Source organism: Paenibacillus cellulosilyticus, assembly GCF_003182255.1.
Taxonomy (GTDB): Bacteria; Bacillota; Bacilli; order Paenibacillales; family Paenibacillaceae; genus Paenibacillus_T; species Paenibacillus_T cellulosilyticus.
Window position 1 is genome coordinate 1 of sequence record NZ_QGTQ01000009.1, and the last position, 57671, is coordinate 57671.

Below are 57671 nucleotides of genomic sequence, written 5' to 3' on the forward strand. Positions count from 1 at the left end.
CACAAGGAAAAATCAAAAAGCTGGCAGAATGACATTAGCAAGTTAGACAATTGGCAGTACGATGAAATTCAAGATACATGGACATGTGCGGCTGGACGTCAATTGTTGTATCGCTACGAAAGCAAAGAAAAGACAGAAAGTGGATATGAGATCAGAAGGCGTCACTATCGAAGTGAAAGCTGTGAAGGATGTCCACTCAAGGCGAATTGCACGAAAGCTCAAGGAAACCGAGAAATTAGCGTTAGCTTCCAATACCTGCGCTACAAAGAGCAGGTACGGGAAAAGCTTCGAAGCGAGAAAGGCTACGCGCTATCGGTCAGGCGAATGATCGAGCCAGAGAGTGTTTTCGGGCAAATAAAAAATAACCGAGGATTCCGGCGGTTTCTGCTTCGAGGCTTGCAAAAAGTAAACCTTGAGGTCGGGTGGCTTTCGCTTGCCCATAATCTGCTCAAGAAGGTGGCAGCCGATAGAAAAATAGAAAAGACGGTTCAGGAATGACCACCCTGAACCGTCTTTTCTTGCTTTTTTCAATAAATTGGGCTGAATTATAAGTAAGCTGACCTACTTTTGGGACAGCCCCTTGCGTTATTCTGTTGTTTTTACCGTAAAAGAACCCCTCTTCCACTTCGTAGTGTTGAAAAATTTTCAGCCCCATACATGATATTTATCATACTCTCGTCTTGACGTTTATGACTGTGAGCAGCCACAGACCGCTCCTTATAATGTAGATATATAATGACTAGAAGTGACAAATAACGAGCTAGCTTTAATTAGGAGGAAGTCCCCTTGGATCCGATGAACATTGCAGAATTGAAAAAGCAGTCAGCTCCATATGCACGAACGAATATCTCAGCTAGCTTGCGCCAGCTGGCGAATACGCTGCTGCCATTTCTACTGCTGTGGACGGCGGCCTATGCAAGCTTGTCCGTCTCATATTGGCTTACGCTGCCGATTGCGATCGTCGCGGCGAGCTTTTTAATCCGAACGTTTATTATTTTTCACGATTGCTGTCATCAGTCGTTCTTCAAGAGCCGTAAGGCAAACGATTGGCTGGGGAACATTACCGGCATTCTGACGCATTTTCCTTACGAGCAATGGAAGAATGCTCACAATATTCATCATGCGACAAGCGGCAACCTCGATAAACGGGGTGTCGGCGATATGTGGATCTTAACCGTGGAGGAATATATCGCTTCCCCGGCGCGGACCAAGCTGGCGTATCGGCTTTACCGGAATCCGCTAGTATTCCTGCTGCTGGGTCCTCTGCTCGTCTTTCTTGTTACCTACCGCAAGAACCGCCCAGGAGCGAAGCGCCGCGAGAAGCTTAATACGTATATGACGAATGTAGCGATTGTGGCCCTCTATGCAGGATTATGCGCGTTGTTAGGGTGGAAAAGCGTGCTTCTTGTACAAGTTCCGATTCTATGGGTTGCAGGAATGATGGGGATTTGGTTATTCTATGTTCAGCATCAATTCGAGGACTCGTACTTCGAGAATGACGATGAGTGGAGCTATGTAAAGGCTGCCGTCGAAGGAAGCTCTTATTATCAATTGCCTCGGCTGCTGCAATGGATTACGGGCAATATCGGCTTCCATCACGTCCATCACCTGAACCCGAAGGTGCCGAATTACAATTTAGAGAAGACTCATCTGGCAATTCCTCCGCTTCAGAAGGCTGCAACGATCAATATTCGCACCAGCCTGCAGTCGCTGCGATTCCGGTTATGGGACGAGGACGCGAAGACGTTTATCGGCTTCCGCGAGCTAAGCGATGCAAGAAGGAAGCTGGCTGCGAAGCCGAAGCTGCCGCTTAACGAGGAGGCTCGGATCGGTCGTACAGGTTGAGTCCCAAAAGGTGGAACAGCATGTTAAAGTGGCGTTCAAATTTGTACAAGACAACTGGGCTTAATCCTTTTATATGGGTGATCCTGTTCATTCTGCCCTTCTATTATATTTTCCGCACCTCGACTAGAGCTCATACGGCAGTGGGAATAGGACTAATCATCCTATTCTTCGTGTCTTATGTGCTCGTCTTTGTTACTAAAGGGTGGAAGGTCTATGTCTGGTCGGGCGTTCAAATTGCTATCTCTATTGCGATGACCGTCTTGTTCGGATTCGTATATTTCTCGCTGCTGCTTACCTTCGTCATCGGGAACATCGTCAGTAAGAAGGGCTTCATTACGCTGTACGTGATTCACCTTACCATAACGATCATCATTATTGACTATGCCATCATCGTCAAAAATCCGGTCGTTATCAGCCAATTGCCTTTCGTCATGATTTGCTTGATTATGGTCATCCTGCTCCCCATCTCTAACTATAATCGCAATAAGAACGAGCAGCTGCAGGGTCAGCTGAACGACGCGAACAAACGGATATCGGAATTAGTTAAGCTGGAAGAGCGCCAACGTATCGCAAGGGATCTGCACGATACGCTCGGTCAGAAGCTTTCGCTGATTGGATTGAAGAGCGATTTGGCCCTTAAGCTGATGAACAAAGACTCGGCGCAGTCCATGGTCGAGATGAAGGAAGTCCGTCAGACGGCAAGAAATGCACTGAAGGAAGTCCGTCAGATCGTAACGCAAATGCGCGGCGCGAGGCTGACCGAAGAGATAGCCCGTATCGAGCAAATGCTCCGAACTGCACGCATCGAGCTGATTGTCGAAGGTGATCTTGAACCGAAGAACCTGTCACTGATGAACGAGAACGTGCTCTGCATGTGTTTGAAGGAAGCCGTTACGAACCTCGTGAAGCATAGCGGAGCTTCTATCTGTACAATCACGATCCGACCGGATCGCCTGGCATTGGTCGTCATAGTCGTGGACAACGGGATCGGAATGTCACAGCCAGCCACCTATTCTAGTGGCAGCGGTCTTATTGGGATGAAGGAACGACTCGAATTCATTAATGGGAGCCTGGAGCTGGGTGAAGGTCCGGGTACTGCCCTTATCATGACGATACCTAATACCCAACCAAGAGAGAAGGCTTGAAGATGATTCGAATCGTAATTGCAGAAGACCAGCGAATGATTCTCGGCGCTCTCGCTGCGTTGCTGGATCTGGAAGATGATATGACGGTCGTCGCAAAAGCAAGCAACGGCGAGGATGCCGTCAAGCTGGCGCGTCTTCATCAACCGGACGTATGCATCCTCGATATCGAGATGCCGCTCAAGACAGGCTTGGAAGCTGCCGAGGAGCTGTCCGCCCTGTCGCTGAATTGCAAGGTTGTCATCCTTACGACATTTGCCCGTGCGGGTTATTTCGAGCGAGCGATCAAGGCTGGCGTGCACGGCTATTTGCTCAAAGACAGTCCAAGCGAGGAGCTCGCGGATTCGGTTCGTACGATCGTGCGTGGTCGGCGTCTTTTCGCTCCAGAATTAATGGATGAGGCGTATGGCGAGGAGAACCCGCTTACCGAGCGAGAGAAAGCCGTGCTGACGCTTATTGCGGACGGCAAAAGTACGAAGGAAATTTCGGAGGAATTGTACATTACGCCCGGCACCATCCGCAATTACATCTCCGTTATTCTCAACAAGCTTGGCGTCGGCAACCGCGTCGAGGCGATCAAGCATTTTAAGGATAAGGGCTGGTTTAAGTAAGCCGCTACTATAGAGAACAAACGAAGGGCACCCGTCACGGGTGCCCTTCTCACTTTTATTCTATCAAATGCAGCTCTCTGGCACGGACAACAGCCTGACCACGCCGTTTGACACCAAGCTTGCCGATAATTCGGGATGAATGCGTCTTAACCGTCGTCTCCGCGATGCCGAACCGATCGGCAATCTCTTTGTTTGACATGCCATCTGCAATCGCTGATAAAATTTCAACTTCCCGTTCGGGAGTCGGTCACTTATCCGTTCCAGCCGACACGGGAAAATAACTTCTCTGACTAGTTGAGAGCGGCTTTGGTTCGGGTTCTTCCTTCCTGTTGTCGGACAAGCCGTCCTCAATTTCCTCCGAGCAGTCCCGCCGATACTTCCCCTTTTCTAATTTCACGTCGATGAAATCGACAACCTGCTGCAGAGAGGCGATTTGGCTGACGATATTTTCTCGGTGACTCTTTAAGAGTTCCACCAGCTCGGGATATTCTGCGGGATCGGCATCCGTAGACACCGTCAAAAATGGCCGCATTTCATCCAGCGGCATCCCCGTTTTTTTGAGACAAGATATTAGCAGGATCGTATCGATGTCCTCCTGCCGGTAGATGCGGTGCCCGTTATCCTTCCGTTCAGCCCGAGGAAGCAGCGCGATCTTCTCATAATAACGAATCGTATCTTCCGATATGTTAGTTTTCTTAGCGGTTTGCTTTATCGTAAATGTGTGTTCTTCCTTCATCTTATTCCCTCCCAGAAGCTTTTTTTGAGCATTATACATCTTGGTGTTGGCTCCAAGTCAAGTTGCTTATCCTGTTGGGCAGAACTTCGTTTTTTCGGGCTTGACTTGAAGTCGACTCCAAGTTATAGAGTGAGCGTGAACAGGAGAGATATCTAGCTATTGGAGGAAACATACAATGAATATGGAACAACGTGAAAATATCGCCGCGATTACGGGCGCAAACGCAGGGATCGGGTTGGCATTAACCCATAAATTGCTGTCGGAGGACTGGCAAGTGATTGCGCTGAACCGTTCCGACTTTCCGTCAGACGATAAGCGAATCCAAGAAGCAATCATGAGAGGATGGCTCCGCATTTATAAAACGGATGATCTTGCCGATTATGCCAGCTTGAAACGGACCCTAGAAGAAATCAAAAGCAAGGAGCAGCGGATCGATATTTTGTTCAACAACGCCGGCGGATCTTTGTCCGAGCTGAGCTATTCGAAACAAGGACGCGAGTACCATTATGAGCTGATGACGATCGTTCCGTATATCATCCTGATGGAATTGAAGGAACTCATCAAAAGTGGTCGCTTAAAAACGGTGATCAATACCTCATCATCAGCTCTGAAATTTACGAAAGAGTTTACGATTGAAAACCTGGAGCGTCCCAAAGTCTTCCGCAAGCTGCTTGGTCCTTATGCCACCTCCAAGCTAGCGCTCTCGCTGTGGACCCAGGCTATTGCGCCGCAGCTTGCCAAAGATGATATCAAGATCCGCAGCGTTGACCCGGGCAGCAACAATACGTTAAGAAAAGGGAAGAAAACTGGACTTCCCCTAGTGGTTGCCCTGTTGATGAGACTTTTCTTTTCTCCGCCAACCCACGGCGCCAACAGGCTGTATGAAGGTGCCCTCGGGCAACACCGGAATGAAACCGGCGTGTTTTTGCTGAAAGGTCAAGCTGCACAATTGAAATTTAAAGATCAAGCACGGCATGTTTTGGAAAGGGTCCATGCGATTTACCAACACGAGTTTTTAGGACGTCGCAAAGGATAACGCAGTTATCCCTCTTTAAAGTAGTGAATCGGGCGAATCTCAATCCCCCATCCAAACTGCTCGCCTGCACCAACCTGGACGGCCGGATGCAAAGAAGCTATTCGTATTGCTTCCTCCATGTCCTGTGCTTCTATTAAAAAAGCGCTGCCGATCATTTCCTTCGTTTCGATAAAAGGACCATCCGTCACCTTCACCTTGCCATGCGCCTTCCGTAAGCATTTCGTTTCGGAGGAAAGACCGGCATCGATATGGACTTGGCCGCTGTTATAGAAGTTCTCTAGGTGAGGCGGACATTCTTGCATGATTGCTTCAATCTCGTCCTTAGGGCGGGCATCCATTTTTTCAGCATCCAAGTAACCTAAACATAAGAATTTCATTGTACATGTCTCCTTTAATGAAGGATTGAAACATCATTTTTGCCTCTATTTTAACGACGAACGACTTAAAGCAGAATCGACAGACCTGCAAACTAATGTTTCCTTCAAATATCAGACACAAGAGATACAACGTCCCTCTATTTCTCCTAAGTTCGGAGCTCTGCTGACAAACCTAATCAAACATGCTAGCATGTTACCTAATGATGACTGACAGATTACGATGCGGAGCATGGAGGAATTGGGATAGTGTCTGAGAAGAACCGTCACCTTAAAGTCATAATGGAAGTTCAGCAGCAGATGTTGTTATCTAACTTTGATTTGAAGCAGTTTATGCAGACGATCTGCGATCGGATGTGCCAATTAACCGATGCCGACGGTTCTACCATCGAGATGCTGGCGGGCGATGAAATGGTGTATGCCGCTGTCAGCGGCACCTTGCAGCCTCATCTTGGCATTCGAATCAAGAAGAACGGCAGCTTGTCGGGTTTGTGCGTAACGGAGAAGGAAATCCTGTATTCGCAGGATACTCAGCAGGACGATCGTGTCGACAAAGCAGCGACTTTGAAAGTCGGTGCGCGGAGCATGGTCTGCGTTCCTCTATTCGAATCTAGCAACGCCGTCGGCGTGCTGAAGGTCATCTCTGGCCGCCCAAATGCTTTCTCCAACCGCGATATCGAGACGCTGCAATTGTTATCGCTCGCCTTGGGCTCGGAGCTTGGCAAGCAAATTAACTACGACGACAAAATTCGGATTCTGAACGATTACGAGCAATTATTGGTCCAATTGCGAGCCGAAATTGAAAGACGTAAAGAACTAGAGAGCGAGCTTATTCAGCTGACAGAACGCGACATTCTGACAGGATTGCTGAATCGTCGAGGCTTCAGCGAACGTATCAAAGGCTGGATGAATCGGGCTAGCCGAGAAGAAGGCTTATTCGGTGTGTTCTACCTCGATTTGAATAAATTCAAGCAATGCAATGATACGTACGGACATGAGGTCGGTGATCTTGTGCTTGTAGAATTCGCGAATCGCATCAAGAAAGCGGTTCGTGAATCCGATCTAATCGCACGCGTAGGCGGCGATGAGTTCGTGGTGGCGGCATGGCTGCAGAACGGCTGCGACGGCTTGATACAGGTTGCCAAACGATTGACCGCGCAGCTAGAGTCGCCCATGCAGATTAAGGAGCTGCAACTGCCAATGTCCACCAGCGTCGGCTGTACATTATGGGCAGTGGACAAGACGGAGCTCGATCTTATTCGCGAGGCCGATCAATCGATGTATCTCGCCAAATCTAACGGCACTAACCGGATTGCGGTTAATGGGCAGCTCGTGGAGTAATAGGAAGTGATATGGCCATCCTTTGGGGGATGGCCTATTCTTATTCACTCGTTTATTCATACATCCGTGACAAGGCTCTTATCTTCGAATCGCGTAGACAGTACAACTAGCGTTGAGGAGAAGCCGAAGGTGTTGCAGCGTTCCAGAAAGGTTTCCAAAGTCTCGCTTGTTGCGGTTACAACCTTTAATAAATAGTTATACTCCCCGCTTGTTCGGTAGAAATCAATGATCTCCGGCGCCGATTCACCAAACGCTTCGAATTCCTTACAGTTATTCGATTTAAACAGAACAAACGCAGTTGTATACTTGCCTAGTTTAGATGGTGAAAGCACGGCCCTATAGCCCTTAATAACGCCTTGTTCCTCCAGCTTGCGGAGCCGTTCCGTGACGGCCGGCTGTGACATCGCAATGGTTCGGCTCATCTCAGAAACCGTAATGCGGGCATTCTCATGCATAATTGACAAGATCTGATTGTCTATCTGATCCATCATCAGCGCACCTCATTTTTTAAAGTTAGGTTCCATAAACGACGATAGAATTAAGTTTCCAGACCCGATCCTTCTTCATAATCCTATTTAGATTGTAAGCCAAATTGAATAAAATTCCACTATAACCAGTAAGGGAGTCGATACGATGACGACGTTAAACAAAACAAGAGAAATTGATGGGTTAAACAGTTTCACGACAATTGATGGCGTTCGGATTGTTTATCGAATCGATGGATCATCCGACAAGCCTATATTAATGCTCGCAAACTCCATTGCCACTACGATGAACATGTGGGACGGCCAAATCGCTGAATTCTCCAAGCATTTCCGCGTGCTTCGTTACGACTACCGAGGACATGGCGGCTCAGATACGCCGGATGGCCCTTATTCGTTCGACAGACTGGGACGAGATGTCATCGAATTACTAGATGTGCTTCACATTGAACAGGTGCATTTTCTCGGTTTATCGTTAGGTGGTGTTGTCGGCCAATGGCTTGGCATCTACGCGCCCGAGCGAGTCGATCGGCTGGTATTAAGCAATACCTCCTCCTACCTGGGACCCTATGAACAATGGCAAGGCCAAATTACCTCTGTGCTGCAGCCAGATAACCTTCCCCAAGTCGCCGATACATTCATCAAAAACTGGTTTCCTCCGCATATGCTAGAGTCTGAGAATGCACTAGTGGACTCCTTCAGACAGATGGTGTTATTTACTCGTCCCCAAGGAATCGCAGGAAGCTGGGCGGCTATCCGTGACATGGATATGCGCCGGACGGTTTCCCTCATCGATAGCCCAACGTTAGTCATTGCTGGCCAATATGATACCGTAACCCTTCCCAGCCATGGCGAGCTGATTGCCGACACGGTCCCGAACGCGTCACTCGTCTTGATGCCGTCCGTTCACCTGCCGAATATCGAGTACCCAGACCAATTCCTCCGCACTGTGTTGGCGTTCTTGCTATCGAATTAAGCAGCGACTTGGATATGCTTAAAGGCCATCCGTCAGTCGGATGGCCCATTGCTCCTTTGAACCTGTCATCTTGATTTCATCACGCGCGCATCTGATCTGATCTAATCTAATCTAAGCTAACAATAACTTTTCCATCGTTTGAGGAATAGGTCGAGTATCGTTTAAAGTAACATTGCATAACGCTCAATCGGAATGACACACGCATAAAGCAAAGGGATTGACCCTGTAAGACCACACGAGGCGCGATCTTGCAAGGACAATCCCTTTTTTATCATTCATTCGCTAATTGTGCACATGATTTTAAACGAACTTAATGTCCCATGCCTTGACGTGGTTCTTCACCTTCAGGCGGCTTCGTACGGCGAATGAACAGACCGATCACGAGCGCGAGAACACCCATGCACAGGCCTACCCAGAAAGCATTGTGCAAGCCCTCAACCATGCCTTTTAACGATTCAAGCGGATCGGTCGGGTTGCTCGACTTCGCGAGGTAATCCTTCGAGCCGTTGGACATGATGCTGATGAACAGCGCCACGCCAATTGCGCCTGCAACTTGCTGAAGCGTGTTCATAATCGCTGTTCCGTGTGGATACAGCGCACGCGGCAGTTGGTTCAACGCCGTCGTCTGAGCAGGCATCATCACGAGTGAAATACCGATCATCATAATGATATGCACCATGATGAGGTAACCTTTCGTCGTATCCATATCAATACCAGTGAACAAGTAGATCGCAACGACCACAATCGCAAGTCCCGGAATAACGAGTACACGTGGACCGAGCTTGTCGAACAATATGCCAGCCACCGGCGCCATCAACCCGTTAACAAGACCGCCCGGCAGCATAAGAAGACCCGAAGCGAAAGCCGTCAGCATGAGCGGACCTTGCAAATACATCGGCAGCAATGTCAACGTTGAGAACAACGTCATCATCATCACGAGCATGAGCACCGTAACGAGAGAGAACATCGGAAACTTAAACGCACGCATATCCATGACAGGACTTTTGAGCGTCAGCTGACGTACAGCAAATAACAGAATACCGAGGACACCTGCCGTAACCATCCAATACACCTCCGGATCGCTCCAGCCCAGGTCACCGGACTTACTGAATCCGTACACGACGCCACCGAAACCAATCGTCGAGAGAATGATCGACAGAATATCCACCTTCGGCTTCGTAATCGTCGATACGTTCTTCATATAAATAGAAGCAAAAATGATCGAGAACACCGCAAGCGGAATGACCAAGTAGAACAACCAGCGCCATTCAAGCGAATCGAGAATGAGCCCTGATACCGTCGGTCCGATTGCCGGTGCGACCATGATGACAAGACCAATTAGTCCCATCGCTCCACCGCGCTTCTCAGGCGGGAAAATCGCTAGAATCGTGTTCATCATAACCGGCAGCATCAATCCGGTACCAAGAGCTTGCACGACACGCCCTACCAGCAGCACTTCAAACCCCGGTGCAAACGCCGCAATAATCGTACCTATCAAGAAAAATGTCATCGCACCAATAAACATTTGCCGTGTTGTGAACCATTCTTGCAAAATCGCCGTCACCGGCACGAGCACGCCAACTACCAGCATGTAGGCAGTTGATAACCATTGAATTGTAGATGCTGTTACATTTAACGCCTTAATCAAATCCGGAAAAGCATTACCGAGCAGCGTTTCGTTCAAAATTGCAACGAATGCGCCGATGATCAGCGCAATAACAATCGGGGCGCGTTTGATTTTGCTCAAATCCGGCCCTTCTGCACTCATCGCAGCTTGATTTGCAGCTTCCATTGTAAAACATTCCCTCCCTATTCTGTCTGACACACGACATCCGACTTATGTAGCGGCAGAAGCGAAAGCTGATATGGTGTCTATCGAATAAATGATCCACCTGGTGACCAATTCGCTACCACCGTTGCATTTCCCAATAATCGCTGACTTGTAGAAAAAAGTCAATAAGCATCTCTTCCAGCTTACCTTATGGCGTTCGGCGGACTGCCCACTCCGGCCGCTTCGGAAAAATTACTCATCTCAGCAGGCGAAGCAGGCTTGGGTTGCGGTTCCGCTAATTTTAGTTCCTCCCAAGCTTGGTTACTCTCCCATTATTAGAGCTGCTGCTCCAATCATGCCTGCGTCTTTCCCAAGAGCCGACCAAACCATTTTTACGTTAGCTGTCATGGAAGATATGCCGCGTTCCCGGACAACCGCTCTCATAGGCTCGAGGAGCGGCTCACCGATATTAGCAGCTCCTCCACCAATAATTACGACCTCTGGATTTAAAAGATGAATGACGCTGACGATTCCTATACCAAGTGCAGTTCCGGCTTCCCTTAACAAACGCAGCGCCAATGGGTCCTGAAGTTCTGCCGCTTTGGCCACGGTAAGTGCCGTTACAGCCTCGGGATCGTTTCCGGCTAGCTTGCTTATAAGCGCTGCATCCACCTTCATCAGCCGAACCTGTTCAGAGGCAATACGCGCGATAGCCGTGCCAGAACAGTACCGTTCCAAACAACCATAGTTACCACAGGAGCAGCGTGGACCATTAGAATCGATCGAGATGTGGCCTAGCTCGCCAGCACTATCTTCTACGCCAGTAATTAACCTACCTCCGCTAATGATGCCGCAGCCAATACCGGTTGAGACGGTCACATAGAGGCAGTTATCAGTGCCTATGCCAGCTCCCATCTGCCATTCTCCAAACGCGGCCGCATTGGCATCATTATACAGGCGAACCGGACATCTATACCTCGCTGACAGGAATGGGCCAAGTGCGACCTCCTTCCATCTCAGGTTTGCTGCAAACTTAACTATGCCATTAGCAGAATCGAGCACCCCGGCGGTGGCTACACCGATGCCCATGATAGAAGGATGGAAGCTTGGACCGTTGCCAGAGAACAATGAATCGATCCCATCCGTAATTTGCCGTATGACGGCATCGACCCCTCTTTCAGCATAAGTCGGGCGTTCATTGCGCCTCACAATATGCCCTCCTCGATCCAACAGAACGGCAGAGATCTTAGTGCCCCCCAAATCTATACCGATAAAAGCATCTAATTCATTCTTCGCTCTTATATGCATGTTCACTTGCTCTCTCATCCTTATTTGAGAATGGATAGATCTCGTTCCATAACCTTGACTTCATACCGGTCGCTGCCGCTTGTAACAATAAAGCTTTCGCCATCTCGGGGCTGCACCTCGACCTTCGGAATCTGATCTCCTTTATAAGGAACGAGAATCGTTAAAAAGACGGTCGTACCTTCATGCGTTCCCTTAAACCGGACTCTAGTGGACGGCCTTGCCACGTCGTTAACGTCGGACATTCTGCCTGACAGAAGATCCGCTTCTTCATAAGGGCTCGTAAATAAAGCCACATTAGCAATATCGCTTTTTGCAATTATCGCTTCGTATCCCTGCAACAATTGAACATCTGTATAATCCAGATGAAAATAACGCTGAACACTCTCGCCGCTCAGCCCGGTAACACGGTCGACAACAATAACCAGCCGGTTGTCGACCAGCGCAATATGACGGTGATGAACGATCGGCTCATAATTCAGGTGATAAGCGCTTCCGACTTGATAGAACCCTCGATCTTCAACGTTATAAATTTCACCCGGCTTTTGCGGACCATACCCAAACGAACCTCGATATTCAAAATGGTCCCGCTCGTCTACGAGTAGAGTGGAATGATAGTTCGCGCTTTTAAATTGCCGGCGATCCTCATCTTCCCGATAACAGAAAATGCCCGGATCGCCTACCATCGTTCTACCAAAAGCCGTGAAGTCAAAGCTCATCAGATCGATATGACCATGGAAGTTCTGTACGGGGCTTCGACAAGTAAATAAGAGGCTGAACGCCTCTTTGTCCCATCCGCTCCGAATAATCGCCTGCTGAAGCGTCCGATTCCAAAATGTCGTCTTCAGCTTATTGCATTCGTTGCGATTGCGTCGAACCGATTCGAAACGGCGATGGAAATCCTCTACATCCAAAGCCCGCCAAATATGTTTATTCGCTTCCTGCTTCACCCATTGGTTGTCGATCCAATTGGCCGCCATCTCGGTCCACGATAAATCCCCCAGCGCTAAATAACCGTAAACGCCTGCCATAACGGCCTCATAGTTCGCATGGGAATCTCCCACCGGAACGCATTTGCCCGTCGGACGCATCGAGTAAATGGAATAGTCCAGATTCGTTCTGAACAAGGCCATATAACGGTCTGAATAGCTGAACCCGAACCTCTTAGCCAATACGACGGCAAGGCCAAACCAGAACATACAGCCATTATGATAGGAAGGACAGCCTTCAATTTGCCCACCGTCTTCAGTCAACTGCGCTTCAGCGCATCGTTCGATCCCATTAATGGCAAAAGCTTTCCATTCCTCCGCATCTTTCAGCTCCGGAAAATAAAGCGCCGTCGTCAAAATGCCCAAGCATTCCATCAGATAATGATTATGATCGGCGTTAGGCCATAAAATCGGCGATACTTGTCGTAGAATTTTCACTTGCTTATAGACGGCCCAGACATACTTTTCAACTATTTGTTCCGTGAACATCTCAGTTGGTCCCAGATGCTCCAACACGAGCGGCCAGGTTTTATAGCTCCGGATTCCGATCTCAAGGGCTCGCAACGGATGGCATCCTGTAAAGAAGTCGACGGAATAATGGATCATATCGTCATGAATGTCGACCTTATCGATCCAATCCTGCATTTCTTCCAACACTTTGCGACCGTATTGTTCCTCCTTCGTTATTGAATAGGCTTCCAACATATCCTGCCAATGCGTCATCCGGTTCAATTGCCATAAAAACTCATTGTCATTATGCCTGCGTTCGAGCCAGCAAGGCGGATTGCCTACATGTTCATGAACACCGCCCGTACCGGGAAGCTTCAGCATTCCTAGATAAGCAAGCGCCGCTTTATCGACAGTCTCTCGCACGAGTTCTGGCATATGTTCGGCAATGTATTGCCCCTTGCGTTGCATAGGCTCCAGCCGGGAACGAAGATTTGCCAGTAGTTCACCTGTCGTGATCGGCTCCTTTAAAATAACCTCCAAGCCCATGTTGTCATCCCCTTTATACCAAATAAGGCTGCAGTCGCTTTATGTGCGTTAATCTGCAACCTTATCTCGTATTTGTTAGTTATTTGAGTTCAGCTTTATAACGGTCGTATGCGGCCTGATTAATTTCAACTAAATGATCGGCACCCATTCTTTTCAATTCCTTTACGAATGCTTCGTCATTCACCGACTCCCCTCCAAGAAGCCATTTCTGCATGGTTTCCGTAACATAGGTTTCCACTTTCACGGCAACTTTTTCTATTTCCTTTTGCTCCTCGTCAGTAAACTTCAAAGTAGGGTAAAGGTCCATAAACACGTTGTTATCCGTATATTTCTTAATGCCTTCCACTGTAACGGGAGTCGTCCACTGTTCTTCATAAGAATAGTCTTGTTGGAAGCCGAATTCCGATTGAGCTCCCGTCGCGCGAATCATTTCGACCGGAGCCATGTCGGATTTCATCACTTTATCCGAAAAGATCGGTTTGCCATCGACCATCGTATACGTGTCGCCTTCAATGCCGAAGTTCGCCATACGTCTGCCTTCCTCAGTAAACCAGAAATCGAAATATTTAATCGTCGCTACCGGATCCGGATTGCTGTACGAAATACCCCAGCCGTGGTTGGTCGCGCGAGGACGTCTGGTCGGCTCTTTAACGACTCCATTCACGTCTGCCGGCGGAAGCATCGGGTTGAACTGGAAGCCCTGAATCTTGCTGGCAAGCTGGTCGTTATAATTGCCGGTCGAAGCGAAGTAATCGTGCGTAAGCCCTCCCGTGTTTTCTGCAAGAAGGATGTCTCTTGCCTTTACTCCCCGAGTGAAAATCTCTTTATCGATCAAACCTTCTTTGTACCATTTGGCCATGTTCTCCAAAGCGGTGCCAAATTCCGACTGAAGCGGACCGTATATGACTTTGTCGTCAAAGACTCTGTAGCCAAGGTAAGCGTTCCAGAGCGCCAGAAGTCCCTCCAAGCCTTTATTCGTATCGCGGGAGAAATATCCTACCTCGTCCTTCTGACCGTTACCGTTTGGATCCTTCGTAACGAAGGCTGTCAGGACGTTATGCAATTCCTCTACCGTCTTAGGTTCTTGCAGGCCAAGTTTACTTAGCCAATCCTCGCGTATGAACCAGCCCTTCTGCGTTAATCCATCCTGAATAAACGGAATGAACCAAATATTCCCTTCCTTATCGGATGAAGCGCTGCGTACATCCGGATTGTCATCCAAAAACTTTTTCAAGTGCGGAGCATATTGGTCAATCAGATCGTTAAGCTTCAAATACGCGCCTTCCTTGCCGTATTTTAAAAAGTTGGTATCCAAAGCTTCCATAATGTCCGGCAAATTATTCGAAGCCATGACCGTATTGAACGTTTCAGTGAAATCTGTAACGGTAGACGGCAGCGTCCCCTCCAACGTAATATTGGTCAATGCTGCCGCCTTCACGAAGATCGGCCAATCGTTTTTAAATACGCCCGAGTCCTTCGTCCCCATGTGGACAGTCAGCTTCAGTGGCTTGTCCGATGCCAAATACGAACTGCCGCTGTCATTTGTTGAGGCGCTTGAGGCTTCGTCTGCGTTCTGCTGCTTCTCTGATCCCGCAACCTGTAAGGATTCAGACTCATTGTTGTTGGAAGAACATCCTGCCATAACTCCCGTTGCAGTCAACATTGTCGCCAGCAATAGAACGTGCATTGTCGTTTTCATGATCTATCACTCCATCATTAGGATTGAATTACCCTTTTACTGCTCCGACCAACATGCCTTTAATAAAGTACTTCTGAATATAAGGATAGACAATAACGACTGGAAGGATCGAAACGACTATCGTTGCATATGTTACTGTTTCTGCCGACAACGTGGAAGAAAAGTTTAAGGCGGCAGCATACTCAGACTGAATATCGTTTTCTACGATCATTTTCTTCAATAATACCTGCAGCGGAATTTTGTCCATATCGGTCAGCATAATCATCGACCAGAAATAACCATTCCAGCGCTCAATCGCATAAAACAAACCAACTGTCGCAAGCCCAGGCTTGATGAGAGGCAGATATACTTTCAACAGTACCTGCAAGTCATTGCCCCCATCCACCTTCACCGATTCTTCCAGTTCATCCGGAAGCGCTTCAAAGCTGGTCCTAAGCAAAATCACATTAAAGGCATTACAGGCGAATGCAATAACGATGCCCATACGCGAGTTCAGCAAATCCAAGTCTCTGAGCAACAGATAGAACGGAATCATCCCTGCATCGAACCATAGGGTTAATGTTACGAAAATCGTAATCCACGTTCTCCCTCTAAGCCGCTTCTTAGATAATGCGTAAGCGCCGCATATGGTAAAACACATCGATATCGCTGTTCCGACTACCGTGTAGAAAATGGTATTAGAGTAAGCCATCCATATATCGCTGTTCCCCAGAACTTCCTTGTAGGAATCGAAAGTAAATCCTTTCGGCCATAGAAGCACTTTTCCCGTCACGACGTTATGCGGCAGACTGACGGATGCAGACACAACATAGAGGAAAGGATACAACGACAGCATGGAGAAAACCGCAAGCAAACCAGCGTTGATTATTTTAAATAACTTTTCGCCACGTGACTCTATCATACGCCCACCTACCATAAAGCCGAATTAGTTACTCTCTTGCTAAGTTTGTTAGCCGTCACGACCAGCACGAGGGCTACGATGGAATTAAATAAACCGACTGCCGTAGCAAAATCGTATCTTCCGTCAATAAGTCCCGAACGATAAACATAAGTGCTGATGACATCAGCTTTTTCATAAGTTGCCGGCTGATACAGCAGTATGATCGCTTCATACCCTACTCTAAGCAGATCGCCAATTTTCAAAATCAGCATGACCATGATTGTAGGCAGTATGCCGGGCAGCGTCACATAGTAAATCTGCTTAAACTTACCGGCGCCGTCCATTTTAGCAGCTTCGTAAAGCTGCGTATCAATTCCAGCAATCGCCGCAATAAAAACAATCGAAGCAAAACCTGTTTCTTTCCAAAGATTCATAGTCGTAAAGATGCCTCTGAAATAATCCGGGTTCGCAAGAAAATAGATCTTTTCGAATCCGAATTTTTCAAGAACCAAGTTGATCAGCCCACTGCTTGGTGAAAGAAACGTAGTTACGATGCCGGCAATAACGACAACGGAAACAAAGTGCGGCAAAAATGTCAGTGTTTGCACCGTTTTTTTGAAAGCTTTTCTAGTGACTTCACTAATCATAATGGCCACTATTATTTGTGCCGGAAAACAGATGACAAGTCCGTATAAACTGATGGCAATTGTATTAATGAAAACTCTTCCAAAATATTTGCTTTGAATAAACTCTTTGAAATATTCAAATCCAACCCACTCGCTTGCCCCAATTCCTTTAAATAGGCTGAAGTCTTTAAAAGCAATCTGGATGCCCCACATGGGTATATATTTGAATACAAAGAACCAGAGCAAAAACGGTATGAGTAAGCAGTAAAGAAGATGGTCTCTCGCGATATCTCTTTTCAATTCTAAAAAATAGGATCGCCGCAATTCATTTCACCCCCTCTTAATTAGTTGTTCAGCCTGAGGAAACCATAAAACAAACGGTCCTAAAAATAAATCTCCAATACTTGCCCCTATCTCGGAAAAGCCTTTGAGATTTAAACAATTGAATCCATCGGCATTCGCCGGTCCATTCAAAAAATCGATACTCGAGCACTTAAACCGATAGAGAACCCGCATCCGATCAACGTTTTTGCAAGTCAAAAAATAAACATTCCCTACAATTCGATAAACATTCATCTATTCGAAGAGGAAACTATCCATTAAAATGAACTCAATATTATCGTTGTCGAAATGTAATACATAAGTTGATCTTTCAAACTTGTTCAGCAGGATACACATAAAAAAGGGGGCTAACGGTATGAAGATCAGACGAAAATTCATGTATAAAGTATTATCTTTATTCCTTATCATTGTTTTGTTTTACACTGCAGCTGTATCCTCCATTATTCTTTACAAAAGTCATCAGTTATCGGATACACAATATAAAAACAGCCAACAACTTTTCATTCAACAGAATAGTATATATGCAGACTTCATACTCAAGACTGCACTCTCGTTTGTTTACAAAACCGCCACGTTGCAAAGCGTCATTGATTACCGATACAGCAATGATACAAACCCGATTCTTGTGACCGGCGTTTATAATGATCTTAGGGACCAGCTTGAAGGCTTCGGGCAAATTGGCTTTAACATCAACGTAACTAAACTAACCGATAATATCGTGATTACACCAGGCGGAACATTCCGTACGGGGGAATACTTGAAAGAAATGGGGATACATAAAGAAGCGTTGGATTACTTTAAGCAATTAGACGGGGAATCGGACGAAAAACCATTCCAAGCTTCGAAAACCTATGTCGTCCCTCAAACCATGATGGATTCATCTAATAAAATCGTTATTATTCATAAAGCTATAAATTCGGTGCTGCCCCCTTTGTACTTTTTTATCGTTGTCGATCGGAGATCATTATTGCCTGAAGCAGCCGACACTTCCGAAGGGAGTTTATATCTTTATACCGATGACATTGTAACCGCATTCATACAGAAAGAACGATTGGACCCTGAAATAAGGTCCAAAATCAATGCCGTCGAAAACGACAAAAACATACACGATATAAACGCGGGTTCTACCGTAAACTATATCTATTATTCCGAGATTATCCCTAATCTCAAGTTTGTGTATGTAGTTAAGGCCTTCTCGTTTAATGCCATAATGAAAGAAATCTGGAAAACCGTTTTTCTCCCCAGCTTGCTTCTTTTACTGCTCGGCGCTTTGTTAGCCTATTTCGCCGCCCGTTCTAGCTACAAGCCTATCGGACAACTGCTTCACTACCTCCAGTCGCAAAGAGATAACGAGCCGACGGAACATACATACGACGATACTAAGACTCACGAGATTGCTTTTATCCGCTCTAGAATCGAGCAGATCTACATGGTTAATCATACCTTGCAGCATCGATTGAACGATTCTTATGTGCATTTAAAGGAGGATCTCTTCCGCAAGGCTCTTTACGGTATTGCCAGTGAGGAAGTGGTTCGCCATAACCTATCTATTTTAGGCATGGAAAGGTTTCAGGACGAGTTAACGCTTATGCTCATTGAAGGGGAGAGCATGGGCACCCTTGAAACGAGCATGTCCCATTTTAATCTGACATTATATATCGCAGCCATCATCCAAACGTTTGAAGAACATTACGAAGATTTCTTTATTTTGCCGCTGGATAAAACTAAGCTTTGCGTCATTTTCCATTCGTCATCCTCCGATGCTTTGATGTCAGTGGCGCACGGCATCATCAATAAGATCCAAAACGACTTGTCGCTGGAATTGTCAGCCTCAATCTCTCAAACTTACAGGCTTGAGGAACTGACTTTGGCGCTGCACGAGCTGCTTCACTTAAGTAGTTATCATTATGTTGCTTCCGATAAAGTTCTGACATCCGAAAATGTAAAGGATCTCGAAGAATTGATCCTTCATTATCCAATTGAATTGGAAACAAATCTTATTCATTACGTTAATACGAATGAAATGGATAAGGCCAATGAATTACTTCTTCATTTGTTGCAAGATCGTGCAAACAGGTCGCTTAGCCCTTCGGAATTTACAAATTTGAAGCATTCAATATTGAATACATTTAAGCGGTGCCTCAACTCAAACGGGAAAACGTTAAATCAGTTCGCCATAGAATACGCCAACATGGTGGACGAGTTTATGGCTGTATCTGCTTCAAAATTTAAAGAAAAGACGCTTACCTTGTTCGAAATGATATTCATATTTTCCACCAAGGACCGATTCAGCCTCGAGAGTTCGATGGCATCGCAAATATTTATTTACATCCATCAGCATTTCGATAAAGATCTGTCTCTGTCGGAAATCGCGGAGCATTTCAACTTGTCTGACAGTTATGTTAGCAAGCTGTTGAAAAATGCCCTTGATATCAATTTCAAGCAATATGTCAACACCTTGAAGGTGAACAGGGCCAAAGAGTTGTTTAAACAAGGAAATTACAAAGTTCAGGAGGTTGCCAGTCTGGTAGGCTGCAATAATACGAACACGTTTATACGTATATTCAAGCAATTTGCAGGCGTCTCGCCCGGCGAATACTTAAAAAGCCTGAACTAACCGATCTCGTTTTTTTGCCGCTATATTGAGTTGTTGTAGTATTCGTGGATTAGGCTATTTAATGTCGATTCACGCAAATAATAAAGATAGCCTCGCATCCCTGCTCCCTATATCATTTTGTCTATAATAAATGACTTAAATGAGAGGGATCTGCAAATGGGACAACTACCAGCTTGGATAGCAACTGCTTATAGGGAATCCTTGCACAAAATTGTGAAAACGAGCGATAAAATTGGCGCAAGCTTTCCGCACGTCTGCTTGGACGGTCGATACAACTCCGAAGATGTGTCCTTCTGGACTTCGGGCTTTTGGGGCGGCTTGCTATGGCTTGCCTATCGGGAGACGCAACAGAAATCGCTGCGGAGTCTGGCGGAGCAAATCGAACGAAAGTTAAATGAGCCGCTGCATCAATTTTACGACATTCATCATGATGTCGGTTTTATGTACCTGCCCACTGCGGTCCATCATTACAAAGTTACCGGAAATGAAGATTCCCGTCGAACGGGGCTTATTGCCGCTAGCCATCTGGCCGGCCGTTTTAATCTTAAAGGGCAGTTCATTCGTGCATGGACGGATAGCGTCGATCCAGACAGCACAGGATGGGCTATTATCGACTGCTTAATGAACTTGCCGTTGCTGTTCTGGGCAGCCGAAGAAGACCATGATCCACGTTTCAAACATATCGCTGTGGCGCATGCCGATACCGTTCTTAAGCAATTCGTAAGGGATGATGGGACCGTCCCTCATATCGTCAGCTTTGATCCTGAAACCGGCGACAAAATCGAAAATCTCGGCGGCCAGGGCTTGGGACCGGACTCCGCTTGGTCGAGAGGACAAGCATGGGCGATCTACGGTTTTTCGATAGCTGCCCGCGAAACCGGGAAGAGCGAATATTTGACTGCGGCCAAAAATATCGCGAATTATTTTATTTCCCACTTGCCGGATGACAGGGTTCCTTATTGGGACTTCCGAACTTCGGATGCGGATAAGCATGTGCGAGATTCATCGGCAGCAGCTTGTGCTGCCAGCGGTCTGCTCGAGCTCAGCAGCCTTTTGGACGACCACACAGAACAGTTATTTTATTACAACAACGCCCTCGCTATTTTGGAAAGGCTTTACGCGCAATACTCCGATTTCTCCGATAGTCAGGATGCCATATTGACAAAAGGAACCGTATCTTATCCTGACAATAGACATGTAAACATACCGATCGTTTATGGGGACTTTTATTTTATCGAAGCACTCGCCAAAGTACACGGCAGACCTGGTTTATTCTAAATTCGTTTTATGAATCATCGGAAAGAAGCACTCATTGACAAAAAGCCGGCACATCCGTAATCGGATGGCCGGCTTCTTTTTCCCGGAAGGGATAACTTTTTAGCCCTATAGGAGGCGGGATTCATTGAGACAACGGGTCCTCGGAATGAAACTGCTCCAGAAGTTTTTGTGTCTCGATGTCCGGCTCCGGATACTTGAGGTCCAATTTCTCCAACGCATTTATAATAATGCGGAGCACTAAGTAGTCGCGGAACCATCGCTCATTGGCCGGGACGATATGCCATGGGGAGTCTTTGGTTGCCGTGTGACGAAAGGCATCTTCATAGGCATCAACGTATGAATCCCAGTAGCGCCGCTCAGCCAGATCGCTTGGATCGAATTTCCAGTATTTTTGCGGGTCGCTCAGTCGTTCGCGGATTTTCTCCAGCTGAAATTCGGGCGAAATATGCAAGAAAATTTTGATCAGCAGCACGCCGCTGTTCGTAAGCAGCTTTTCGAAATGCCGAATATTTTTCATCCGAGCTGCGGCTTCCTCGTCCTGAATCATGCCGTGAACCCGGGTAATGAGCACATCCTCATAGTAAGAGCGGTTGAATGCGGTAATATACCCTTTGGCAGGGACAACCTTATGCGTTCTCCACAAGAAGTCATGAGCAGACTCTTCAGGCGTCGGTTTCTTGAAGCTTTCCGCTCGAAAGCCTTGAGGATTCAAGTTGGACAATACCTTCTTAATAACCCCGTCCTTACCGCTGCAATCCATCCCTTGGAACAAAATGAGCACGCCATTCGTCTTCGAGGCAAACAACTTGTCCTGCAGCTTGCGGAGCTTCCGTTCCATCTGTTCGAACTCATCTTGAATTTCCTCTTTGCTTGCAAAGCCGCCCGTCTCGTTCGGATCAAAGCGACTCAGAACGTGCTTGTCTGATTTGGTCAGCCGATAGTTTTTCAACATTAGGAACTCCTCCTCAAACAATCTATTTCTCGATATATTCGAGAAGATAATCCCAGAACCCTCCAAACCATGATGAACGACAGGAGAAATGTATGCCCGCTTCTAATAGAGAGGCGTCCACACCACTAGTTTCCATATTTCATGTATAATCAAGGAAAACCATTGGTCATGCCCGAGTAAGGAAGGATCCCTATGAAGAGAGTTTTTCACATCATGGACTGGGGGATATTTGGCCTCCGCTCCTATAATTATATTTTGCTGCTCGTTCATATTGTAATGGCGAATGAATTGTCGCCTCGATTGCTCGTGAATGTCGTTTGGCTCTTAGCGGCCTTTATTATTCCGACTTTATGCTGGTTCCCGCAGCTAAGAAAGAACAAGGAATGGTTCATCTTATTTGAACTATTGCTAGGAGGATCTTATTATATTAAGTCGTTCATGCACGCGGAACAGTTGGGAAGTGTCGATTATCTTATTCCGAGTCTTACAATCGGTTACTTATTGACCCGAAAGACGGCCTGGGCTATGCCGGCGCTATTATTGATGCCCTTTACCAGCATGTTATTCGGAGCAGTTACATGGGACGTGGCGCTCGGTTCAAGCTCGGATAACTTTCTTTTCTCCTTTATCGGGTTATGGGTCAGCTTCATCGCCAAAGCCTATCACGAGAAAAATAAATTAGCGAAAGAAATCGATGAGCAAAATAAATTGTTAACCCAATATGCAGCCGAGATCGAAAGGATGACGCTGCTGGAGGAACGAAGTCGGATGTCCAAGGAGATGCATGACACGTTAGGCCACTCTTTTATTTCCCTTATTATGAGCCTCGATGCTGCCATTGCACTTCTAGACAAAAATCCAATTTTAGCCAAAGAGAAATTGATTACTATAAGAGGTCTGACCGAACAAAACTTGGATGAAATGCGGGACATCGTGCACAAGATGGGGGAGGAAGAGAATATAAGTTTAGTAGACCGCGTCGAGAAACTCGTCAACAACTTTAGAGAATATACCGGGACAGTCATTCGTCTCACGCTGAACGGAACAGAAGAGATCCTTCGTTTCGATGTGCAGCAATCGATCATTCGGGTGATACAAGAGTCTTTTACGAATGCACTCAAGCATGGAAAGGCAACGGAAATTGAGTTGAATCTTCACTTTAATCCCTCAACTATGCGAGTTTCCATTCGAAATAATGGAGCGCCTTTGGGTAAGATGGAGCATGGCTTCGGCCTGGCAACAATGAAGAATCGGATTGAGATGCTGGATGGTACCTGGTCAATCTCCTCCTTGGCGGTCACTGGCGTTGAAGTCAGATTCGAAATACCACTGAAAGGAGATAAGCTCTATGCCGAAAATTAAAGTACTCATCGTGGATGATCAGGAGTTAATCCTTGAAAGTCTAAATATCGTACTAGGGATGGAAGCCGACATCGAGGTTGTGGGATTGGCTAAGAACGGTCAAGAAGCTATCGACTATTGTGAAATAGCCCCACCGGATATTATCCTCATGGATATAAATATGCCTATTATGGATGGCGTCGTTGCTACAGAGAAGATCAAACCCCGATTCCCGTTAGCCAAAATTATTATTCTAACCTCGTACAAAGAAGTTGAATATGTTCTGGCGGCGTTAAGCCATGGCGCTGAAGGTTACCTGCTCAAAGCCATCCATCCCAAAAACCTTATCGCCGGCATACGAGTGGTTCACACGGGGGGTACGCTCATTTCGCCGGAAATGGCAGACAAAATGATTAAAAGCATGCTGAAGAGCGGTAGGTCATCGACTATGGATACAAGGACCGTTGAACCCGATGTACTTGAGAAAAACAATGAATTCGGACTTAGCACCCGCGAAGTCGAAGTTCTTCACAAGCTGGCGTTAGGCCTGCGCAATCAGGATATCGCTAAGGCGTTATATCTAAGTGAAGGTACGGTCAAAAATTACATCTCGAATATTTATTCGAAGTTGAATGTAAAAGGAAGAAGAGAAGCTGCCTATAAAGCTAGGGAAACAGGAATTATAGATCAGTAAAGAACACACAAGCCGACACCGTAACGGGTGTCGGCTTTTATTGTGCTAACGTCATATGACCAAGATATGACTAAACGGTACTGCTGACGTGTGACTTTTTTCAAGTATAGTGTGAATTAAAAGGAGTGGTTACTTATCATGAGAAAGACGAATATACAAGGCAATGAGGTACTTAGCGGTAAGAGCAGTTCTAAATTGGTTGCGTTCTTTCAATTCCCTCTCGTCTGGATGCTCATGGGAACGCTTGGAATTATTCTCGCCAACGTGACATTCAACTCGTTATCAGAAGATGTAAGTGCATTAGGATCCATCATTCTGACACTTGTCGGAAGCGCCGTTGTCATCGTTATCTACTGGCTTGCGATGAAATTTCTAGCGCGCCGTCCGGTTCCTGAACTTCTGCTCCAGCGGCGTGCGGGATCGGAAGTTATTCTCGGCGCTGTCGTCGGCCTTATCTTTATCAGCGTTTCAACAGCCCTCATCGTCTTACTCGATGGGTATTCCTTCAAGTGGTCAACTGAAAACGCCAGCTCTGTCGTTTGGCCGATCATCACCACATCGCTTGGCGCCGCCTTCGTAGAAGAATTGATCTTTCGGGGACTTGCTTTTCAAGCAATTGAAAAAATGGGCGGAAGCTTACTTGCACTGACCCTAACCTCCCTCTTCTTCGGGATCGCTCATCTCGGCAACCCAGGAGCTACAGCTTGGGGAGCCCTCTCCATTACCATTGAAGCTGGCGTATTGCTGGGTGCAGCCTTCCTGTGGCGGCGCAATGTTTGGTTTATCGTTAGCCTGCATTTCTTTTGGAATGCGATAGAGGGACTCTTAGGCATTCCCGTCTCCGGCCATTCCTCCTCAGGTCTATTCACGGTCGAAGTTAAGGGTCCCGCCCTTCTCACTGGCGGCCAATTTGGCCTTGAAGCTTCGATAATACCCGTCATAATCAGTCTGTTGATCGCCATCCCAATGCTGATCTTGGCTCGCCGCAAAGGGCATCTTATATCTCTTCGTAAAGATCGGAACTAATATACAACCTAAGCCGCACCTAAAAGGCACCCAAAATCGGGTGCCTAACGTTTATGCTCCGTTCGAAGTAACAACAAAGTTGTCAAATTTGGCTGCGCTCCCTTGCGTAATCAAGCCGATAACTCCGGTTGTAAAGGTGGAATCCGTTGTTGTCAGCTGCAGCGTGCCGTCAACATAGGCATTGAGCGTCGAGCCTGACATTTCAAGCTTTACATTATGGTTCGTTCCTGTTGCAACCGTTAAGGACTTGGAAACAAGTGTAGTCGATGTGCCGCTTACCTTCTTCCTGATTTCAAGGGTAACGCCATTATAGAGCGATACTGCGTAGTAGTTGTTGGCATCCGTGAATCTTCCGCACAGCATAACCCGCGCCGAGTTATAGTTGCTGACATTGATATCCGCACTAACGCTGTAATTCCCCCATGTTGAGGTGCCGGCAGAAATACGGCCTTCATTAACCGTATCCGTCTGATTCAAAGAGTATGTTCCACTTATTGCGGATGTTGTAAGCGCCCACGTGCCTCTAGTTGATGTCCAGCCTGTCGTGTTGCCGTCCTCGAAGTTATCGGAGAACAATGTAGTAGACGAGGCAGTAGGCGTTGCATTTACTTCACTAGAATTGCCGCTTGTTCCGGCTGCGTTCGCAGCTGTTACAACATAGTAATATTTAGTGCCGTTTGTAAGTCCTGTATCGGCGTAGCTGGTTGTTGTCAGGCCGCTTGCAACTGTCGTGTAGGATCCGACGGCCGTTCCACGTTTTACGGTGTAGCTGCTTGCTCCAGGAGTAGCGGTCCAAGACAAGGTAACCTTTGCATTCCCCGCTGCAGCTGCAAGACCGGTAGGTACTGCCGGCGTTACGTATCCAGCCGTAACGAGGCTGCTCGGCCAAGTGCCATACCATGCATAGCCGATCCTTCTCTCTTGGCTGAGCTCGGACATTGCATAGTGAGTCGAACCGTCGCGATCGAAGAATACCGGTTTGTTGGTGTTAAGTTCATAGAAACGTGTCCAGATTGGAGAAGCGGATGAGTCGCTAGAAACGACCACGTCCGTTAATGTGCCGGAAGAATCGTATACCTTCGTTACTTTCGTACCCGTGATTTTTACTTTTGTAAAAAAGCCGATCGCGTTGTTGATGGCGTTCTTGACATCATTACTTGGGCTGCTGATCGTTTTGAGGTAACTAACGATTCCCGCACTTTCGCTTGAAGCTACAGAAGGCAGCTCATAGGCTCTTCCAGTTGCCGGCAACAAGGTTGTTTTGTCATGCTGCTGGCCCCAGGCCGTCTTGGTACCGTCACTGTTCGTGATTTGCGTATTAATGATGCATTGGATGCCTTTCGTAACTGCCGTACTAGCGTTCGCAGCCCTTGTGGAATCAATGAACGTATAGTCCCCGGACTTATTGGCAACAGACGTTAACAGCGTCAACACGTGAACGATGGCATCGTCGTTATAAGTAATATGGGTATGGTATGAATCGGATGGCGATCCGAAAATCTGCGGCCATCCGCCATTGGAATATTGTCCGCTGATCAGACGGTCAATCCCTTTTTGCAAGGAGGTCAAATATTTAGCGGTGCCTGTTTGCTTATACGTTTTAGCCAGAACCGTAATTTCCGAAGTCGTTGTTTTGTTATCGATCGTTGATAGCGCCCAATCCCCACTGGTTGTCGCATAATCCTTCTTCCACCCGCCATCGGAATTCTGGTTAGCGACAATTTGATCTGCTAGCGCAAGTCCGTCGGTGCCGCTAAACCAAGAGTCGGAATGGGCCAAAATCGTGCTCCAGTCAAGAGTGGCGGCGAATGCAGATTGGGGAAATGCGGCCGTAACAGAGAAGACGGACATCAGCATGGAAACACACAACGCCATTGAAGCTAGCTTCTTTTTACCTTTCGACATACGTTTAGACATCATAATCCCTCCTACAATTGTTGTTGGCTTTTGAGCAAACATGCAAACCGCCCGAATTCGAAACCGCTTGCATTTGTACAAAAAGCGAAGCTTAATTAAGCTGCTGACCACCCCCTTCCAAGTAAAAAACATAGAAAAATAACCCACTGTGGCGATACAAGAGAATCCTTAAGGTTCAGGACCAATCGCCGATGGGCTACCATTCATCGTACACCCGAATTCCAAGCGATTGAACATAGCAAATGCGCTCATTCATTGGATGCCTTGTATTACGATTCAGTTTGTAAGCGGTGTCACAAGTTAAATTTTACCACTTCTTTTCTCTTTTCGAACATGCCTCAAAGCACTATTTTGGACATAAAAAACTAAGCCTTTGGATCGTAACCGCCCATTATTGTTGTTAAAAAGATTAAACCGCCCGAGGTCCTTATTGGACTTTGAGCGGTTTAGCTTAATTAGGTATATTGAAGATTAAGCATGCGATAACAGAGGGGCGCACAATGCGAAGCTTAAGTTCAAATCAGTCTTCGACTTAACAAATAATAAGTCGCCTTGACCCTTAAGTTCAACATTCACATTGTCCGTAAAACGATCCGGCGTGAAGTGAAATTGAATCGTTTCCGTATCACGGTTGCTAATATGAGAAAGCAATCTGGCTAGATCGACCTTGTACTTACTCACCACATCATACAGGTGAAGGACATTGCCTTCATTGCGATAAACGATGATAGCCTCTTCGTCTTCCATAAGATAAATCGAATCTTGAAAGACATTTAATGCATAGAACATAAAAATTCCCTGATTGTCGCTAATGCCAAATCGATTGGAAACAGGAGTGCGCGTTCGAAGGATTTTATTGATTCGTTGTAGATCCTCTTCGTTGGCGCAATCTATTTGTCGTAATCCGTTATTAACGATTGAGATTGGAGCAGCTTTCATGCTGAAGTTCGCTTCAGTATAAGGAGCGAACCCGAATTTGGGATAAAACTGATGCACGCTGTCGTTCGCAAACAAATAGAACACTTCACATTCATCCTGATAAGCTTCCAGAACATGCTTCATTAATGCGCCGGACAATCCGTTCCCTCTATAGTCGGGGTGCGTCATAACGGTCCCGATCTGAATGGCTCTTTGGTTTGTTCCATCAATGATTAAGTTCATTTTATTGATCGAAACGTTAGACACGACTTGCTGGTTTATGACAACGGAGTGGCAAATATAATTGTGATCCCAGAAACCTTTCTGAAACCAATGCTCGAAGTCGATTCCGAACACATCATTTGCTAATTGATTAAAGCTTTTCCTTAGGATCTCATCGTTCTTATAGTCACTAATAATAGTAAATTCCGATGCATCAAATTGGATACTCATTTCAATTCCTCCTAAAGTGGAAGGAAACAAAATACCGAGGTTATTGGAGAAAATGAGCACAAAAAATGCAGCAACCATAAAGGTAACTGCATGGATGGCTAATAACGCTCCATACCTTGCATCCTTGTAATGGATAAATGAACAAACTACTCCCTTGGTTAAAAAACAGCCAAAAGAAAAGTTGTCTCATAATAGGCATCCATTACAAAGTTGTTGGCATAGAGTTGAATCCCCTTTCATTACTCTCCTGAAGGAAGAGTAACAAATGACCAATAATCTAGTCAAGGATGATTTGACCCTAGGTTGATACTACCTTCGAAATCGCCTGAAGAAGATTCGCAAATCTTGAACCATCAGATTCGGAACCTCCATAGCTGCAAAATGACCCCCTTGCTCAAATTCAGTCCAGTGAACAACGGCGTGTTCGCGCTCCGCAAGTGAACGCACAGGCAATGCTAGCTCGTAAGGAAGCACCGCCACGCCCATTGGGACAGGACACGAGCGCAAAACATCTTTCGATTTGAAATTCTCGTAGTACAGACGGGCGGACGATCCCGCGGTTCCCGTTAACCAATACAGCATGACATTGGTTAGCATTCGATCGTCATCCACCCGACATGCCGGATCAGTCCATTCCCACAATTTCTCGACGATCCATGCCAGTTGCCCGACCGGAGAGTCGGTGAGCGCATAGGACAACGTTTGCGGCCTTGTCGCCTGCAGTCTCATATACCCTGCGGGAGCGGACCGGTGCTGTTGAGACCTCTCAAGCCTGTCTCGCTCCTCCTGTGACAATGCGTTCAGATCGAAATCGTCGGCTGGAATGGTATGAAGGAAGTTCAAATGCACGCCGCACATATGCTCGTGATCCACTTCAGCCAATGCCCTGGAGATGAAGGCTCCCCAATCGCCGCCTTGGGCACCATATCTTGTATAACCCAACCGTCTCATCAGCTCCGCCCATGCCCGGGCGACCCTGTTCACGTTCCATCCGGACTCCTGGGTAGGACCCGAAAATCCGAAACCGGGAATCGACGGAATGACCAAATGAAAGGCATCGGCCGGATCTCCTCCATGAGACCTCGGGTCAACAAGTGGTCCAATCACATCGAGGAACTCGACGATCGAGCCCGGCCAGCCGTGAGTGAGAATAAGCGGCAGCGCATCCCGCTCCGGTGAGCGGATGTGCATAAAATGAATGTTCGCCCCATCGATCGTCATCGTATATTGCGGAAAGCTGTTTAACCAAGCTTCATGCTTTCTCCAATCGTACGAAATGCGCCAATAATCTGCCAGTTTCTTGAGATAGTCGAGCGGCACACCGTAATTCCATCCTTCTTCTTTCAATTCATCCGGCCAACGGGTTCGGAGAAGCCGACCCCGAAGGTCGTCTAGCTCATCCTGCGGAATCTCGATAGAAAACGGTCTTATTCCCTCATTGTATAACCTTTGGTCATTGTCCCTATTTATAAAATTCCATAAGATCATCTCCATATTCCCTTCGTTAGCCCTTATTTTACAAGCGATCGTGCATAAAGGATAATATAGGAAGATCACTTTTTCTTCCTCCATTCATTACATTAGTTATATGGAAAAGAGGCGCATCCATTGGAGCTTCTGCAATTGAAATATTTTCGCACGGTTGCCCGGCTGGAGCATATGACAAGGGCGGCTGAGCAGCTTCATATCGCCCAACCTGCTCTCAGCAGGACGATCTCCAGACTGGAAGAGGATTTGGGCGTTCCGCTGTTTGATCGCGTAAACAGGCAAATCCGTCTTAACGCATTTGGCAAAGCCTTTTTATCCAAAGTGGAATCGGCATTATCCTTACTGGAAGAAGGAACGAAGGAAGTGATGGAACTGGCAGGGCTGGAACGGGGAACGATCAGCATCGCTACGAACACATTAAACTGTCTCTCGCCTGCTGTAGCGGCATTTCGCGAGAGGTTTCCGGATGTCAGTTTCCGCATCAATCAGATTGCACCTGCCGAGACGTACAGCATGGGTGAGCTTTTGGAGCAGGGTCATACAGATCTCGGTTTTGGACCCGTTTCTTTGCGGAGTTCGTGCCTTCGTGAGTTATCCGTGCTGCAGTCAGAGGTCTTCTTAGCCGTGCCATGCGGGCATCGGTTGGAGAAGCAGAACAGCATTACTTTGGGGCAGGCAGCAGACGCTCCGTTCATCGAATACAAGATCGGACATCCCTTCCGCCAGGTTAATGACGAAATCAGTCGCAGAGCGGGGATCAAACGTAACATTATTTGCGAGGTCGATGAACCCGCCGCTTTGCACAGCCTGGTACAGACAGGTCTAGGGGTTGCATTCGTACCAAAATGCAAATGGAATGAAGTATCGCAATATTCCTTGCTTCCAATCAAAGACTCGGATAACAAACATACCTTCTTCCTATCATGGAATGAAACACGATATCTATCTGAGGCTGCGCGCGAATTTCAGCATTTCCTTATCGAGTATTATGCGGATGAGCAGAAGTGAGTCAACAAACGATATCGACCCTTCTAATAAGGCCGCCGCATTTCCATGCGGCGACCTCAGACAACAAGAAGGATGGTATCTTGCGGCCATGTTGGCGATTAGATGTTCTGACCGCCCGAAACCTCGATTCTCTGCGCATTGACCCAACGATTGTCGGAACCGAGCAAGCTGGCGACTGCGGGACCAATGTCGTCGGGTACGCCGACACGACCAAGGGCAACCATCGCGGCGAATGCGTCGTTGTAAGCAGGCGTGTCGCGTACAGCGCCGCCTAGAAAATCGGTTTCGATTGCACCAGGCGCAATGGTATTAACGGTAATCCCCCTGTGACCAAGTTCTCTAGCCATATAGATCGTTAGAATCTCGACAGCCCCCTTTGCCGCAGAGTAAGCGGAGAAGCCAGGGTAAGAGACACGAGTAAGACCCGATGAGAAGTTCACGATACGACCACCATCCGCAAGCAGAGGCAGAAGGGCCTGCGTCAAGAAAAATACGCCCTTAACATGCACATTAAACAGGCCATCGAACTGAGCTTCTGTCGTTTCGGTAAAGTCGATCATTTCTCCATGGCCGGCATTGTTCACCAGATGATTGAAAGTTGTGCTATTCCAAGTTGACTGCAGGGTCGAACGAACGGTCTCGACAAAAGCAGCAAAGCTGGACCTCTTTCCAACATCGAGCTGCAGAGCGACTGCTTTACGCCCCAGCGCTTCGATTTCAGCAACGACCGCGTTTGCTTCTTCTGCTTGACTGCGATAGGTCAGGATGACATCGCCGCCATGACGCGCAATGCTGATGGCCGTGTTGCGACCAAGTCCACGGCTTCCGCCAGTGACGATTGAGATATTTGCCATTGTAACTTCATCCCTTCAGCTATGATTTTGAACTAACAATGCAATCATAGAAGATGAAGTTCACTTGAAGTCAAGGCTATTTTATTTATAATAATAAGCACATAATCGAACTAAAAAGCGTTGATTCATTCCTAATCCTCTACTTTTTAGAGCATAAAATCGATAAAAACGATTCATGTCATCCCATATTCACTTAAAGCATACTTTAATAGAAAGCGGTGAAATTTATATTGATGATGACTATTAAAGAAGTTACTGAAATGACAGGAATATCGGCGCCCACCCTTCGCTATTACGAGAAGGAGGGGCTTCTTCCCTATGTGAAAAGGAATGAAAACAGAAAGCGGCTATATGACGAAGAAGATTTAAGCTGGATATCCTTTGTTACCGCGCTTCGAGCCACAGGAATGCCGATTGCTCAAATTCAGAAGTATGTGTCCTTGTTTAAAGAAGGGGACTCGACGATTGCGGAACGAAAAACGATGATGCTTCACCATAAAAAAGATATTGAGAAGAGCATAAAGGAACTATATTTTAACTTGGACAAAATAAATTATAAACTTGCACTCTATGATGTTCTAGAATCTCAGATTGAACGAACGACCATAAAAATTTAACTCCTCGAACCCGGGTTCGCCAGCAGAATCAACGCTGTCTGTGAGAAATCGATTCTTTCAGCACGTCTCTAATACTCACCGGAGGTCGACCGATCAAATGAGCTAGAGTGGAATCGACTTGTGCAAAATCGCCACGGCGGCTCGCTAGAAACATTCCCAACCGCATATTTATACTCGCTTCCGATACCCCTTGGGACATCAGACGTTCCCGAAACTCTTCGTCCGATACAATGATTCGACGGATGGTCCTCCCCAAGAGCTCGGAAGCGATTGCCGCAATCCCTTCCATGTCAACGCCTTCGGATCCCGTAAGATTGGGGGCAACGCCATCATATCTCTGCTCGCTTATGATCACAGCCGCAGCTTCGACCAAGTCCGCGTGCGTTGTCCAGGCAACCGGACCGTCCTCGGGAGCGATCAATTCCCCTGTTGTCATGGCTCCGCCGATCAACATGAGCGCCGCTGCTGCGTAATAGCCATTGCGGAGCGACGTGTAAGGCATACCTGATGCTTTCAACAGTTCTTCGGTAGCCGCGTGATGAACCATGGGAGCGAAGTGCGATGTCGGGGATGCACCTATGTGACTTGTGTACAACAACCTGCCAGCCCCTGCTTTCTTGGCCGCGTCGATCGCTGCTTGATGCTGCCGAATGCCGTGCGGGATACCAGCCTCGCCCATGATGCCGGTCGAAACGATGAGAACTTGCGACGCCCCCTCAAAGGCGTGATGCAGACTCTCGGCTTCGTCGAAATCGCCCCGACGAACTCGTACGCCTCTTTCTTGAAGCGCTTGTGCCTGATTCGGATCGCGGACGCTGACACCGATCTGCTCGGCTGGTACACGCTTGAGCAATTGCTCAACCACGGCCCGGCCTAATTTCCCGTTGGCTCCGGTTACGATAATCATGACAATAACACCCTTTCGTTTCGTATGATGGCGTGACCTATACGCGTTATCCCCGAACAGTCTTACCGTTTCTGAATTGCATGTTGGGAAAAGAAGCGCCTGCGATCTCATGTTCCGGTATCGCCTCTTCGATCTCCCTGACATCATCTTCATTCAGATGAATATCAAGCGACCGCACAGCTTCTTGAAGATGAGTCGGCGATACGGTGCCGATGAGCGGAATGATGTCCTCGCCTTTGGATAATAGCCAGGCAAACGCCAGTTGGGATAACGTCATTTGTTTCCTTGCGGCAATCGCACCCAGTTTCTTGGCCAGCGAAACATTCTTCTCTATATTTCCTTCAAAAAATAGCGGGATGTAACCGCCTTTATTTGCTTGGATCCGGTCCTCTGTCCAGCTGCCGGCAAGAAGTCCATGAGCCACCGCCCCAAAAGCAACAACGTCGATACCCAATTCCCTTGCAGTCGGCAAAATCTCCTTCTCAATGCTTCGGTTGAATAGCGAATATTCGAATTCGGCTAAGCTGATCGGATGCGTGGCATGCGCTCTTCTCAACGTCTCCGCATCGACCTGACTGATTCCGATCTGCTTGACGTAACCGGCCTGAACCAATTCGGAGATGGCGCCGATCGTTTCTTCAACTGGGATGCCCAGATCGATTCTTGCAGGCTGATAAAGATCAATATAGTCAAGATTGAGCCGCTTGAGCGAATGAGCAAGATAGTTCTTCACATGATGGGGGGAGACATCCAGTCCGTACAAAGAGCCGTCTAGCGTATTTAAAGCGCCGAACTTCAACGATATATAATATTCATCCCTTTTGTACCCCTTCAACGCTTCCGCGATGGTCATCTCGCTTCGACCTGCACCGTAGAAATCCGCCGTGTTGAGATGATTAATTCCACTCTCGAAAGCGGCATGAATGGCGGCAATGCCCGCGTCTTTGACAGCCACATTGACATTAGACATATGACCGCAGCCAAGTCCGATTCTGGAAAGCTCCAGTCTGTTTTGTTGATTATTCATCCTAACAACCTCCCGATTATCATTTCAAGAAAATGTGTAGCCGTCTACCTATTTGGTTAAAAAAATAACACAATCCTCTGGCTAGTTCTTTACTTCAACAGCTGTTTCTCAACGTTTTCAAAAGCACGGGTCAGCAGAGATGCAAACATCGCTTTCTCGGCATCCGACATCCCTTGCGTGATCAACTCTTCCGATTCGGTGAAGGCATCACTCCTCCCGCTAAAGAATTGTTTGGCTTTGGCCGTGACATCAATACGGAGGTTGCGCCCGTCGGCATGGTTGCTGCTGCGTGTAATGAATCCGGATTTCTCTAGACCGTTCAGTAAGTTGGTCACAGACGGACCGCTTAAAGCCATTGTTTGTTCAAGAAACTTGCGGTTAATCTCAATATTCTCCTCAATGGATTGATGAATATGCGACAGCAGAATCGCCTGTGAGCTATTCAAGCCATGCTCCTTCAGAAGCTGGTCGATGATTTCCTTCACTCTTTGCGCGATGACTTTAATGTATAGGCTATAGGGGTACTTGTCGAAAACACTTGGCATAGGTATCTCCTTGAATTATGTAGATGACTACACTATAGATTCAGTTTTTCGTTTTGTCAATGATTGGTTTCAGTGTTGGAACGGGGCTCTCCGGCCCCCTCCAACATCTCTATTTTTACTTGCGGCAAGGTTCTCCACCTGTCTATACTGGCAAAGACTCTTGTAAGAAGTCTCTTAGCTTCATCGGCGGTCGGCCGATCAAATCAGCTAAAGCGTTGCTCGTTTGCTCGAAATCCCCATTGCGGCTGGCACGGAATAAACCCAGGGTTATCGCAATGCGAGGCTCCGGAAACCCCTGAGCGACTAAATATTCCCGATACGCTTCGTCCGATACGACTTTGGGGTGAATAGGCCGTCCGACGATATCCGATAACATCGCCGCAACCCCCTTCATATCAGTCGCTTCAGCGGCCGTTAGGTTCGGGGACGGGCCGTCCCATCCCTGCCCGGTTAGAAGGGCTGCCGTGGCTTCCGCCAAGTCCGCGTGGGTTGTCCAGGCAATCGGACCGTCCTCGGGAACAATCCATTCGCCCGTTGTGATCGCTTCGCCTATTAATCCAACCAACGAGGAGGCGTAAAAACCGTTGCGAAGCGACGTATACGGTATACCCGATTCCTTCAGCAATGTTTCTGTCGCCGCATGATGAATCATTGGCGGAAAATACGACGTCGAAGAAGAACCCATATGGCTGGTGTACAGCACCCGGTCGGCGCCAGACTTTTTGGCTGCGTGGATTGCCGTTTCATGCTGGCGAATACCCGCCTCTCCCAAAATACCGGACGAAACAAGAAGAACCTGCGACGCCCCTTCAAAAGCATCAAGCAAGCTCCCCGCATCACTGAAATCACCATGACGCACACGGACCCCGCGATCCTTTAAATCCTGTGCCTTGCTCACTTCCCGGACGCTGACCCCAATCTGTTCGGCGGGGATACGTTTCAGCAATTGCTCTATCACACCTCTGCCCAATTTTCCATTTGCTCCAGTAACGATAATCATATTGCCTCCATCCTTTCCCTCTATATGAGATTTGCTTGCAATATGGTTTTGTGCAACCATATAGTCATACTCACAAGATAAAAGGATTGGGCCTCGTAAACAATCAACAAAACGCCGGTTTCGTTGGGTTCCCGACACAATGGCCGTTTTGTTTGTTTTTGAAAGCCATAAGGAAGGGTGATATAGTTTGCCGGTAAATCCCGACGATCCCCGTGTAAAAAGAACCCGTCAGTTGTTTATGCAAGCTTTCAATGATCTTCTTGATGAAAAGAGAAACCTCTATTCCATTTCCGTGCAAGACATTGCAGCTCGAGCATCCGTGAATCGCGCAACCTTCTATGCCCATTTTGAAGATAAGTTTAACTTTCTCGAGTATTGGATGACGGAGAAATTTCAAATCATTATCAGAAAAAGACTGCCTGACGATTCAGCCTTTAGCAATGACAATCTGCGCACCCTTGTTCAAACCATTTTTCAATTTCTAGTGCGATTTCGTCAGTACCTCACGCCGGGGGACAAGCAGTTCGAGCCGATGCTTGAAAAAGCCATGCAAAGAGAATTGTATCGTCTCTTGCTCCATTGGTTTAAATTGGCCCCCCTTCAAAGCCTATCTCAAGACAAGCTGGAAGCTAGGGCTCTTGTCGTCAGTTGGGGCATATTCGGATCCGCCTTGCAATGGAGCAGAGACGCTCAGGTCCGCTCATTGGAATCGATGGCAGAAGACGTTATCGAGGTTGCAGCCTTTAATTTGAATACTTTGTGGGAGCAATCCAACTCGTGATCTATTGCCAATTGCAATTGAGTTGAGCTTTCAAAAGATGGGGTCATTCCCCCAAGACTGGTGCCAAGGCCGCCGCTGCAACCTCCAATACACGATGCACCATCGTCTCCGACGTGAGGTTCCGCGGATCTCTGCTCCACTGCACGGCTGCACCGAAGATGCCCCAACTGGCAACGAGCGCTGTCGTTTCTACCTTGTCGGGCGAAACCGTCGCTTCTTCGTTTAGCCATTCGAGCAGGAGGCTATAAAGTTCCTTCTGCATCGCGATCTCGAACATCGGCTCGAACCGACTGTTGCCGGGGTGCGTCATGTACTGGCGGAATCGCGCCAGCACATCGAATACGGTCTGGACTACGGTGCGCAGACTACCCGTCCCTGTGATCCTCCCCTTTGGTAAGGCCTCCTTCAAGAGAATCTGGAACTTCCTGCTTATCCAGCAATCCAGAAAGGCATACTTGTCTTCAAAATGAGCATAAAAGGTTGCACGGTTAATGGTAGCGCGAGCCGTTATATCCTGCACCGAAATCGAGTATACATTCTTCTGCTCTTCCACGAGTTCCGTGAATGCCTGCATAATCAGTAGACGCGTCCTGCTGACGCGTGGATCATTCAGATTAACCGGCATGATCGATCTCCCCCTTGGACAACAAATTAGCTGGAATGTTGCCTACGCGACAATTGGACCCCCTTTATTGGTTGTTGAAACTGCGGGTTTACAATAATATCCCTCGTATAGTGTAGTATACGCAATACTGATGCGTAAGCAACACTGTCGAATAGCAACGGGAGGATGATTGCAAATGATAGTGATTACTGCACCAACGAGTAAAATCGGGCGTCAGGTGCTTGAACGCGTACTTGAAAGCGGTGAGGACATCCGCGTGATTGCCCGCGATCCGCGGCGCCTTCCTGAGGCGATTCGTGAGCGAGTCGAAGTCATTCAGGGTTCGCATGCCGACCGTGACGTCGTCAATCGGGCGTTCGAGGGAGCCGACACCGTGTTCTGGCTCGTGCCGGCCGACAAGCAAGCGGAAAGCGTCTATGACGCCTATGTTCGGTTTAGTATCCCGGCAGCCGATGCGATCGTCCGTCATCGCGTCCGTCGAGTCGTGGCGATCTCCGCGCTTGGCCGCGGTCAGCAGCGCTACGCGGGTCATATCTCGGCATCGCTGGCAATGGAAGATCTGTTGAGAAGCACAGGCGTACACTTTCGTGCGTTAACGATGCCTTCCTTCATGGACAACATGCTAGGACAACTGTTTTTCATGAAGAACGAGGGCTTGATTCGTTTCACGATCCCGGGCAACCAGAAGAACCCCACGACAGCCACCTGTGACATTGCCGAAGCAGCCTCCCGGCTTCTCCTCGACCGGGAGTGGATTGGACAGAAGAGTCTGGCCGTGCTCGGACCGGAAGACCTCTCCTATGAGGATATGGCAGAGACCCTTACCGAGGTGCTCGGCACGCCGATCCGCTTCGAGCAGATGTCGCTCGACAGCTACAAGCAATTATTTCTTGGCATCGGCTACTCGGAGGCTATGGCCCAGAGCATGGTGGACATGGACATTGCCGGAGCGGACGGGATCAACAATGCGCTCCGGCGCACGTCGGAAACCGCCTCGCCCACCAGCTTCCGCCAGTGGGCAGCAACTGTTCTGAAGCCGGCCTTCGATGCCATGTGATGCGTGTATCCACTGCTCTTCTATTAAACAGAACAGGGCGCTCTTCTGAGCGCCCTAAAGTAATCGGAATCAGCTTCGATCATTACTTTCCCTGACATTCGGCAATACCTACACAAGTAGGACCCTCCTGTTTGACCACTACTTCGGATTCCCCATTTGCTGCTAATTATGTAGAGCCTTCCGCAATGCGTTTATGGCTTGTTCCTCAGCTTTTCTTCCTTGGTCATAGGCGCCTGTTTGGAGCATGAAGCCATGGACCATGCCAGCATAGCGCTTCGCTTCTACTGGAACCCCGGCTGCTTTCAATTTCTCGGCGTAAGCTTCCCCATCATCACGCAGAGGGTCAAATTCGGCAGTGATAACGAGTGCTGGCGGCAGACCGCTAAGATCTGGAGCCAATAACGGTGAAGCGTAAGGGTTCTGTCCATCCGTTTCTTTCACCAAGTAGTGGTTCCAGAACCACCGCATTGTGTTTGTTGTTAGACCGTATCCTTCTGCATTCTCTATGTATGAATCCGTATCGAACGAGTAATGGGTAACCGGATTGAACAGCAACTGAAACTTGACGGATGGGAACCCTTTGTCCCGAGCCATTAATGACACAACTGCGGCAAGGTTTCCACCTGAGCTATCTCCACCAACCGCAATACGATCGGCATCCGCACCGAGAGCGGCAGCATGTTCTGAAACCCACACCAGCGCTGCATAGCAATCCTCAGTTGCAGCAGGGAATTTATGCTCCGGTGCCAAGCGATAATCCACAGAGACCACTATACTGTTCACACCATTAGCCAGCCTACGGCACAACACATCTGCTGCATCAAGATTACCGACCATCCAACCTCCACCGTGATAATAAACGATAACCGGTAAAAGCGCTTCGCTTCGAGGGGTATAAATCCGCACCGGAATGGAGCCGATCGGACCTGCAATTATTCGATTGTCAATTCTCCAAACTTCTTCCGGCTGTTCAGCCATCGCGCTTAAGTTGATTTTTCTCGCATCCTCCACGGCTAACGCATGCAGAGGCGGAACACCCAGCTGCTTCATTTTTTCAAGGACAACTTGAACTTGAGGATCGATCGGCATAACAATTTCCTCCCTATTGTGTCGTTTCTTGATGTAGTATACTTTTCTAAGTCTCAATCGCATAAGTACGCACTTTTTCGTGACATAGTACCCAAAAAGTAACTGTAAGGTTAGGAGATGTTGTACATGAGTGGCTGTCCTGTGGAGGCAACGCTGTCAGTGATCGGAGGGAAATGGAAGATTGTTATTCTATGGCGTCTAGCACGCGGTACCATGCGGTTTAACGAACTCCAACGCGCAATTTCTCCCATTACCCGCAAGATGTTAACGGAACAACTGCGAGAACTGGAGAGCGATAATTTGATCGTGAGGACCGTCTACCCGGTAGTTCCTCCGAAAGTCGAATACTCCCTCAGTGAATACGGCAAGACCTTTATCCCTGTCATGCAATCGATGGCTCAGTGGGGGTTAGTTCATCTTGAACGTAATGCTTAATTAATGGACTACGATCGCACTATGTTCCTGAATGATGATGTTGTCCAGACTCGCAGAATTCCGTAACGCGTGTTATGATAAAGGATAGAAAATGGAACGTGAAGTCGGATGGAAATTCGAACTTCACAAAAAGGCTAGGTGATTAACAAATGGGACGCAACCGCGAATTCGATATCGATCAGGCACTGGACGCAGCACTTGGCGTGTTCTGGCAAAAAGGTTATGAGGGCGCGTCGTATGCTGATCTGACGCAAGCTACGGGCGTCGAACGCCCCGCGCTCTACTCCGCGTTCGGCAACAAGGAGGCGTTATTCCGCCGAGTTCTTGAGCGCTATTACGAGCACTACCATGATTTCTTTCCGGCGGCGCTGGAGCTGCCGACCTCGCGGGAGGTAGTCGCACGCATCTTTCGCGGGGCGGCCGAATTGCAAACTCGTTACCCTGATCACAAGGGGTGTCTATATGTCCACGGCGACTTAGCCGGCTCAGATGAATCCGAACCTATTCGGCGTGCACTGATCGATGCACGCGCGGATGGAGAGGCTTCGCTGCGAGATCGTTTCGAACGGGCACAACGGGAGGGAGATCTGCCGGAGCATACGAACTGTGCTGCGCTAGCTGCCTATGTGATGGCCGTGCTCCACGGTATGGCTGTTCAAGCCAAGGCCGGCTTCAGCCGCAACATGCTGGAGGCCGTTGCCGAGCAAGCGCTCTCCACCTGGCCTTGCGGCAGTTCTACGCGTTCCGGAAAGTCTTCCTAATCCTTTGCACAAAGGAATATCGTTATAAAGAACCACATAAAAAACAAAGAGGCTCCCGATAAGTGGGAGCTTCTTTGTTTTGTACAGAAATTAATAGACTCATTTCGAGTTGATCCGTTGCGCCCTGGCGAGATTTGCGATCAGCTCGGCACGAGTCTGATGCATATGCGCGGCCCAAGCCGGCTGGCCGGGACCGCTGCGCCATGACTCGCTCAATGGACTGTTGTCGACCGTATCGAAACCGAATTGATCGTACAGCCGCGTTACGAGTTCCGTGGCCTCAGGGAAGTCGCTCGAGACCGATAATGCATGGCGGTCGGGGTCGCCAGCTGGTCTACTCGAAATGAAGAGACGGGGGGCCTGGATATGGGTAAAGGCCTTCGTCACCTTCGACGCAGGAAGTTGCATCTGACGGAGCTCATGAACGGTCATCGCGCCAGAATCGATCATGGGGAAATGACCATCGCGCCAAGGCATGTAGTTGTTCGTGTCAAGCACGATCTTACCTTTAAGCTGCTCCACAGGCATGTCGTTGATCAGCTTAAGGGGGACGGCCACGACGACGAAGTCGCCAGCCTCGGCTGCATCGGCCGCAGTCGCAGCGCGTGCTGACGGGCCGAGCTCATCAATGAGGCCTTTCAACGTCTCGGGTCCTCGCGAATTGGCAATGACGACCTCATACCCGTTGGCGATAGCCGCACGCGCGATCTGGCTGCCGACCTCGCCCGCGCCAATGATGCCGATTACGGTCATAAGTATGCACCTTTCGCGCCGATCATTTCCTCGCTTTTTGCCCAGAGCTGCTCCGCTTTGTTCGCATCGAGTGCATACGATCTTACGCCGTCGGCAAACGGGTTTGGTGTGTCATCGATCGGCGCGACTGCACAATCTTCGAGATAACGTCCTCCGATTTCGTCTTTGTCAGCCACGACTGCGGCCCAAACCGACGTAGCGGCTGCCTGCGCGATTTCTTTGAGTTCCGCCGGCGGCAGTCCTGCTTCGGCGCGAGCTTTGCCAACATTCTCGAGAAGACCCTGCAAGCCTTCCTGCGAGAAATGGCGCGAAAGATCGGTAGCACTATTCCCGGGCATCACCGACGCAGCTCGGATACCCCGATTACGATGCCGTTTATCGAATTCCACAGCAAAGAGCGAAGCAGCCGTTTTCGATCGGCCATAGGCGACAAATGGGTCGTATTCCTGATGCTCAAAATTTGGATCCACAAGATCGACATCAGCGGCACGATGAGCTTGGGATGACAGGACCACTAAACGTCCATTATCGGCGAGCAGCGGCTCGATCCGATTGATCAAAGCGAAATGGCCAAGATAGTTTGTCCCAAACTGGACTTCGAAGCCGTCGATCGTTCGGCCGAACGGGGTTGCCATGACGCCGGCATTGGCGATAATAGCATCGAGCTGCCGACCGTCCGCCAACAGTATATCCGCGCAGGCGCGAACGCTTTGCAAAGATGCGAGATCTAGTTCGAGCAACTCCAGGCTGCCCCCTTCCTGCGCCGCGGCATTAAGGACCGACGCGATGGACGTCTCCGCTTTTACTAGATCCCTCACTGTGCCGACGACGCTTGCGCCGTGAGCGACCAGTGAGCGGGCGGTTTCGAGGCCAATGCCCGATGATGCGCCTGTAATGAGAAATCGTTTCCCCTTAAGATTAACAGCGGATAGCACCTGATCGGCAGTTGACTTTGCATTAAATTTGCTAGTCATATGTATCCTTCCCCCTTAATTTGCGTATTTTTTAGTGTTTGGTTCTCTACCCGTTGATCGGATTTTATCATAACGATCATTACGTTAATTTATATTATACACTAACTTCAGCATTGTCAATATCATAACGACTATTACGTTAATAGCCATAGCAGGCTCTTGTCCCTTAATCTGTTCTAATTACGTGCAGTAATGACCAAATAAAAGAGCGAACACCTTAAGTGCCCGCTCGTCAATATCGTCTTATGGACCTCATCGTGCATAACGACATCGTGCCCGCCGTCAACCAGGTCGAGACACACCCGTTCTACCAGCAGATCGAGAACGCCGCTTTTATGAAAGAGCAGAGCGTGCAGCACCAATCGTGGGCCCCGTTCGCCGAAGGGCTGGCTGGGCAACATGTTCGGCAACGAAGTGCTCGCTTCGATCGCAGAAAAACACAACAAGTCCGTCGCTCAGGTCGTGTTGCGCTGGCTTGTTCAGCGTCCTGAACCATCCTGCTCGTTGAACGAAGGCAGCCGATCGTTTTTCATGATCGGCTGCCTTCGTTTGTGGTGGAGCTATAGTTCCCCATCCCTCGGTTCAATCCTCTGTATATTCGTCAGGATCGCGCTCGCGATAATGCTGAAGAGATAGTCAGCCCTTGGCGCGGACGACGGCTGGTTGCTGAGCCACGCAAGCGCAGCAGCAAGCGAGAACAGGTCATCACCTTCCATGTCAGTACGCGCTAGACCATCAGCCTGAGCACGGGCCAGAAGTCGCGTGCCCGCCGAGCGCATCGTGACACATGAAGCGTGGAGCGCGGACTCCGGGTCCTCCTTGGCTGCCATCATGACGTCCACGACACCTTGATAGTTGCCCGTGAATGCAACGACTTCACGCAGCCACGACACGAGTGCATCATCTGGTTTACTCGCAGTTTCGAGTTCGCGTGCTTTTGCCGTAAACTCGTCAAAGCTTGAACGGAGAAGGGCTTCGAGCAGCGCCTCTCTCGTAGGGAAATGGCGATACAGCGTGCCAAGCCCGACATCAGCTCTGCGAGCGATGTCACGCAGCGATGCATCGACGCCGTGCTCAGCTACAACGACGTTCGCGACTGCGAGTATGTGCTCATAGTTTTTCTTTGCATCAGCTCGCATAGAAATCCTCCTTGACAATCGGAGCAGTGCTCCGCATAATTAAAACGGAGCAGTGATCCTTTTATATGGAGCACTGCTCAGGTAAGTATAACTCATCTGCATGGAAGGAGAAAACAAGATGTCTACAAATACAATGAAGGCGATTCGTCAGCATGAGTTCGGCGGTCCTGAGGTACTGCGTTACGAGGAGGCGCCGATTCCCGAGCTGAAGCCGGGTGAGGTGCTTGTCCGCGTTCACGCGGTTGGTATCAATCCCCCCGACTGGTACCTGCGCGAGGGATATAGAGATCTTCCTCCTGAGTGGCGGCCGCCGGTGCCCTTTCCTGTCATTCTAGGGTCGGACGTGTCGGGCGTCGTCGAAGCGGTTGCCACGGATGTGCAGAACTTCTTCGTCGGTGATGAAGTTTTCGGCATGGTTCGCTTTCCTAGCTTTGGAGAGAGCGCTGCTTATGCCGAGTATGTCGCCGCGCCAGCGTCGGACCTTGCACGCAAGCCGGCAGGCATCGATCATGTGCACGCAGCAGGGGCACCGATGGCAGGACTCACCGCATGGCAGTTCCTAATTGAGCTGGGACACAATGAGCCGAACCCGCTTCAACCGGAGATGCATCGCCCGTTGCCGCTAAACGGCAAGACTGTACTCATTAATGGTGCCGCGGGCGGCGTTGGGCACTTAGCGGTGCAGCTGGCTAAATGGAAAGGTGCTCGCGTCATCGCAGTGGCATCGGGCAAGCATGAGTCGTTCCTTCGCGATCTCGGTGCCGACGAATTCATTGACTACACCAAGAGTCCTCCTGAGGACATCGCTCATGACGTTGATCTCGTCCTCGATACCCTCGGCGGGCCCACTACCGGTCGTTTCTTGCGTACTATCAAGCGTGGCGGCGCTTTGTTCCCAGTGTTCTTAGGCTTCTCCGACGCCGAGGAGGCCGCAAAGCAGGGCGTCACGGTATCAATGACCCAAGTGCGCTCGAACGGTCCGCAGCTGGCGGAATTAGGGCGCTTGCTCGATGCCGGGACGATTCGCGTCGCCATCGACAGCATGTTTCCGCTTGCCGATGCTCGCAAAGCGCATGAACGAGCCGCAGGTGGGCACATTCAAGGCAAGATCGTACTCACGGCGGAGGGATGAGCATCAATGATTCTACTCATGGGCTACGTACATCTAAATCCGTCTGACGTAAACGAGTTCACTGCAGACGTTCAGGACATCGTTTCCAGCACGCGAACTGAAACCGGATGCCTCTTTTATGCCTTTGCTTTGGAGGATGAAAGCGCGGGGCGCATGCTGACTGTTCAGCGGTGGGAAGATCAAGAATCGCTTACCGCTCATGTAGAACGACATGAATCGGCGCCGTTTTTAATGAAGTGGGGAAACAGGATGAGAATGGACATTCAAAGATATGACATTTCGAACGAACGCTCGTTCATGGAGTGAATGAGGTCGAGTAGACTGAGAACCACATCTCTCCACAGAACAATTCAAATGGGAAGGCGTTGTTTATGATGCGAATAACCCTAGTATCAGGCAGCAACCGCGCGAATGCGGCGAGCACGAATCTTCTGAAGTATATGCAGGGCTTGTTGGAGCCTCAGAACATCACGGTTACCTTGATCGATCTTGCGCAGCTGCCGCTTCCGCTCTTCACTCCGGATAACTGGGATTTTCACCCGAACGCGAAGCACATGCTGGATACCTTCGCAGAATCGGATGGAATCGTCCTCGCAACGCCGGAATATCATGGCTCCCTATCGGGAGTGCTCAAGAACGCCCTGGATTACGTGAATCCTACTCTGATAGCGGGCAAGCCCGTCCTCTCCGTGAGCTCCGCAGGCGGTCCGCTCGGCGTTAGCTCGCTTACCCACCTGCAGACGATAGTCCGCAATCTGCACGGCATCAACTGTTCCGAATGGATCTCGGTCGGATTCGGAACCCAAGCGTTCGACGCGGACGGCGTTCTGGCGGACGAAGAGGTTCGTACTCGAGTAAGCGACGTCTTGGAAAGCTTCGTACAACTGACTCGGACGCTGGGGACAACGAATCTGGCCGCGTTTAAATAGCATAAAGCTTCTTTTTTCTTCAATAACCCGGGGCGACACCTTTACTGCCCTTTAATGTCTTCCTCTAAACCGTTTAATCGCATCCTCGGTCACCGGCTCGAAGAGGTTAAGGAGGTTGCCGTCGGGATCGCGGAACAGCATGGAACGGTTTCCCCACGGCATCGTGGTCGGTTCCTTTACCCAATTATCGACAAACGGCTTTAAGCGCACATATTCGGCCTCGACATCGTCCACGCGGAACTCAATAATGACAGTCCGATTATTGGCCGCTGCTACGGAATCGGCGCCGAATAGCTGCGCCGTCTGGGAGTGGCCGATTGCAAGGGTGAATGATGGCACAACGAGTTCGGCAAATACGGGCGCGGGTCGTTCCGCCGAAACCCCCATGACTTTCTCATAGAACTCGACGAGACGATCCACGTCGTCAGTAATGATGCGTACAGAAGCGAAATTCACAAGCTATCATCCTTCCTGTAATCATTGGTTCGGCTGTGTCCCGCAGCCGTTGCAAAACATACTTTTCACTTCTCTATCGCCTTTACATTTACATGTCCCATTATAAAAAACGCTACTGACAACGTTATGTCAGTAGCGTTTTAGCATTTTTTGGGCTTCCTCGCGAATCCGATTTCGGAATGATTCGGGTTCCAACACGATTACGCCCGCTCCCCAGCCAAGCACCCATTGCAGCACTTCATCCTGCAGCCGAACGCGTAAGACCACATCCAATCCATCTTGATGCTCTTTCGCATCCTCTATGTAATGATAGTTCGATTCCTTCACCTTATCTGCAATGTCATGGTCAAATCGAAGGCAGACTCGCAAGTGGCGATCGTCTAAAGGGGTATACTCCCTTAAGTCAAAATGCGGCGGGAGTTCGAATCGTTCGTCTAGTTCGATAAGCTCAGCCATTCGGGACAAACGGAAATGGCGAATGTCTTGGCGTAGATCACACCGGGCAACAAGCATCCACGACCCTTCAACGAGTACAAGGCCGTAAGGAGCGGCGGTACGTTCGCTATGGCGGCCCCCCGTGGAATCCGCAATTCTTTTTGAATAATGGAAACTGATCTTTCGTCCATCTAACAGAGCGCGGCGGATCTTATCGAGATTTTCCCTTTCGTTTGACTCAGCTGCCTGTTTGCCAGGAGCGAGCAATCGCAGCGACTTGCGTATACGGGAGGCCTCACTGCGGACACTGTCTGATAGAGTGACCTCGATTTTCCTCCTAGCCATATTCGCTCTATTACGATAATCATCATCAAATCGTTGCTCAATAAATTCCGTTCCGATAAGCAAAGTCACGGCTTCCTCTATTGTAAAACGGATAGGAGGTAGAAAATATCCCTCCATTAAGGAATACCCTGCGCCTGTAGTGCCTGTAATCGGGACGCCTGCTTCGCTTAGCGCCTGAATGTCGCGATAGATGGTCCTCACGCTGGTTTCGAATAGTGCCGCCAAATCTTCGGCACGCACCACTTTCCTGCCTTGCAGCTCCAGCACGATGGCCAACAAACGATCTGTCTTGTTCATTGACTGCCCCTTTGAAACGTAATCCTTTACAACAGAAACTTGCCGTTACTTATGTTACCCGAGAGAGGCGATCGCGTCCACTGTAAGTCCGAATATAAAACGTTTCCAAATGGTGCTGCAGAACCGCTCGAAAGCAGGTTCTACAGCCTTTTTTGATCCCCGACGATCGTGCCAATTGCCTTTGCAACGATGGTATTATTCATCAATGCCATAAGAATGGCTGACAGCAATCCTCCAAGGATGATGCCATCTTATTTCCCTTTGCCATCTTTGCTTGCCTTCTATAGGAAAGTTGATTTATATTACGCCATCAAGTATATTGTTTATAAAGAATCTTGATTGTCAAGATATTATGCATCCTAAAAGGAGGACTCCATTTGTCAACCGATCGGCAAATACAATCAACGGAGCAGCAGGAGATTCTCACGTTACGCATGCGAAGCTTAGGAGCCCGAACGGTGCTCTACCAGCAAAGCGTTGCGACCGCTCTCGGGTTAAACAATAACGACTTCTTAACCATCGATATCCTCAATGAGAAAGGCCCTGTCACGGCAGGCGAACTCGCGAAGCTGACCGGGCTTACGACAGGGAGCGTTACTGCGTTAATCGATCGATTAGAGAAGAACGGCTTTGTTCAACGGCAACCCGATCCGCAAGACCGCCGCAAGGTGATTATCGTCCCGCTATACGAGAACAAAGAGGACGTCAGCTCCATCTACCTTCAGCTTCATGCGGAGATAGTGAAGCTGGCCTCTTCCTACTCGGATGAAGAGCTCGCGCTCATAACGCAATTCCTTGGCCAAGCGAGCTCGGTCCTGGAGGATCAGATCCATCATCTTCATTCGAATGCGCGCAACAAATCATAACGAGATAAGGGGGAGAAACAATGGCTGTGCTCGTTCTATTCGCAACAAAAACCGGAGCAACGGCGCAATGCGTAAACGTATTGTCGGAGCAACTGTCGAATTGCATGACATGCAACTTGGAGACGGACAAGCCTGCCATCGGGGAATTCGACCGTATCATTCTGGGGGCGGGAGTAAGAGACGGGAAAATATACAAGCCGATTCGGGATTTTATTAAAAAGAATCATGACGAGCTCCTAAAGAAAACCGTGGGGTACTTTATTTGCAACGAGAAGCCGAAGGAGACGGAGGAGATTATCGAGAATAATATTCCAGCCGCCCTAAGAGAAGCGGCGCTCTGTATCGAATCATTCGGTGGCTATAAAGCATACAAGGCACCAAAGGAAGGCACCGATCAGTTGCAAGGGATTTTCGTCGATCGGATTAAGGCTTTCGCCGAGAAGTTCGTGCAGTAACAGCCCCCCACGAATTTTTCGGGATTAAACAGTTCCTTTACTTATGAAACGGTTCACCGTAACATCCAAAGAGCGAAGAAGGCACCCAACCGGGTGCCTTTCACATGAGACACTTTTCAAATTTTGATTTCGAGCAGCTCATATTGAAGGTTGCCCATTGGCGCTTCTACGTTAATTATGTCCCCTACCTTTTTGCCCAAAAGACCCTTTCCGAGTGGGCTTTCGTAAGAAATTTTGTTCTCCGCTACATTGGCTTCAGCCGGACCGACAATGCGATATTCGATCCTCTCGGCGAATTCAATATCATTCAAGATCACATAAGAACCTACGCTGACTTCATTCAAGTCCACACTGTCCGCATTCACGACTCGTGCCCGCTTTAGTATCCGCTCCAGTCCCAAAATTCGAGTTTCCATGTGCGCCTGATCATCCTTGGCAGAATGGTACTCACTGTTTTCTTTAAGATCGCCATAACTGATCGCCACTTTCAACCGCTCCGCTAACTCCTTACGCTTGACCGTCTTGAGCTCGCGGAGCTCTTCCTCAATCTGCTCCAAGCCCTCTTGCGTCAATATTACTTCATCTTTATCCATGGTTTCAGTCCTCATTCCTTATAGTCTGTACCATTTTACCCTATTTCGAACTGCGATAGCTCAAATAGTTATTGGATATTAGAAAAACAGCTCTTCGCAATCAAAATTTCACCTTACTTATGACCTTGGAACACTCAAAGACCCCTTCCGTAAGGGGTCTCTTATCCGTCTCGTACAAGTTGCAGCTAATAATGGATACATGAGTCGTCAAAAGAATGCCCGAACTCTGTGGAGTTTACCGAGAATGGAGTTAACGGTCACTTGCCGGCTGCAACGAATTGCTGACAACCGGCGCTCTCCGGATCTGATCGTCGGACTCCATTATTCTCAGTACCGCAGAGGCGAGATCGGCCCGCGATAAATAGATCGTCACCTCGCCGTGTCCAGGATAGCCGACCGCCACCGCGCCACCGCCTGGTCGGTCGTTCAACACCGGGATACGGACTAGCGTCCAATCTAGGTCCGAGTCGCGAATGATTGCGGCCGTTCTCCTAACGGCCTGAATATTTTCTGGACGACGGCTTTCCACGAACGAAACCAACAAAGATAGCTCGAAATCCGGGAGATCATTTGGATCCGAAACACTGCATGCGGATGCCGCGACCAGGCGGCGAACGCCGTGTCGTTTCATCGCTGCAATAATCCGTTCGATTCCTTCACTGACGGTACCGACCAATTCCGCAACAGCGTCGGCTCCGATGACCGCGCGCTCGATCGCCTCGTCGTTCTCCAATGTGCCGACTACCACGCATAAACGCTCGTGCCAAAGCCCGAGCCGCTCCGGCGAGCGGACGAAGGCTGTGACTTTATGGCCTTGCTCCAGCGCATTTTGTACCAACAACCGACCCGTTTTTCCAGACGCTCCGAAAATGGTAAGGTTCATCGGAAACCTCCTATAAACAATTATTTGACGGCCCGCTGCTGACAGCGGGAGCTTGGCGGATAAATCTCGTGTCCATCAGTTGGCCGTAAAGGAACGCAGCCAGGTCCGCCCTCGTCAGCTTTATTCCGATCATACCATGGCCGTAGTAATCGGCCTTAGGAAATCCGCCAGGCTTATCGGTCAGAATCGGAATTCTCGCTAGCGTCCACTCTAGGTCGGAGGCACGAACAAGCTCCGCCGCCCTGCGGACTTCCTTTACGTTGCGTGGAATGATCATACGGACCATCGCAAGAAGCAACTGGCGCCCCAATTGAAATCTGTCCTTCGGATCACTCACGCTCAGTGCAGAAGCAGCGATCAGCCTCCGCACCCGGTGCTTCTTCATCGCGGCGATGATGTTCTCCGTCCCTTTGCTAACGGCTCCCATCAATTCGATGACCGCATCCGCTCCTTCCACTGCCCGTTCGATCCGTTCGCGGTCCGCAATCGTACCTTCGATGACAGTGAGCCGCTCGTGGCTTAGTCTGACATTTTCCGGCCGCCTCGCGAAGGCTACGACGTCGTGCCCTCCCAGCAAAGCCATCTCCATCACGAAGTGTCCCGTCCGGCCGGAAGCACCGAAAATCGCTATTTTCATGCCCGTACCTCCATAAATCGAGTGCTGTTGATGTTGACTATACGACACCCGTCAATTAGCATCATATACAACAACCCGCGAGCAAGCCATGCGCAAAAAAGTCGATTTGTCGGCTAGGCAACATTTTCGCCAGATTGGCGATTTACGGGTATCGCAACGGAGCTGCTATGGAAGGAGCGATGCAAAATGACATCTCTCGTCAACAAAGAAGACCCCCGCGCCAAAAAGACGCGAAGGTCGCTGCGAAACGCGCTGATCGAGCTTCTTGCAGAGAAAGAGTTTTCTTCGATTACGATTCAACATATCACCGACCGGGCCGAATTGAATAGGGCGACGTTTTACGGCCATTTTCAGGATAAATTCGAGCTGCTCGATGAGACGCTAGGCGAACTGCTGGAAGAAGCGATCCGTCGGCGCATTCCCGCTGATCCTGGCAACGACGGAACTGCGCTCGTACGCGGCCTGATGCTGGCCGTATGCGACTGGCATCTGGAGACGACGCATCGCCTTAATCGCAAGCTGACGTTGTCTGCCTCTCTCGAAGCAAACGCCAAAAAGAATCTTTACGAGATCATCCTGGCCTGCCTGCAGCAGCTCGAGCCCCTCGACACCCGACATTCCAGGAGCCAGGAGATCAAATCGACGGTGATCAGCTGGTCGATCTATGGTATTGTCTTGCAATGGAGCGAACAAACCCGGAGTGAGTCAGTAGAAGCACTCGCAGAGCAGGCACTGCCCCTCATCATGGCCAGCGTCCGAACGCCATAAAGTATTTCCTAACACCGGGGAACCTAAAAGCCTATCCCCCTATTCTCCACAGCAAGCTGACCTTGAACCACTTCTTCGATTTGCTTATGGATGTGCGCTCTTCCATCACGAGTAGCCCGACCACATGAGGTCGGGCATTTTGCCATACGGTTCTCCCAGCCTAATCTTCAACACTTCATCACTTCACCTCATGCTCCCCATACCACTCATTCGCTTCCTTCAGCACCTGCGTCCCGCCCGCCGCCATAAACTCCTTCACGAACGCATCGAAGTAGTCCACCGGCTTATCGCCTGTAATGATCGAGATATAAGCTTTGTTCTTGAGCTTGATTAACTCTGGTCCGTATTTGATTAGTGATGGTGTCGACACCTCAAGCGCATTGTAGATGCCGTCCTGATCCAGCCCTAACGTCGCCGCCCATTTCTCTCTTCGTTCCGTAGGCATGATAGGTACGGTCATCCCTAAGCCAGTGCCGATCGTGTTCTGATAGCTGAACTTCTGGTCATACGGCGGGAGGATGATGACATCCTCCTTGGTAGGGCTGGCCCACTGCCAATGCTTGCCCTGGATGCCATACTTCATAGTTGCAGCCTCATCCGGGTCGGGATTGGCGCTCATGTAGTCCAGCATTTGAAGAATCTTCTCCATTTTACCCGGCTCCTTAGCAGCATCGGCACCAATCGCCGTGAAGCTCATGAGCATATCGTACGCTTTGGAGCCCCGCTTCCCATCTGGTCCGCTGAAGGGCCGACCAAACACAATTCGGGCATTTGGGTCAACCGCAGTTAGTTCCTCCATGTTGAAGGTCGCTTCTACCGGAACCTCTTCGCCATTCGAATTCCATGTCAAATAGTCACCATCTTGAATCCAGTGATAGTAGTTGCCCATAGAGGTCATCCCGATCGTTCCATTAATAAAAGAATGCGAGAGATGCTTGTAGCCGCCCTTATTCTCCCCGGTAATAAACGCTGGATCAATGACGCCGTCCTTATACCACTTGCTGAGATAGTGCAGCGCTTCCTTCATCTCCGGCTGTAAGGCGCCGACCACCAGTTCCTTATCCTTTACGCCAAAATAAAGCTGATCGGCGAATACGATCTGCCCGAAAGCGCCAAATACAACGTTCATTCCTTCGCTGGATAACCCATACGTATCCTTGATGCCGTTGCCATCTGGATCATCATTGGTGAAGGCATAGATGACCTTCTCGAACTCATCCAGCGTCTGCGGCACGGACAAGCCAAGCTTGTCCAGCCAATCCTTCCGATAAACAACAGGAATACGATAAATATTCGTTGGATTAATGACCGGAATACCGTAATACTTGCCATCGATAACGCCATAGTTCTGATAGTCAGGCGCATTCTCCCGAATCGCCTTCATTAGATTGGGCGCGTATTTCTCCAGCATCTCCTGCGGTATTTCGGCCAGTACGCCCTGCTGTTCATATTTGAGCAAATCCTGCGGCTGCCGGATTCGGAACAGATCCGGAATCTCTCCCTGCGCCAGCTTCATGTCCAGAAGCGCTTCATATTTGTTGTTCTCTACATTCCAGAATGCCAAATTCACATTGAATTTCTGCTCGATATACTGAACCATCTCCGCATCCTCAGCGACGGGAAGATTCTGATGCATCGTCCAAGAGATATCATAGTGAGTGGCATCCGAAGCTGATGAGGCCATCCCTGCATCTGCATCTGCATTTGTATGTGTTGAGCTCGAGTTTACGCCACAGCTGCTCATGATGCCGGCTATAACTGCGAACATAAGCGGTAAAGCCACGCTCTTTCGAAATCCCTTTTTCGATAACCAACTGACCACCATAACCATTAACCCTCCTTCCATTCAAACCACGAGCGAACGGCTATGCTTCCTTCGCGCTGTTGCGCAAGTAATTCCCCGGCGTACACCCATGCATTTCCTTAAACTTTTTAATAAAATAAGCCGCTGTCCCGTAGCCGACCGTATTCGCAATTTGTTCGACCGTCATGTTGTTCATCTCAATTAATTCCTTCGCTCTCTCCATCCGCTGACTGGTCACGTATTCGGTATAATTCATACCGATCTCTTCCTTGAACAGTTTGCTGAGATACTTCGAACTCAGAAACACTTGGGCTGACACCGCATCAAGCGACAGATCCCCGGAGAGATTGTCTTGAATGTACTGCTTGACCACTTCGATACTGGAAACCGCACGCTCACTATTCCGCTTCTCTAGGTAAGTGATAAGCCCAGAAGCCGAGCTAATCAGCCATTGTTGGAACGAACGAATACTTCGCAGCTGTACAAACTGGTTGTGCAGCTCACGATTATCCTGCTCAGGATGCTTATATTGAACGCTCTTCAAATAATCCGAATAGAGGAACACGATATTCCCGAGAATAAAACGGCAGTGATCCGCGGAATACATACCTTCCTGCATCAACAAGACCATCTGTTCCACAGCCATCTCGAGCTCCTGTGGCTGTCGAGCTTGCAGTTTATCTCTGAACTTTGCCACAATCGCCTGCGGAATTTCCTCCATGCTATTCTCACGGTCCAGCAGCCTGCGATCGTTCAGTATAGCGGTATCCGGCAGGAAATAAGCGTATTTCATTTTGGTCTGAGCCTCGCTATAGCTCCTATGAACATCGGTCATCTCCGGTACCCAGCATCCCCATGAGATCTGGACATCCAATTGGAACTGCTCTTTCCCTTCCGATATAACGAATTGCGAGATTTGCTCCAATAGTTCGCCGCTCGCTTCATTCGTACACACGATGACGACAACCTTCTTGTCCGGCAACGCTTCGGCTATGATCCGACTATCCGGCAGGGCCGCTGTTTCCAGCTGATTAATGATCCGGTACACCGCGTATTGCATATTTCTTGAATCTAACCGACCGAGCGCTTCGCTCGAGTCGAGAACCAAGCAGCTGTAATGATGATATTCCGTCGTAAAACCTAGGAACGGTTGCTCTTCCTGCCATTCCTCTAAGGTGTAGCAGCTGTTTAATAGGTTCTGAACCACATTATGTTTAATGACCGCACTATTGGCCTCCAGTGTTTCTTCTAAACTATCGACCTTATCTTTCAACTTAACGAAAGCCGTATCGATGAGGCTGTACTCATTGGTGCCGTGTTCAGGCGCATGATCCAATAAGCCTCGAATCTTAGCCGCCAACCGCTTGATGGGATTGGAATTCGCCCTAGCGAGAATGCCGGATAACACGATGCCGATCAAGATGACGAGCAGACAGATGCCTAGAATCAGCTTCTGGACGAAGATCGATTTTTCATAAAAGGAGCTGGAAAGCACCACGCTGTACATGACCCATCCGGTCGACGGAATCACCTGATAGGAGACGACATGGGAGTCCTGGTCAATCGTTCCGCTATCGCTCCCCGCTTCCTCCTTCAGTGCGCTGTCGCCAAACCCGCCTTGCTGGCCCAGCTTACTTGCATCCGCATCGGATATGGTGCTGCCCGATCGGTCCAGAATAAACGTTCCTTCATATTGGGAGGGCATCATATTCTGTATGATTTCGCGGATCGCACTTTCCTTCACATCGACCGCAATGATGACATCGCTATCCTCGCCTGAGGTTTGAAAAGGATAACTGTGTGCGTAAGTGATTAAGGCATTGCTTCCATCATCAGAAAGGCTGGCGTAAATATCTTGCGGAACAAATCGAGTCGGCGTCCAGTAGCTGCTCGTTTGATTGCGCTGCATCCCCTGAATCCAATCCGCCAGATAGGTCATGCTGCGATCTTGATCGGCATTCAGCCTCAGCCCGTAGAGCGACGAGAGCAGCATATTGTTCTTCGGATAATAGAGATGCACGGCTTGCACAATATCCGAATTGCTGATGACCTCCGATTTGAGCAGCTCTTGCAGGTCGATCGCCTTGCTATGGTTGCTCTGATACGTGGAGTCTGCGAACAATCGTACATTTACATTTTTATTGAGGGAAATATCCAAATAAATCTGCTGGGCTCTCTGCAGCACCGTGGTCTCGATCGTCTGGACCGTATTGTTCAAAATCAGCTGATTTCGGTCGCGCAGCTCGTCCTTATAATTTCCTGAGAAATAAATATAGAAGGTTGAACAGAGCAGCAGCACGATGACGAGCACAATGGACATATAAGAAATAGCCAGATTGGCAAAGACAGAATTCCACTTCCGCATCTTGTTGCTTCCCCTCTCTCTTGTTGTTGTTCGATCATGGTTTCGATCACTGATCTCAATTATCCGGCATTTTTATTTGTCGAATGTAAACGAATGCCCCCGTTATATTAGGTGAATGTTAAATCATCCCCCCATTCCTCCCAAACTGATAGAAAGGGGAAATTGTTATATTGCTGCTCGCAGCGGCCCGATGCTACATTGAGACCGATCAACCGGCCACGTAAGGCACGGCAGTGCTGGACAAGCATTGACCGTACACACCATCACGGAGAGATCAGCCGGAAACCATACGAGATAAGGGAGTAGATTCGTCTTGAAAATCAAAAACAAAAACAAGCTGTTAACCGCTACAATGGGTACGCTGCTGCTGATCAATCCGGTAGCTGGCAGCCTCACGGCCTCCGCAGCAGACAGTACTACCGTTCCACTGCCTGAAGCTCCAGCATGGGGACATTTCGTCGACAACTATAAGAACAACATCTCTTCGAATAAAACAGTCGAGTCCAATCCGACGATCGGCGTATTGTCTCAGTTTCTGAAGCTGTGGACGCCAGGTACTTCGTGGGATAACGGCACCAAGCTGAACAGCGAAGTGTTGGACTACAATATTCAATATGTAGCGAATCTGGCCCAGACCCGTACGAAGGAAATGGAAGACGCTGCTTATTATGATGATCGCCGCAACCAAACGTACAGCGCTGTGGACGGCCTTGGCTCGCTCGCAGACGTATACCGTGAGAAATCCGGCACGACAACTAGCATTACAAGCATTCCTGATGATGCTGCGACCGTGAAATACGATGACACGAACGGTACCAATAAAGGCGGCAGCTCCGATTCTGAGCTCGGCAAAATGGTCGACTTGATCGGCACGCTGCGCGGCAACTATGCTTCGACTACACCTGCTAAAAACTTCTTCAGCTATAAGCGCCCATGGCGCTGGGTGGATACGTCAGTCATTGTGCCAACGCTAGTTTCTGCAAGAAATACGACTACACCGGAAACGGACGGCGGCTTCCCAAGCGGTCATACGAATGCTTCGTACCTCGCTTCGTTCGCTCTAGCGTATGCTGTGCCTGAGCGTTTCCAAGAAATGCTGACGCGCGCTTCCGACATTGGCAACAACCGGATCGTAGCCGGCATGCATTCACCGCTCGATGTCATGGGTGGACGTGTGATGGCAACAGCACTGGCAGCTGCTACACTGGCTGATCCAGATAATGCTGCTCTGAAGCAAGCTGCATATGACCAAGCACATGAGGTGCTGTTGACGAGCACAGGCACGGCAGTAGATCGCTTTAGCAATTATGAGCAAAATAAAAAGGACTTCACCGATCGCTTAACTTATGGCTTCACGCCAATTGCCTCCACAACGGAACCGGTAGTCGTTCCGAAGGGCGCTGAAGTGCTGCTCGAAACTCGTCAGCCTTACTTGAGCAATGAGCAGCGCCGCGAAGTACTCGCAACGACTGGTCTCCCATCCGGGTATCCACTGCTGGACGATCCAGAAGGCTGGGGACGCTTGAATCTGTTCGTCGCTGCAGACGGCTATGGCGCCTTCAACAACGACGTAACCGTCACGATGGACGCAAGCAAAGGCGGCTTCTATGCCAATGACAGCTGGAAGAACAATATCGCAGGTACAGGCAAGCTGACGAAGGAAGGCACAGGTACGCTTACGCTCACTGGCAGCAATACGTATGCCGGCGGTACGGAGCTGAATGGTGGTACGCTTGAAGGCAAAACCGCTACAGCTTTCGGCAGTGGTGACGTCGTGAATAACGGTGGTACGCTTACGGAGGATGTTATCGGTAAGGTGACAATCGGCGGCGATTTAACCCAAGCTGCTAACGGTACGCTGGAGCTGAATGTGGCGAGTGCAAACGATGTTCTCGAGACGAGCGGCGCAGTTCAAGTAAACGGCAAGCTGCATGTTTCCTTCACGAATGGCTACGCGCCAGGTACGGGTGTTATTACGCTGATCAAACATGCTGCAAATGTACGCACAGGAACATTCTCCTCGGTACAGGTGGATGGTCTGCCAAGCTCGTATAAAGCTAATGTTATCTATCAATCCGACAAAATTGTTCTGAACATCACACGTCCAACAACAAGTACTGTCGTTACTCCGAGTACAGGCTCCGGCTCTAGCTCCGAAACCAATACAAGTACGGAGACGGGCACTGAGCAAGGTACTGGCACTGATACATCTACTGGCACGAACACGGACAACCAAGGAACTGACGATACTCAGCAACCAGAACCAACTGTGAATCCGTTCCAGTCCAATGTAGTGGAC

55 protein-coding genes and 2 pseudogenes (1 of these 57 running past the window's edge) are annotated in these 57671 nt (G+C 48.9%); 26 read left to right on the forward strand and 31 right to left on the reverse strand.

The genetic code is table 11. The annotated features are described in order from the left end of the window. The 4 genes from DFQ01_RS13500 to DFQ01_RS13515 all read left to right on the forward strand — a co-directional run. A partial coding sequence (locus tag DFQ01_RS13500; RefSeq protein WP_181394742.1) for a transposase occupies positions 1-498 on the forward strand: 498 nt, incomplete at its 5' end. A gap of 288 nt (positions 499-786) precedes the next feature. Beyond that, positions 787-1845 carry a Delta(5) desaturase DesA gene (gene desA / locus DFQ01_RS13505; RefSeq protein ID WP_425452393.1) on the forward strand — a complete coding sequence of 353 codons (1059 nt, stop codon included), beginning with the start codon at positions 787-789 and terminating at the stop codon, positions 1843-1845. 20 nt (positions 1846-1865) lie between these two features. Beyond that, on the forward strand, positions 1866-2990 hold the full coding sequence (locus DFQ01_RS13510; RefSeq protein ID WP_110044424.1) for a sensor histidine kinase: 1125 nt from the start codon (positions 1866-1868) through the stop codon (positions 2988-2990). A 2-nt stretch (positions 2991-2992) separates the two neighbouring features. After that, complete coding sequence (locus DFQ01_RS13515) at positions 2993-3598, forward strand: response regulator transcription factor (RefSeq protein ID WP_110044425.1); 606 nt, start codon at positions 2993-2995, stop codon at positions 3596-3598. A gap of 55 nt (positions 3599-3653) precedes the next feature. Here DFQ01_RS13515 and DFQ01_RS13520 read toward each other — a convergent pair. Both DFQ01_RS13520 and DFQ01_RS13525 read right to left on the reverse strand, forming a co-directional pair. Next, positions 3654-3827, reverse strand: a pseudogene (locus DFQ01_RS13520) (response regulator transcription factor); the annotation flags it as partial. 18 nt (positions 3828-3845) lie between these two features. Further along, positions 3846-4334, reverse strand: coding sequence for a MerR family transcriptional regulator (locus tag DFQ01_RS13525; RefSeq protein WP_110044600.1), 489 nt, complete (start codon positions 4332-4334; stop codon positions 3846-3848). Positions 4335-4509: 175 nt separating this feature from the next. Here DFQ01_RS13525 and DFQ01_RS13530 point away from each other — a divergent pair, with 175 nt between their 5' ends. Then, on the forward strand, positions 4510-5370 hold the full coding sequence (locus DFQ01_RS13530) for an SDR family NAD(P)-dependent oxidoreductase (RefSeq protein WP_110044427.1): 861 nt from the start codon (positions 4510-4512) through the stop codon (positions 5368-5370). A gap of 5 nt (positions 5371-5375) precedes the next feature. On the opposite strand, the gene DFQ01_RS13535 is transcribed toward DFQ01_RS13530, so the two are convergent. Continuing rightward, positions 5376-5747 (reverse strand): YciI family protein, encoded by a 372-nt coding sequence (locus DFQ01_RS13535; protein ID WP_110044428.1) that lies wholly within the window; start codon positions 5745-5747, stop codon positions 5376-5378. Positions 5748-5993: 246 nt separating this feature from the next. On the opposite strand from DFQ01_RS13535, the gene DFQ01_RS13540 reads away from it, so the two are divergent. Continuing rightward, positions 5994-7085, forward strand: coding sequence for a sensor domain-containing diguanylate cyclase (locus tag DFQ01_RS13540; protein WP_245946670.1), 1092 nt, complete (start codon positions 5994-5996; stop codon positions 7083-7085). 56 nt (positions 7086-7141) lie between these two features. On the opposite strand, the gene DFQ01_RS13545 is transcribed toward DFQ01_RS13540, so the two are convergent. Then, the gene (locus DFQ01_RS13545) at positions 7142-7573 is read right to left on the reverse strand and encodes an Lrp/AsnC family transcriptional regulator (RefSeq protein WP_110044602.1); all 432 of its coding nucleotides are present in this window, start codon (positions 7571-7573) and stop codon (positions 7142-7144) included. Between the two features lie 145 nt (positions 7574-7718). Between DFQ01_RS13545 and DFQ01_RS13550 the strand changes: the two genes are divergently transcribed. Continuing rightward, positions 7719-8543: an alpha/beta fold hydrolase gene (locus DFQ01_RS13550; RefSeq protein ID WP_110044429.1), complete on the forward strand. Its 825-nt coding sequence runs from the start codon at positions 7719-7721 to the stop codon at positions 8541-8543. 310 nt (positions 8544-8853) lie between these two features. On the opposite strand, the gene DFQ01_RS13555 is transcribed toward DFQ01_RS13550, so the two are convergent. The 6 genes from DFQ01_RS13555 to DFQ01_RS13580 form a co-directional block, all read right to left on the reverse strand. Continuing rightward, entirely contained in the window at positions 8854-10311 is a 1458-nt protein-coding gene (locus DFQ01_RS13555; RefSeq protein ID WP_425452398.1) for a DHA2 family efflux MFS transporter permease subunit, read from the reverse strand. Positions 10312-10635: 324 nt separating this feature from the next. Further along, positions 10636-11640 carry an ROK family protein gene (locus tag DFQ01_RS13560; RefSeq protein ID WP_110044431.1) on the reverse strand — a complete coding sequence of 335 codons (1005 nt, stop codon included), beginning with the start codon at positions 11638-11640 and terminating at the stop codon, positions 10636-10638. Between the two features lie 2 nt (positions 11641-11642). Next, positions 11643-13604 (reverse strand): heparinase II/III family protein, encoded by a 1962-nt coding sequence (locus DFQ01_RS13565; RefSeq protein WP_110044432.1) that lies wholly within the window; start codon positions 13602-13604, stop codon positions 11643-11645. Positions 13605-13683: 79 nt separating this feature from the next. Beyond that, the gene (locus DFQ01_RS13570; protein ID WP_110044433.1) at positions 13684-15303 is read right to left on the reverse strand and encodes a type 2 periplasmic-binding domain-containing protein; all 1620 of its coding nucleotides are present in this window, start codon (positions 15301-15303) and stop codon (positions 13684-13686) included. A gap of 28 nt (positions 15304-15331) precedes the next feature. Further along, the gene (locus tag DFQ01_RS13575; RefSeq protein WP_110044434.1) at positions 15332-16204 is read right to left on the reverse strand and encodes a carbohydrate ABC transporter permease; all 873 of its coding nucleotides are present in this window, start codon (positions 16202-16204) and stop codon (positions 15332-15334) included. Positions 16205-16212: 8 nt separating this feature from the next. Next, complete coding sequence (locus DFQ01_RS13580; protein WP_245946671.1) at positions 16213-17133, reverse strand: ABC transporter permease; 921 nt, start codon at positions 17131-17133, stop codon at positions 16213-16215. A gap of 373 nt (positions 17134-17506) precedes the next feature. On the opposite strand from DFQ01_RS13580, the gene DFQ01_RS13585 reads away from it, so the two are divergent. After that, entirely contained in the window at positions 17507-19768 is a 2262-nt protein-coding gene (locus DFQ01_RS13585; RefSeq protein ID WP_110044435.1) for a helix-turn-helix transcriptional regulator, read from the forward strand. Between the two features lie 213 nt (positions 19769-19981). After that, the gene (locus DFQ01_RS13590; RefSeq protein ID WP_219993696.1) at positions 19982-21046 is read left to right on the forward strand and encodes a glycoside hydrolase family 88 protein; all 1065 of its coding nucleotides are present in this window, start codon (positions 19982-19984) and stop codon (positions 21044-21046) included. Between the two features lie 121 nt (positions 21047-21167). Here DFQ01_RS13590 and DFQ01_RS13595 read toward each other — a convergent pair whose 3' ends face one another. After that, positions 21168-21998, reverse strand: coding sequence for a PPK2 family polyphosphate kinase (locus tag DFQ01_RS13595; protein ID WP_110044437.1), 831 nt, complete (start codon positions 21996-21998; stop codon positions 21168-21170). Between the two features lie 276 nt (positions 21999-22274). Between DFQ01_RS13595 and DFQ01_RS13600 the strand changes: the two genes are divergently transcribed. The 3 genes from DFQ01_RS13600 to DFQ01_RS13610 all read left to right on the forward strand — a co-directional run bounded on the left by DFQ01_RS13600 (position 22275) and on the right by DFQ01_RS13610 (position 25059). Further along, on the forward strand, positions 22275-23360 hold the full coding sequence (locus tag DFQ01_RS13600) for a sensor histidine kinase (RefSeq protein ID WP_245946672.1): 1086 nt from the start codon (positions 22275-22277) through the stop codon (positions 23358-23360). Beyond that, entirely contained in the window at positions 23347-24033 is a 687-nt protein-coding gene (locus DFQ01_RS13605) for a response regulator transcription factor (protein ID WP_110044439.1), read from the forward strand. The genes DFQ01_RS13600 and DFQ01_RS13605 overlap by 14 nt, the downstream gene beginning before the upstream one ends. A 138-nt stretch (positions 24034-24171) precedes the next feature. After that, complete coding sequence (locus DFQ01_RS13610; RefSeq protein WP_110044440.1) at positions 24172-25059, forward strand: CPBP family intramembrane glutamic endopeptidase; 888 nt, start codon at positions 24172-24174, stop codon at positions 25057-25059. 51 nt (positions 25060-25110) lie between these two features. Here DFQ01_RS13610 and pelA read toward each other — a convergent pair whose 3' ends face one another. The 3 genes from pelA to DFQ01_RS13625 form a co-directional block, all read right to left on the reverse strand. Beyond that, on the reverse strand, positions 25111-26979 hold the full coding sequence (pelA, locus tag DFQ01_RS13615; RefSeq protein WP_110044441.1) for a pectate lyase: 1869 nt from the start codon (positions 26977-26979) through the stop codon (positions 25111-25113). 468 nt (positions 26980-27447) lie between these two features. Next, on the reverse strand, positions 27448-28347 hold the full coding sequence (locus tag DFQ01_RS13620; RefSeq protein ID WP_174812808.1) for a GNAT family N-acetyltransferase: 900 nt from the start codon (positions 28345-28347) through the stop codon (positions 27448-27450). Positions 28348-28656: 309 nt separating this feature from the next. Continuing rightward, positions 28657-29835: an epoxide hydrolase family protein gene (locus DFQ01_RS13625; protein WP_174812809.1), complete on the reverse strand. Its 1179-nt coding sequence runs from the start codon at positions 29833-29835 to the stop codon at positions 28657-28659. A gap of 120 nt (positions 29836-29955) precedes the next feature. Here DFQ01_RS13625 and DFQ01_RS13630 point away from each other — a divergent pair, with 120 nt between their 5' ends. Then, positions 29956-30843, forward strand: coding sequence for a LysR family transcriptional regulator (locus DFQ01_RS13630; protein WP_110044443.1), 888 nt, complete (start codon positions 29956-29958; stop codon positions 30841-30843). A gap of 98 nt (positions 30844-30941) precedes the next feature. On the opposite strand, the gene DFQ01_RS13635 is transcribed toward DFQ01_RS13630, so the two are convergent. After that, complete coding sequence (locus DFQ01_RS13635) at positions 30942-31697, reverse strand: SDR family NAD(P)-dependent oxidoreductase (protein ID WP_110044444.1); 756 nt, start codon at positions 31695-31697, stop codon at positions 30942-30944. Positions 31698-31930: 233 nt separating this feature from the next. Here DFQ01_RS13635 and DFQ01_RS13640 point away from each other — a divergent pair, with 233 nt between their 5' ends. Next, positions 31931-32314, forward strand: coding sequence for a MerR family transcriptional regulator (locus DFQ01_RS13640; protein WP_110044445.1), 384 nt, complete (start codon positions 31931-31933; stop codon positions 32312-32314). A 28-nt stretch (positions 32315-32342) separates the two neighbouring features. On the opposite strand, the gene DFQ01_RS13645 is transcribed toward DFQ01_RS13640, so the two are convergent. The 4 genes from DFQ01_RS13645 to DFQ01_RS13660 form a co-directional block, all read right to left on the reverse strand. Beyond that, positions 32343-33221: an SDR family oxidoreductase gene (locus DFQ01_RS13645; protein WP_110044446.1), complete on the reverse strand. Its 879-nt coding sequence runs from the start codon at positions 33219-33221 to the stop codon at positions 32343-32345. A 46-nt stretch (positions 33222-33267) separates the two neighbouring features. Next, the gene (locus DFQ01_RS13650; RefSeq protein WP_110044447.1) at positions 33268-34248 is read right to left on the reverse strand and encodes an aldo/keto reductase; all 981 of its coding nucleotides are present in this window, start codon (positions 34246-34248) and stop codon (positions 33268-33270) included. A gap of 89 nt (positions 34249-34337) precedes the next feature. Beyond that, positions 34338-34793, reverse strand: a complete 456-nt coding sequence (locus tag DFQ01_RS13655) for a MarR family winged helix-turn-helix transcriptional regulator (protein ID WP_110044448.1) — start codon at positions 34791-34793, stop codon at positions 34338-34340. A 142-nt stretch (positions 34794-34935) separates the two neighbouring features. Beyond that, positions 34936-35793, reverse strand: coding sequence for an SDR family oxidoreductase (locus DFQ01_RS13660; protein WP_110044605.1), 858 nt, complete (start codon positions 35791-35793; stop codon positions 34936-34938). A gap of 187 nt (positions 35794-35980) precedes the next feature. Between DFQ01_RS13660 and DFQ01_RS13665 the strand changes: the two genes are divergently transcribed. Next, on the forward strand, positions 35981-36574 hold the full coding sequence (locus tag DFQ01_RS13665; RefSeq protein ID WP_110044449.1) for a TetR/AcrR family transcriptional regulator: 594 nt from the start codon (positions 35981-35983) through the stop codon (positions 36572-36574). 43 nt (positions 36575-36617) lie between these two features. Here the strand turns inward: DFQ01_RS13665 and DFQ01_RS13670 are convergent, their stop codons facing one another. Next, the gene (locus DFQ01_RS13670; protein WP_110044450.1) at positions 36618-37199 is read right to left on the reverse strand and encodes a TetR/AcrR family transcriptional regulator; all 582 of its coding nucleotides are present in this window, start codon (positions 37197-37199) and stop codon (positions 36618-36620) included. 175 nt (positions 37200-37374) lie between these two features. Between DFQ01_RS13670 and DFQ01_RS13675 the strand changes: the two genes are divergently transcribed. Next, positions 37375-38256, forward strand: a complete 882-nt coding sequence (locus tag DFQ01_RS13675; protein WP_110044451.1) for an NmrA family NAD(P)-binding protein — start codon at positions 37375-37377, stop codon at positions 38254-38256. 162 nt (positions 38257-38418) lie between these two features. Here the strand turns inward: DFQ01_RS13675 and DFQ01_RS13680 are convergent, their stop codons facing one another. Further along, positions 38419-39345, reverse strand: coding sequence for an alpha/beta hydrolase (locus DFQ01_RS13680; RefSeq protein ID WP_110044452.1), 927 nt, complete (start codon positions 39343-39345; stop codon positions 38419-38421). 117 nt (positions 39346-39462) lie between these two features. Between DFQ01_RS13680 and DFQ01_RS13685 the strand changes: the two genes are divergently transcribed. Both DFQ01_RS13685 and DFQ01_RS13690 read left to right on the forward strand, forming a co-directional pair. Further along, the gene (locus tag DFQ01_RS13685) at positions 39463-39780 is read left to right on the forward strand and encodes a winged helix-turn-helix transcriptional regulator (protein WP_110044453.1); all 318 of its coding nucleotides are present in this window, start codon (positions 39463-39465) and stop codon (positions 39778-39780) included. Between the two features lie 149 nt (positions 39781-39929). Further along, a complete protein-coding gene (locus DFQ01_RS13690; protein ID WP_110044454.1) occupies positions 39930-40541 on the forward strand; it encodes a TetR/AcrR family transcriptional regulator in 612 nt (203 codons plus the stop codon). Positions 40542-40640: 99 nt separating this feature from the next. Here the strand turns inward: DFQ01_RS13690 and DFQ01_RS13695 are convergent, their stop codons facing one another. Both DFQ01_RS13695 and DFQ01_RS13700 read right to left on the reverse strand, forming a co-directional pair. After that, the gene (locus tag DFQ01_RS13695) at positions 40641-41294 is read right to left on the reverse strand and encodes an NADPH-dependent F420 reductase (protein ID WP_110044455.1); all 654 of its coding nucleotides are present in this window, start codon (positions 41292-41294) and stop codon (positions 40641-40643) included. Further along, on the reverse strand, positions 41291-42268 hold the full coding sequence (locus tag DFQ01_RS13700; protein ID WP_110044456.1) for an SDR family NAD(P)-dependent oxidoreductase: 978 nt from the start codon (positions 42266-42268) through the stop codon (positions 41291-41293). Before DFQ01_RS13700 ends, DFQ01_RS13695 begins: the two co-directional genes overlap by 4 nt. 239 nt (positions 42269-42507) lie before the next feature. Here DFQ01_RS13700 and DFQ01_RS32160 point away from each other — a divergent pair. Further along, positions 42508-42754 (forward strand): annotated as a pseudogene (locus DFQ01_RS32160) (aldo/keto reductase); the annotation flags it as partial. Between the two features lie 74 nt (positions 42755-42828). Here the strand turns inward: DFQ01_RS32160 and DFQ01_RS13710 are convergent. Continuing rightward, a complete protein-coding gene (locus tag DFQ01_RS13710) occupies positions 42829-43407 on the reverse strand; it encodes a TetR/AcrR family transcriptional regulator (RefSeq protein WP_110044457.1) in 579 nt (192 codons plus the stop codon). A gap of 118 nt (positions 43408-43525) precedes the next feature. Here DFQ01_RS13710 and DFQ01_RS13715 point away from each other — a divergent pair, with 118 nt between their 5' ends. From DFQ01_RS13715 to DFQ01_RS13725, 3 genes are all read left to right on the forward strand, one after another. Continuing rightward, complete coding sequence (locus DFQ01_RS13715; RefSeq protein ID WP_110044458.1) at positions 43526-44539, forward strand: NADP-dependent oxidoreductase; 1014 nt, start codon at positions 43526-43528, stop codon at positions 44537-44539. Positions 44540-44557: 18 nt separating this feature from the next. After that, positions 44558-44845, forward strand: a complete 288-nt coding sequence (locus DFQ01_RS32165; protein ID WP_246862871.1) for a putative quinol monooxygenase — start codon at positions 44558-44560, stop codon at positions 44843-44845. A 65-nt stretch (positions 44846-44910) separates the two neighbouring features. Then, the gene (locus DFQ01_RS13725) at positions 44911-45468 is read left to right on the forward strand and encodes an NADPH-dependent FMN reductase (RefSeq protein ID WP_342769991.1); all 558 of its coding nucleotides are present in this window, start codon (positions 44911-44913) and stop codon (positions 45466-45468) included. A 51-nt stretch (positions 45469-45519) separates the two neighbouring features. Here the strand turns inward: DFQ01_RS13725 and DFQ01_RS13730 are convergent, their stop codons facing one another. Together DFQ01_RS13730 and DFQ01_RS13735 are read right to left on the reverse strand one after the other, a co-directional pair. After that, complete coding sequence (locus DFQ01_RS13730) at positions 45520-45924, reverse strand: VOC family protein (RefSeq protein WP_110044461.1); 405 nt, start codon at positions 45922-45924, stop codon at positions 45520-45522. A 129-nt stretch (positions 45925-46053) separates the two neighbouring features. After that, a complete protein-coding gene (locus DFQ01_RS13735) occupies positions 46054-47001 on the reverse strand; it encodes a helix-turn-helix transcriptional regulator (protein ID WP_110044462.1) in 948 nt (315 codons plus the stop codon). Between the two features lie 377 nt (positions 47002-47378). On the opposite strand from DFQ01_RS13735, the gene DFQ01_RS13740 reads away from it, so the two are divergent. Both DFQ01_RS13740 and DFQ01_RS13745 read left to right on the forward strand, forming a co-directional pair. Further along, entirely contained in the window at positions 47379-47867 is a 489-nt protein-coding gene (locus tag DFQ01_RS13740) for a MarR family transcriptional regulator (RefSeq protein ID WP_110044463.1), read from the forward strand. A 20-nt stretch (positions 47868-47887) separates the two neighbouring features. Next, positions 47888-48322, forward strand: coding sequence for a flavodoxin domain-containing protein (locus DFQ01_RS13745; RefSeq protein WP_110044464.1), 435 nt, complete (start codon positions 47888-47890; stop codon positions 48320-48322). A 116-nt stretch (positions 48323-48438) separates the two neighbouring features. On the opposite strand, the gene greA is transcribed toward DFQ01_RS13745, so the two are convergent. The 3 genes from greA to DFQ01_RS13760 form a co-directional block, all read right to left on the reverse strand. After that, on the reverse strand, positions 48439-48915 hold the full coding sequence (greA, locus tag DFQ01_RS13750) for a transcription elongation factor GreA (protein ID WP_110044465.1): 477 nt from the start codon (positions 48913-48915) through the stop codon (positions 48439-48441). A gap of 250 nt (positions 48916-49165) precedes the next feature. Beyond that, complete coding sequence (locus tag DFQ01_RS13755) at positions 49166-49798, reverse strand: NAD(P)-dependent oxidoreductase (RefSeq protein ID WP_110044466.1); 633 nt, start codon at positions 49796-49798, stop codon at positions 49166-49168. A 10-nt stretch (positions 49799-49808) separates the two neighbouring features. Then, the gene (locus tag DFQ01_RS13760) at positions 49809-50435 is read right to left on the reverse strand and encodes an NAD(P)-dependent oxidoreductase (RefSeq protein WP_110044467.1); all 627 of its coding nucleotides are present in this window, start codon (positions 50433-50435) and stop codon (positions 49809-49811) included. A 186-nt stretch (positions 50436-50621) separates the two neighbouring features. Between DFQ01_RS13760 and DFQ01_RS13765 the strand changes: the two genes are divergently transcribed. Continuing rightward, positions 50622-51203: a TetR/AcrR family transcriptional regulator gene (locus DFQ01_RS13765; RefSeq protein ID WP_110044468.1), complete on the forward strand. Its 582-nt coding sequence runs from the start codon at positions 50622-50624 to the stop codon at positions 51201-51203. 178 nt (positions 51204-51381) lie between these two features. Here the strand turns inward: DFQ01_RS13765 and DFQ01_RS13770 are convergent, their stop codons facing one another. Continuing rightward, complete coding sequence (locus DFQ01_RS13770) at positions 51382-53028, reverse strand: type 2 periplasmic-binding domain-containing protein (protein WP_110044469.1); 1647 nt, start codon at positions 53026-53028, stop codon at positions 51382-51384. 40 nt (positions 53029-53068) lie between these two features. Continuing rightward, a complete protein-coding gene (locus tag DFQ01_RS13775) occupies positions 53069-55372 on the reverse strand; it encodes an AraC family transcriptional regulator (protein WP_110044470.1) in 2304 nt (767 codons plus the stop codon). Between the two features lie 352 nt (positions 55373-55724). Here DFQ01_RS13775 and DFQ01_RS13780 point away from each other — a divergent pair, with 352 nt between their 5' ends. Then, positions 55725-57671, forward strand: partial view of an S-layer homology domain-containing protein gene (locus DFQ01_RS13780; RefSeq protein WP_110044606.1) — the 5' portion only. 615 nt of this gene lie beyond the right edge of the window; the window shows 1947 of its 2562 coding nt (coding positions 1-1947); its start codon is at positions 55725-55727; the stop codon falls past the right edge of the window.

Bases quoted from the DNA above. Each gene is read 5' to 3' on its own strand.
- DFQ01_RS13510 (WP_110044424.1), top strand. From the start codon at position 1,866: ATGTTAAAGTGGCGTTCAAATTTGTACAAGACAACTGGGCTTAATCCT.
- DFQ01_RS13515 (WP_110044425.1), top strand. From the start codon at position 2,993: ATGATTCGAATCGTAATTGCAGAAGACCAGCGAATGATTCTCGGCGCT.
- DFQ01_RS13525 (WP_110044600.1), bottom strand. From the start codon at position 4,334: ATGAAGGAAGAACACACATTTACGATAAAGCAAACCGCTAAGAAAACT.
- DFQ01_RS13530 (WP_110044427.1), top strand. From the start codon at position 4,510: ATGAATATGGAACAACGTGAAAATATCGCCGCGATTACGGGCGCAAAC.
- DFQ01_RS13535 (WP_110044428.1), bottom strand. From the start codon at position 5,747: ATGAAATTCTTATGTTTAGGTTACTTGGATGCTGAAAAAATGGATGCC.
- DFQ01_RS13545 (WP_110044602.1), bottom strand. From the start codon at position 7,573: ATGGATCAGATAGACAATCAGATCTTGTCAATTATGCATGAGAATGCC.
- DFQ01_RS13550 (WP_110044429.1), top strand. From the start codon at position 7,719: ATGACGACGTTAAACAAAACAAGAGAAATTGATGGGTTAAACAGTTTC.
- DFQ01_RS13555 (WP_425452398.1), bottom strand. From the start codon at position 10,311: ATGAGTGCAGAAGGGCCGGATTTGAGCAAAATCAAACGCGCCCCGATT.
- DFQ01_RS13560 (WP_110044431.1), bottom strand. From the start codon at position 11,640: ATGAGAGAGCAAGTGAACATGCATATAAGAGCGAAGAATGAATTAGAT.
- DFQ01_RS13565 (WP_110044432.1), bottom strand. From the start codon at position 13,604: ATGGGCTTGGAGGTTATTTTAAAGGAGCCGATCACGACAGGTGAACTA.
- DFQ01_RS13570 (WP_110044433.1), bottom strand. From the start codon at position 15,303: ATGAAAACGACAATGCACGTTCTATTGCTGGCGACAATGTTGACTGCA.
- DFQ01_RS13575 (WP_110044434.1), bottom strand. From the start codon at position 16,204: ATGATAGAGTCACGTGGCGAAAAGTTATTTAAAATAATCAACGCTGGT.
- DFQ01_RS13585 (WP_110044435.1), top strand. From the start codon at position 17,507: ATGAAGATCAGACGAAAATTCATGTATAAAGTATTATCTTTATTCCTT.
- DFQ01_RS13595 (WP_110044437.1), bottom strand. From the start codon at position 21,998: ATGTTGAAAAACTATCGGCTGACCAAATCAGACAAGCACGTTCTGAGT.
- DFQ01_RS13600 (WP_245946672.1), top strand. From the start codon at position 22,275: ATGGCGAATGAATTGTCGCCTCGATTGCTCGTGAATGTCGTTTGGCTC.
- DFQ01_RS13605 (WP_110044439.1), top strand. From the start codon at position 23,347: ATGCCGAAAATTAAAGTACTCATCGTGGATGATCAGGAGTTAATCCTT.
- DFQ01_RS13610 (WP_110044440.1), top strand. From the start codon at position 24,172: ATGAGAAAGACGAATATACAAGGCAATGAGGTACTTAGCGGTAAGAGC.
- pelA (WP_110044441.1), bottom strand. From the start codon at position 26,979: ATGATGTCTAAACGTATGTCGAAAGGTAAAAAGAAGCTAGCTTCAATG.
- DFQ01_RS13620 (WP_174812808.1), bottom strand. From the start codon at position 28,347: ATGAGTATCCAATTTGATGCATCGGAATTTACTATTATTAGTGACTAT.
- DFQ01_RS13625 (WP_174812809.1), bottom strand. From the start codon at position 29,835: ATGATCTTATGGAATTTTATAAATAGGGACAATGACCAAAGGTTATAC.
- DFQ01_RS13635 (WP_110044444.1), bottom strand. From the start codon at position 31,697: ATGGCAAATATCTCAATCGTCACTGGCGGAAGCCGTGGACTTGGTCGC.
- DFQ01_RS13640 (WP_110044445.1), top strand. From the start codon at position 31,931: ATGATGACTATTAAAGAAGTTACTGAAATGACAGGAATATCGGCGCCC.
- DFQ01_RS13645 (WP_110044446.1), bottom strand. From the start codon at position 33,221: ATGATTATCGTAACCGGAGCCAACGGGAAATTAGGCCGGGCCGTGGTT.
- DFQ01_RS13650 (WP_110044447.1), bottom strand. From the start codon at position 34,248: ATGAATAATCAACAAAACAGACTGGAGCTTTCCAGAATCGGACTTGGC.
- DFQ01_RS13655 (WP_110044448.1), bottom strand. From the start codon at position 34,793: ATGCCAAGTGTTTTCGACAAGTACCCCTATAGCCTATACATTAAAGTC.
- DFQ01_RS13660 (WP_110044605.1), bottom strand. From the start codon at position 35,793: ATGATTATCGTTACTGGAGCAAATGGAAAATTGGGCAGAGGTGTGATA.
- DFQ01_RS13670 (WP_110044450.1), bottom strand. From the start codon at position 37,199: ATGCCGGTTAATCTGAATGATCCACGCGTCAGCAGGACGCGTCTACTG.
- DFQ01_RS13675 (WP_110044451.1), top strand. From the start codon at position 37,375: ATGATAGTGATTACTGCACCAACGAGTAAAATCGGGCGTCAGGTGCTT.
- DFQ01_RS13680 (WP_110044452.1), bottom strand. From the start codon at position 39,345: ATGCCGATCGATCCTCAAGTTCAAGTTGTCCTTGAAAAAATGAAGCAG.
- DFQ01_RS13685 (WP_110044453.1), top strand. From the start codon at position 39,463: ATGTTGTACATGAGTGGCTGTCCTGTGGAGGCAACGCTGTCAGTGATC.
- DFQ01_RS13690 (WP_110044454.1), top strand. From the start codon at position 39,930: ATGGGACGCAACCGCGAATTCGATATCGATCAGGCACTGGACGCAGCA.
- DFQ01_RS13695 (WP_110044455.1), bottom strand. From the start codon at position 41,294: ATGACCGTAATCGGCATCATTGGCGCGGGCGAGGTCGGCAGCCAGATC.
- DFQ01_RS13700 (WP_110044456.1), bottom strand. From the start codon at position 42,268: ATGACTAGCAAATTTAATGCAAAGTCAACTGCCGATCAGGTGCTATCC.
- DFQ01_RS13710 (WP_110044457.1), bottom strand. From the start codon at position 43,407: ATGCGAGCTGATGCAAAGAAAAACTATGAGCACATACTCGCAGTCGCG.
- DFQ01_RS13715 (WP_110044458.1), top strand. From the start codon at position 43,526: ATGTCTACAAATACAATGAAGGCGATTCGTCAGCATGAGTTCGGCGGT.
- DFQ01_RS32165 (WP_246862871.1), top strand. From the start codon at position 44,558: ATGGGCTACGTACATCTAAATCCGTCTGACGTAAACGAGTTCACTGCA.
- DFQ01_RS13725 (WP_342769991.1), top strand. From the start codon at position 44,911: ATGATGCGAATAACCCTAGTATCAGGCAGCAACCGCGCGAATGCGGCG.
- DFQ01_RS13735 (WP_110044462.1), bottom strand. From the start codon at position 47,001: ATGAACAAGACAGATCGTTTGTTGGCCATCGTGCTGGAGCTGCAAGGC.
- DFQ01_RS13745 (WP_110044464.1), top strand. From the start codon at position 47,888: ATGGCTGTGCTCGTTCTATTCGCAACAAAAACCGGAGCAACGGCGCAA.
- greA (WP_110044465.1), bottom strand. From the start codon at position 48,915: ATGGATAAAGATGAAGTAATATTGACGCAAGAGGGCTTGGAGCAGATT.
- DFQ01_RS13755 (WP_110044466.1), bottom strand. From the start codon at position 49,798: ATGAACCTTACCATTTTCGGAGCGTCTGGAAAAACGGGTCGGTTGTTG.
- DFQ01_RS13760 (WP_110044467.1), bottom strand. From the start codon at position 50,435: ATGAAAATAGCGATTTTCGGTGCTTCCGGCCGGACGGGACACTTCGTG.
- DFQ01_RS13765 (WP_110044468.1), top strand. From the start codon at position 50,622: ATGACATCTCTCGTCAACAAAGAAGACCCCCGCGCCAAAAAGACGCGA.
- DFQ01_RS13770 (WP_110044469.1), bottom strand. From the start codon at position 53,028: ATGGTGGTCAGTTGGTTATCGAAAAAGGGATTTCGAAAGAGCGTGGCT.
- DFQ01_RS13775 (WP_110044470.1), bottom strand. From the start codon at position 55,372: ATGCGGAAGTGGAATTCTGTCTTTGCCAATCTGGCTATTTCTTATATG.